Source organism: Gammaproteobacteria bacterium (assembly GCA_033720895.1).
Lineage (GTDB): Bacteria > Pseudomonadota > Gammaproteobacteria > Natronospirales > JAJUFS01 > JAWWBS01.
This window is the reverse complement of sequence record JAWWBS010000009.1, coordinates 1-50477: the sequence shown is the minus strand read 5'-3', so window position 1 is coordinate 50477 and position 50477 is coordinate 1. Positions and strand designations below refer to the sequence as shown.

At 61.1% G+C, this 50477-nt stretch carries 53 protein-coding genes, 1 rRNA gene and 1 riboswitch; of the genes, 29 read left to right on the top strand and 25 right to left on the bottom strand.

The genetic code is table 11. The annotated features are described in order from the left end of the window. A 16S ribosomal RNA gene (locus R3217_02870) occupies nucleotides 1-445 on the bottom strand; the annotation flags it as partial. 411 nt (nucleotides 446-856) lie between these two features. Beyond that, nucleotides 857-2068: a tyrosine--tRNA ligase gene (tyrS, locus tag R3217_02865; GenBank protein ID MDX1454376.1), complete on the bottom strand. Its 1212-nt coding sequence runs from the start codon at nucleotides 2066-2068 to the stop codon at nucleotides 857-859. A 209-nt stretch (nucleotides 2069-2277) separates the two neighbouring features. Here tyrS and R3217_02860 point away from each other — a divergent pair, with 209 nt between their 5' ends. Together R3217_02860 and R3217_02855 are read left to right on the top strand one after the other, a co-directional pair. After that, nucleotides 2278-3606 carry a peptidoglycan DD-metalloendopeptidase family protein gene (locus R3217_02860; protein MDX1454375.1) on the top strand — a complete coding sequence of 443 codons (1329 nt, stop codon included), beginning with the start codon at nucleotides 2278-2280 and terminating at the stop codon, nucleotides 3604-3606. Nucleotides 3607-3622: 16 nt separating this feature from the next. Next, a complete protein-coding gene (locus R3217_02855) occupies nucleotides 3623-4708 on the top strand; it encodes an anhydro-N-acetylmuramic acid kinase (protein MDX1454374.1) in 1086 nt (361 codons plus the stop codon). Nucleotides 4709-4784: 76 nt separating this feature from the next. Here R3217_02855 and erpA read toward each other — a convergent pair whose 3' ends face one another. The 3 genes from erpA to R3217_02840 are packed head-to-tail and all read right to left on the bottom strand — an operon-like array spanning nucleotide 4785 to nucleotide 6360. Continuing rightward, nucleotides 4785-5144 (bottom strand): iron-sulfur cluster insertion protein ErpA, encoded by a 360-nt coding sequence (gene erpA / locus R3217_02850; GenBank protein MDX1454373.1) that lies wholly within the window; start codon nucleotides 5142-5144, stop codon nucleotides 4785-4787. A 51-nt stretch (nucleotides 5145-5195) separates the two neighbouring features. Then, nucleotides 5196-5630 carry a polymer-forming cytoskeletal protein gene (locus tag R3217_02845; GenBank protein MDX1454372.1) on the bottom strand — a complete coding sequence of 145 codons (435 nt, stop codon included), beginning with the start codon at nucleotides 5628-5630 and terminating at the stop codon, nucleotides 5196-5198. A gap of 10 nt (nucleotides 5631-5640) precedes the next feature. Beyond that, nucleotides 5641-6360, bottom strand: a complete 720-nt coding sequence (locus tag R3217_02840) for a DUF6776 family protein (GenBank protein ID MDX1454371.1) — start codon at nucleotides 6358-6360, stop codon at nucleotides 5641-5643. A 91-nt stretch (nucleotides 6361-6451) separates the two neighbouring features. Between R3217_02840 and R3217_02835 the strand changes: the two genes are divergently transcribed. From R3217_02835 to R3217_02825, 3 genes are all read left to right on the top strand, one after another. Continuing rightward, nucleotides 6452-8230: a chloride channel protein gene (locus R3217_02835; protein MDX1454370.1), complete on the top strand. Its 1779-nt coding sequence runs from the start codon at nucleotides 6452-6454 to the stop codon at nucleotides 8228-8230. A 29-nt stretch (nucleotides 8231-8259) separates the two neighbouring features. Next, nucleotides 8260-8691, top strand: a complete 432-nt coding sequence (locus R3217_02830) for a CopD family protein (GenBank protein MDX1454369.1) — start codon at nucleotides 8260-8262, stop codon at nucleotides 8689-8691. A 111-nt stretch (nucleotides 8692-8802) separates the two neighbouring features. Beyond that, a complete protein-coding gene (locus R3217_02825; GenBank protein ID MDX1454368.1) occupies nucleotides 8803-9408 on the top strand; it encodes a peroxiredoxin in 606 nt (201 codons plus the stop codon). Nucleotides 9409-9479: 71 nt separating this feature from the next. On the opposite strand, the gene bfr is transcribed toward R3217_02825, so the two are convergent. Then, complete coding sequence (bfr, locus tag R3217_02820) at nucleotides 9480-9956, bottom strand: bacterioferritin (protein ID MDX1454367.1); 477 nt, start codon at nucleotides 9954-9956, stop codon at nucleotides 9480-9482. Nucleotides 9957-10109: 153 nt separating this feature from the next. Beyond that, nucleotides 10110-10337, bottom strand: a complete 228-nt coding sequence (locus tag R3217_02815) for a bacterioferritin-associated ferredoxin (protein ID MDX1454366.1) — start codon at nucleotides 10335-10337, stop codon at nucleotides 10110-10112. 164 nt (nucleotides 10338-10501) lie between these two features. Here R3217_02815 and R3217_02810 point away from each other — a divergent pair, with 164 nt between their 5' ends. The 3 genes from R3217_02810 to R3217_02800 are packed head-to-tail and all read left to right on the top strand — an operon-like array spanning nucleotide 10502 to nucleotide 13016. Beyond that, nucleotides 10502-11641: a porin gene (locus tag R3217_02810; protein MDX1454365.1), complete on the top strand. Its 1140-nt coding sequence runs from the start codon at nucleotides 10502-10504 to the stop codon at nucleotides 11639-11641. A gap of 8 nt (nucleotides 11642-11649) precedes the next feature. Then, nucleotides 11650-12219: an FMN-binding protein gene (locus R3217_02805; GenBank protein ID MDX1454364.1), complete on the top strand. Its 570-nt coding sequence runs from the start codon at nucleotides 11650-11652 to the stop codon at nucleotides 12217-12219. 2 nt (nucleotides 12220-12221) lie between these two features. Next, on the top strand, nucleotides 12222-13016 hold the full coding sequence (locus tag R3217_02800; protein ID MDX1454363.1) for a PepSY domain-containing protein: 795 nt from the start codon (nucleotides 12222-12224) through the stop codon (nucleotides 13014-13016). Here R3217_02800 and R3217_02795 read toward each other — a convergent pair. Next, a complete protein-coding gene (locus R3217_02795) occupies nucleotides 13008-13511 on the bottom strand; it encodes an RNA pyrophosphohydrolase (GenBank protein MDX1454362.1) in 504 nt (167 codons plus the stop codon). The genes R3217_02800 and R3217_02795 overlap by 9 nt on opposite strands. Before the next feature lie 117 nt (nucleotides 13512-13628). On the opposite strand from R3217_02795, the gene R3217_02790 reads away from it, so the two are divergent. Beyond that, nucleotides 13629-14615 carry an iron ABC transporter permease gene (locus R3217_02790; protein ID MDX1454361.1) on the top strand — a complete coding sequence of 329 codons (987 nt, stop codon included), beginning with the start codon at nucleotides 13629-13631 and terminating at the stop codon, nucleotides 14613-14615. Further along, a complete protein-coding gene (locus R3217_02785; protein MDX1454360.1) occupies nucleotides 14612-15388 on the top strand; it encodes an ABC transporter ATP-binding protein in 777 nt (258 codons plus the stop codon). The genes R3217_02790 and R3217_02785 overlap by 4 nt, the downstream gene beginning before the upstream one ends. 12 nt (nucleotides 15389-15400) lie before the next feature. Here the strand turns inward: R3217_02785 and R3217_02780 are convergent, their stop codons facing one another. Together R3217_02780 and R3217_02775 are read right to left on the bottom strand one after the other, a co-directional pair. Continuing rightward, nucleotides 15401-16204: a PhzF family phenazine biosynthesis protein gene (locus R3217_02780; GenBank protein MDX1454359.1), complete on the bottom strand. Its 804-nt coding sequence runs from the start codon at nucleotides 16202-16204 to the stop codon at nucleotides 15401-15403. A 17-nt stretch (nucleotides 16205-16221) separates the two neighbouring features. Beyond that, nucleotides 16222-17022, bottom strand: a complete 801-nt coding sequence (locus R3217_02775; GenBank protein ID MDX1454358.1) for an inositol monophosphatase family protein — start codon at nucleotides 17020-17022, stop codon at nucleotides 16222-16224. 119 nt (nucleotides 17023-17141) lie between these two features. Then, nucleotides 17142-17352: riboswitch (cobalamin riboswitch) on the top strand. Between the two features lie 127 nt (nucleotides 17353-17479). On the opposite strand from R3217_02775, the gene R3217_02770 reads away from it, so the two are divergent. Further along, nucleotides 17480-19318 (top strand): TonB-dependent receptor, encoded by a 1839-nt coding sequence (locus R3217_02770; GenBank protein ID MDX1454357.1) that lies wholly within the window; start codon nucleotides 17480-17482, stop codon nucleotides 19316-19318. An 82-nt stretch (nucleotides 19319-19400) separates the two neighbouring features. Continuing rightward, a complete protein-coding gene (locus R3217_02765) occupies nucleotides 19401-19964 on the top strand; it encodes a cob(I)yrinic acid a,c-diamide adenosyltransferase (protein ID MDX1454356.1) in 564 nt (187 codons plus the stop codon). Between the two features lie 15 nt (nucleotides 19965-19979). Here R3217_02765 and R3217_02760 read toward each other — a convergent pair whose 3' ends face one another. The 3 genes from R3217_02760 to ampD are packed head-to-tail and all read right to left on the bottom strand — an operon-like array spanning nucleotide 19980 to nucleotide 22332. After that, a complete protein-coding gene (locus tag R3217_02760; GenBank protein ID MDX1454355.1) occupies nucleotides 19980-20849 on the bottom strand; it encodes a cobalamin-binding protein in 870 nt (289 codons plus the stop codon). Further along, nucleotides 20849-21715 (bottom strand): regulatory signaling modulator protein AmpE, encoded by an 867-nt coding sequence (gene ampE, locus R3217_02755; GenBank protein MDX1454354.1) that lies wholly within the window; start codon nucleotides 21713-21715, stop codon nucleotides 20849-20851. Before ampE ends, R3217_02760 begins: the two co-directional genes overlap by 1 nt. A gap of 38 nt (nucleotides 21716-21753) precedes the next feature. Then, nucleotides 21754-22332: a 1,6-anhydro-N-acetylmuramyl-L-alanine amidase AmpD gene (ampD, locus tag R3217_02750; protein ID MDX1454353.1), complete on the bottom strand. Its 579-nt coding sequence runs from the start codon at nucleotides 22330-22332 to the stop codon at nucleotides 21754-21756. A 145-nt stretch (nucleotides 22333-22477) separates the two neighbouring features. On the opposite strand from ampD, the gene R3217_02745 reads away from it, so the two are divergent. Further along, nucleotides 22478-23827: an adenosylmethionine--8-amino-7-oxononanoate transaminase gene (locus R3217_02745; GenBank protein MDX1454352.1), complete on the top strand. Its 1350-nt coding sequence runs from the start codon at nucleotides 22478-22480 to the stop codon at nucleotides 23825-23827. A 2-nt stretch (nucleotides 23828-23829) separates the two neighbouring features. After that, a complete protein-coding gene (locus tag R3217_02740; GenBank protein ID MDX1454351.1) occupies nucleotides 23830-24564 on the top strand; it encodes a 16S rRNA (uracil(1498)-N(3))-methyltransferase in 735 nt (244 codons plus the stop codon). A gap of 3 nt (nucleotides 24565-24567) precedes the next feature. Here the strand turns inward: R3217_02740 and R3217_02735 are convergent, their stop codons facing one another. The 6 genes from R3217_02735 to R3217_02710 form a co-directional block, all read right to left on the bottom strand. Further along, the gene (locus tag R3217_02735) at nucleotides 24568-25386 is read right to left on the bottom strand and encodes a chemotaxis protein CheW (protein ID MDX1454350.1); all 819 of its coding nucleotides are present in this window, start codon (nucleotides 25384-25386) and stop codon (nucleotides 24568-24570) included. A gap of 7 nt (nucleotides 25387-25393) precedes the next feature. Further along, a complete protein-coding gene (locus R3217_02730; protein ID MDX1454349.1) occupies nucleotides 25394-30781 on the bottom strand; it encodes an Hpt domain-containing protein in 5388 nt (1795 codons plus the stop codon). Between the two features lie 40 nt (nucleotides 30782-30821). Further along, a complete protein-coding gene (locus tag R3217_02725; GenBank protein MDX1454348.1) occupies nucleotides 30822-32972 on the bottom strand; it encodes a methyl-accepting chemotaxis protein in 2151 nt (716 codons plus the stop codon). A 66-nt stretch (nucleotides 32973-33038) separates the two neighbouring features. Beyond that, nucleotides 33039-33602: a chemotaxis protein CheW gene (locus tag R3217_02720; protein ID MDX1454347.1), complete on the bottom strand. Its 564-nt coding sequence runs from the start codon at nucleotides 33600-33602 to the stop codon at nucleotides 33039-33041. 16 nt (nucleotides 33603-33618) lie between these two features. After that, nucleotides 33619-33990 (bottom strand): response regulator, encoded by a 372-nt coding sequence (locus tag R3217_02715; GenBank protein MDX1454346.1) that lies wholly within the window; start codon nucleotides 33988-33990, stop codon nucleotides 33619-33621. A gap of 45 nt (nucleotides 33991-34035) precedes the next feature. Next, complete coding sequence (locus R3217_02710; protein ID MDX1454345.1) at nucleotides 34036-34443, bottom strand: response regulator; 408 nt, start codon at nucleotides 34441-34443, stop codon at nucleotides 34036-34038. 263 nt (nucleotides 34444-34706) lie between these two features. Between R3217_02710 and gshB the strand changes: the two genes are divergently transcribed. The 9 genes from gshB to R3217_02665 are packed head-to-tail and all read left to right on the top strand — an operon-like array spanning nucleotide 34707 to nucleotide 41470. Next, nucleotides 34707-35663: a glutathione synthase gene (gene gshB / locus R3217_02705; GenBank protein MDX1454344.1), complete on the top strand. Its 957-nt coding sequence runs from the start codon at nucleotides 34707-34709 to the stop codon at nucleotides 35661-35663. Continuing rightward, entirely contained in the window at nucleotides 35660-36715 is a 1056-nt protein-coding gene (locus tag R3217_02700; GenBank protein MDX1454343.1) for an FAD:protein FMN transferase, read from the top strand. The genes gshB and R3217_02700 overlap by 4 nt, the downstream gene beginning before the upstream one ends. Further along, the gene (locus R3217_02695) at nucleotides 36715-37074 is read left to right on the top strand and encodes a NusG domain II-containing protein (protein MDX1454342.1); all 360 of its coding nucleotides are present in this window, start codon (nucleotides 36715-36717) and stop codon (nucleotides 37072-37074) included. The genes R3217_02700 and R3217_02695 overlap by 1 nt, the downstream gene beginning before the upstream one ends. Nucleotides 37075-37077: 3 nt before the next feature. Then, nucleotides 37078-37632: a Gx transporter family protein gene (locus R3217_02690; protein MDX1454341.1), complete on the top strand. Its 555-nt coding sequence runs from the start codon at nucleotides 37078-37080 to the stop codon at nucleotides 37630-37632. A gap of 11 nt (nucleotides 37633-37643) precedes the next feature. Beyond that, entirely contained in the window at nucleotides 37644-38570 is a 927-nt protein-coding gene (locus tag R3217_02685; protein ID MDX1454340.1) for a TonB family protein, read from the top strand. 55 nt (nucleotides 38571-38625) lie between these two features. After that, nucleotides 38626-39192, top strand: coding sequence for a YqgE/AlgH family protein (locus tag R3217_02680; protein MDX1454339.1), 567 nt, complete (start codon nucleotides 38626-38628; stop codon nucleotides 39190-39192). Further along, on the top strand, nucleotides 39185-39649 hold the full coding sequence (ruvX, locus tag R3217_02675; GenBank protein ID MDX1454338.1) for a Holliday junction resolvase RuvX: 465 nt from the start codon (nucleotides 39185-39187) through the stop codon (nucleotides 39647-39649). The genes R3217_02680 and ruvX overlap by 8 nt, the downstream gene beginning before the upstream one ends. Beyond that, nucleotides 39636-40565 carry an aspartate carbamoyltransferase catalytic subunit gene (locus tag R3217_02670; GenBank protein ID MDX1454337.1) on the top strand — a complete coding sequence of 310 codons (930 nt, stop codon included), beginning with the start codon at nucleotides 39636-39638 and terminating at the stop codon, nucleotides 40563-40565. Before ruvX ends, R3217_02670 begins: the two co-directional genes overlap by 14 nt. Nucleotides 40566-40588: 23 nt before the next feature. Next, nucleotides 40589-41470, top strand: coding sequence for a dihydroorotate dehydrogenase electron transfer subunit (locus R3217_02665; protein MDX1454336.1), 882 nt, complete (start codon nucleotides 40589-40591; stop codon nucleotides 41468-41470). Between the two features lie 16 nt (nucleotides 41471-41486). Here the strand turns inward: R3217_02665 and R3217_02660 are convergent, their stop codons facing one another. Genes R3217_02660 through R3217_02645 form a run of 4 tightly spaced genes read right to left on the bottom strand, consistent with a single transcriptional unit; the run spans nucleotide 41487 to nucleotide 45418 of the window. Further along, on the bottom strand, nucleotides 41487-42017 hold the full coding sequence (locus R3217_02660) for a hypothetical protein (GenBank protein MDX1454335.1): 531 nt from the start codon (nucleotides 42015-42017) through the stop codon (nucleotides 41487-41489). A 53-nt stretch (nucleotides 42018-42070) separates the two neighbouring features. Next, complete coding sequence (locus R3217_02655; GenBank protein ID MDX1454334.1) at nucleotides 42071-43126, bottom strand: PilT/PilU family type 4a pilus ATPase; 1056 nt, start codon at nucleotides 43124-43126, stop codon at nucleotides 42071-42073. Between the two features lie 40 nt (nucleotides 43127-43166). Next, the gene (locus tag R3217_02650; protein MDX1454333.1) at nucleotides 43167-44324 is read right to left on the bottom strand and encodes a PilT/PilU family type 4a pilus ATPase; all 1158 of its coding nucleotides are present in this window, start codon (nucleotides 44322-44324) and stop codon (nucleotides 43167-43169) included. Nucleotides 44325-44374: 50 nt separating this feature from the next. Further along, nucleotides 44375-45418 carry a type IV pilus twitching motility protein PilT gene (locus tag R3217_02645; GenBank protein ID MDX1454332.1) on the bottom strand — a complete coding sequence of 348 codons (1044 nt, stop codon included), beginning with the start codon at nucleotides 45416-45418 and terminating at the stop codon, nucleotides 44375-44377. A gap of 100 nt (nucleotides 45419-45518) precedes the next feature. Here R3217_02645 and R3217_02640 point away from each other — a divergent pair, with 100 nt between their 5' ends. From R3217_02640 to R3217_02615, 6 genes are all read left to right on the top strand, one after another. Further along, nucleotides 45519-46208, top strand: a complete 690-nt coding sequence (locus R3217_02640; protein MDX1454331.1) for a YggS family pyridoxal phosphate-dependent enzyme — start codon at nucleotides 45519-45521, stop codon at nucleotides 46206-46208. Between the two features lie 118 nt (nucleotides 46209-46326). Continuing rightward, entirely contained in the window at nucleotides 46327-47169 is an 843-nt protein-coding gene (gene proC, locus R3217_02635) for a pyrroline-5-carboxylate reductase (GenBank protein MDX1454330.1), read from the top strand. 2 nt (nucleotides 47170-47171) lie between these two features. Further along, nucleotides 47172-47729: a YggT family protein gene (locus R3217_02630; protein MDX1454329.1), complete on the top strand. Its 558-nt coding sequence runs from the start codon at nucleotides 47172-47174 to the stop codon at nucleotides 47727-47729. Beyond that, nucleotides 47726-48019, top strand: a complete 294-nt coding sequence (locus R3217_02625) for a DUF167 domain-containing protein (GenBank protein MDX1454328.1) — start codon at nucleotides 47726-47728, stop codon at nucleotides 48017-48019. The genes R3217_02630 and R3217_02625 overlap by 4 nt, the downstream gene beginning before the upstream one ends. Nucleotides 48020-48113: 94 nt before the next feature. Then, nucleotides 48114-48566, top strand: coding sequence for a DUF4426 domain-containing protein (locus R3217_02620; protein MDX1454327.1), 453 nt, complete (start codon nucleotides 48114-48116; stop codon nucleotides 48564-48566). A 177-nt stretch (nucleotides 48567-48743) separates the two neighbouring features. Continuing rightward, nucleotides 48744-49106: an HU family DNA-binding protein gene (locus tag R3217_02615; GenBank protein MDX1454326.1), complete on the top strand. Its 363-nt coding sequence runs from the start codon at nucleotides 48744-48746 to the stop codon at nucleotides 49104-49106. Nucleotides 49107-49168: 62 nt separating this feature from the next. Here the strand turns inward: R3217_02615 and R3217_02610 are convergent, their stop codons facing one another. Beyond that, on the bottom strand, nucleotides 49169-49618 hold the full coding sequence (locus tag R3217_02610) for a TerB family tellurite resistance protein (protein ID MDX1454325.1): 450 nt from the start codon (nucleotides 49616-49618) through the stop codon (nucleotides 49169-49171). Nucleotide 49619: 1 nt separating this feature from the next. After that, nucleotides 49620-50330, bottom strand: a complete 711-nt coding sequence (locus R3217_02605) for a hypothetical protein (GenBank protein MDX1454324.1) — start codon at nucleotides 50328-50330, stop codon at nucleotides 49620-49622. Nucleotides 50331-50477: the final 147 nt, after the last annotated feature.

Here is a 50477-nt window from a genome sequence, read left to right as displayed (position 1 = left end):
CTACTGAAAGTGCTTTACAACCCGCAGGCCTTCTTCACACACGCGGCATTGCTGGATCAGGGTTGCCCCCATTGTCCAATATTCCCCACTGCTGCCTCCCGTAGGAGTCCGGACCGTGTCTCAGTTCCGGTGTGGCTGATCGTCCTCTCAGACCAGCTACTGATCGTCGCCTTGGTAGGCTTTTACCCCACCAACAAGCTAATCAGACATAGGCTCATCCAATAGCGTAAGGCCCGAAGGTCCCCCACTTTCACCCGTAGGTCGTATGCGGTATTAGCAACCGTTTCCGGCTGTTGTCCCCCACTACTGGGCAGATTCCTATGCGTTACTCACCCGTCCGCCACTCGCCATCAATCTAGCAAGCTAGATCATGCTGCCGTTCGACTTGCATGTGTTAGGCATGCCGCCAGCGTTCAATCTGAGCCAGGATCAAACTCTTCACTTTATAACGTGAAAAGAGTGAACCAGAACTCAAGAACCACTGTATATCAGTTTATCTTGGGCTCGTTAGGTCACTCGGTACTTCAATGTATTGCGAAGCAATTCATCGACGCGAGCGCCCACACAAGTTACTTGATCCTGATTGTTAAAGAGCAAAAGGCAGCTGATGTAAGCGCCTCAGGCAGACGGACCATTTTACGTGGGTGACGATTCCTGTCAATCCCCGGCGAGCAAATACTTGAAAGTTTTTGTCGCCGTGTCCGTTCTGCAAATCTCGCCATCCGTCGCGAGAGGGCGGCATTATAGGGACTTCGCTGGAGGCGTCAACACCCCCGGGGCTTTTTTTTGAAATTAACTGCTCGACTGGTCACTTCTTGCCCAGAAAGGGCCTCGAAGCCAGCTCAATACCGGCGGCTCACTTCACACGGACCCTGGCGACCCGGCGTTTACCGACCTGGAAGACCGCCTCGGAGCCAGCAGGAAAGGCCTGCCGGGCGTCGGCCGCCTTGTCGCCATCGATCTTGACCGCTCCCTGCTTGACCATCCGCATGGCTTCCGACGTCGACTTCACCAGCCCGGCTTCTTTCAACAGGCTGGCCAGGCCGATCTCGCCCTCCTCGGCGGTGACGCTGACATCGGGGAGATCATCGGGCAGGGCGCCTTTCTGGAAGCGGGAAACGAAAGCAGCCCGGGCGGTCTCGCCAGCGCCCTCGCCATGAAAGCGATCCACGATTTCGATACCCAGGAGGAACTTGATGTCCCGCGGATTCGCCCCTTCAGCGACCTGCTGGCGAAAGGCCGCTATGTCACTCAGCGGCCGGAAAGACAGCAGCTCGAAGTATCGCCACATCAAGTCATCGGATATCGACATCAACTTGCCGAACATGTCGTCGGGCGCCTCGGTGATGCCGATGTAGTTTCCCAGCGACTTCGACATCTTCTGCACGCCATCCAGCCCCTCCAGCAGGGGCATGGTCAACACGACCTGGGGCTTCTGGCCGTTCTGCTCCTGCAATTGCCGGCCAACCAGCAGATTGAACTTCTGGTCGGTACCGCCAAGCTCGACGTCGGCTTCAAGCGCCACGGAATCGTAGCCCTGCACCAAGGGGTAAAGGAACTCGTGGATGGCAATCGGGCGATTCTCTTTATAGCGCTTGGAAAAATCGTCGCGTTCCAGCATGCGAGCCACAGTATGGCTGGAGGCCAGCTTGATCAGCCCGGCCGCACCCATGGACTCCATCCACTCTGAATTGAACGCAACCCGCGTTTTGTCCGGATCGAGAATCTTGAAGATCTGCTCCTTGTAGGTGAGCGCATTCTGCTTGATGTCTTCCGGCGACAGGGGCGGGCGAGTGGCGTTCTTGCCGGTCGGGTCACCGATCATGCCTGTGAAATCGCCAATCAGGAAAATGACCTCATGCCCCAGCGCCTGGAACTGACGCATCTTGTTGATCAGGACCGTATGCCCCAGGTGCAAATCGGGCGCTGTCGGGTCGAAGCCAGCCTTGATCTTCAGCGGGCGCCCTTCCTTGAGCTTTGCTTCGAGCTCCTCCTCACGCAGGATCTCGTCGGCGCCGCGCCGCAGTTCTTCCATGGCCTGTGTGATTTCCGTGTTGGCTGACGCCATAGCCGCCCGACTCCCCTGTTGTAAAGTTTGGCTTCCCGGTCGCTTACCAGGAGCCCTTGGATGTCATTTTTTTCAGAAAAAACAGTAAGTTGACATTGACCAAACGTGGTCAGCACGGTACTTTAGCAGGTGGTTGGGCCAGCTAACAAACCGACATGACGCAAATGAGACCCGATTATAAGCCGCAAGCGCGGCCCGGAGGCGCCGGTGTGCGCAAGAAACGCCTGACGGCGGCTCGCCCCCATCATTACTGGCTGGGCGGCGCGCTGGCCATCGTGCTGACGATCAGCCTGGCCAATGTCTCATCGCAGCCGTCTGCAGCAAACTCGGTGGGCGACTTCGAAGGCGATGCGCAGATCGCTCTCACGCTGCCGAGCAACGGCCGCATCGAACGTGGCACCCGCGTGCCTGCCGCCGAACCGGCCGTTGGCACCAACCTGAAACGCCTGAACCTTGTGGTCAAATCCGGCGATTCGCTGGCAGCCATGTTCGATCGCCATGAACTGTCGCGCCAGGACCTGCATGAAATCATGCTGCTGGGCGAGAGCGTGGAGCGCCTTCGTCTCATTCGTCCGGGTGACCGGATCAATGTCGTCGCAGACAGCGCCGGCAACGTACTTGAAGTGTCGATGGAACTGGATGGCACGGACAAGCTGAGAATCGAGCAGGGAGAGCAAGGCTACACGACCAGCCTTGAAGCACTGCCACTGCAACGGCGCATACAGACGGCCAGCGCCACCATAGAATCCTCGATGTATGCCGCCGGTTACGCAGCCGGCCTTTCCGACACGCTGATCATGAACCTCGCCAACATCTATGGCTGGGACATCGATTTTGCGCTGGACATTCGCCAGGGCGATGAATTCAGGATCATCTACGAAGAGATTTTCCGTGATGGCGAGAAGGTCAAGGACGGGCCGATCATCGCTGCCGAATTCGTCAACGATGGCCGCGTGATCCAGGCCGTTCGATTTGTCGACGACAATGGCAATGCCGCCTATTACGGTCCTGACGGTCGCGCGATGCGGAAGACCTTCCTGCGCGCACCACTGAATTTCCTGTACGTCAGCTCCAACTTCAATCCGAGCCGGCTCCACCCGGTGCTGAAAACGGTGCGACCGCACAATGGCATCGACTACAAGGCGCCCGTTGGCACACCTGTGTTTGCCGCCGGCGACGGCCGCGTCGTCCGTTCTTCGTACAGCAAATACAACGGTCACCACGTCTTCATCCAGCACGGCGAGAAATTCGTGACCAAGTACCTGCACTTTACCCGCCGGGCAGTCAGCGTCGGTCAGCGCGTGAAGCAGGGGCAGGTCATCGGCTACGTTGGCTCGACCGGCCTCGCGAGCGGCCCGCACCTGCATTACGAGTTCCTGGTCAATGGCACGCATCGCAATCCACGGACCGTCAAACTTCCCGACGCGGAACCGATTGCCGAACAGTACAAGGACCAGTTCATGGCCGTCAGCACTCCGCTGTTGCGCCAGCTGGATGTGATCGGGTCCGACCGCACTCGCGTCGCCACCGCACCCTGATCGCCGGTTCCGATCGATGCCGGATCTCTACCTTGGCCTGATCTCCGGCACCAGCCTCGACGCCATTGATGCGGCTGTTGTCGATTTCAGCGGCACTCCCCACGTTACCGCCGCCCGGAGCTACCCGCTGGAAGACGACTTGCGACGCGGTGCGCTGGATGCCATGGCAGGCGGCGGCCAGGTGAGTCTCGCCCAGCTTGGCGAGCTGGATCATCGCTTTGCCATTGCCTTCTCGGAGGCAGCGCGCCGGCTCCTGTCCGACCATGACATCGCCGCCGATGACATATCCGCCATCGGTTCGCACGGCCAGACGATATGGCACGCCCCGGAAGGCGACCACCCGTCCACCTTGCAGATCGGTGACCCCAGCCTGCTGGCCGCACTGAGCGGAATTCCCGTGGTTGCAGATTTCCGCCGCAAGGACATGGCAGTGGGTGGACAGGGCGCGCCGCTGGCCAGCGGCTGGCACCGGGAAATTTTCAGCCACCTTGCTCCGGTCGCGATTATCAACCTGGGCGGCATTGCCAACATCACGCTGCTGGAGAGCGACGCCACCAAGGGATTCGATACGGGTCCGGCAAACGGGTTGATGGACGCCTGGGCCTACAAGCATGGCAAGGGCAGTTTCGATGCAGATGGCGAGTTTGCGAGCGATGGCGAGTTCATTCCCGCCCTGCTCGATCGCCTGCTTGCTGACCCCTACTTTGCCCTGCCGCCCCCCAAGAGCACGGGCAAGGAAGTTTTCAATCTCTCCTGGCTGGATGCTTTCCTGGAAGGCAGCGAGCGTTCCGCGGACGTCCAGGCGACGCTGTGCGAACTGACGGCCCGCACCGTGGCAGACGCGATCAACGCCAGCAAAGCCCGGCACGCCATTCTCATGGGCGGTGGCGTGCACAATCCGCTGCTCAGGGAGCGCCTCGCCGCCAATCTATCGATCGCGACGCTGGAGACCGCCGACCAGCATGGATTTGATCCGGACTTCATCGAAGCCGCCTGTTTCGCCTGGCTCGCCAGGCAACGCCTGGCAGAACAACCGGGCAACGTGCCCGATGTCACCGGTGCGGCGTCGGAAACCGTGCTCGGCGGCATTTACCTGCCCTGACGTCGCATGAAATCCATTCAGGCATGAAAAAAGGCGCCAAGGCGCCTTTTTTCATGCTTCATCCTGTTACGCCCGATCAGACCGAAAACGACGATCCACAACCACAGGTGGTGCTGGCATTCGGATTGCGAATGACGAATTGCGCGCCCTCGAGATCCTCCTTGTAATCGATTTCCGCACCCATCAGGTACTGGAAGCTCATAGGATCCACCAACAGGGTCACGCCGTCCTTTTCAACCGCGGTATCGCCCTCTTCGACCGCTTCGTCGAAACTGAAGCCATACTGAAAACCCGAACAACCGCCGCCACTGACAAACACGCGCAGCTTGAGGGCATCATTGGCCTCTTCTTCAATCAGCTCGCGCACCTTGCGCGCCGCCGCGTCGGTAAACACCAGCGGTGGTGGCTGATTGGGATTGTGGTTGTGTACTTCCATTCAAATACCTCGTGTCCGCAACGTCATTCTACGCTGCCCCGGACTGCACACTCAATGTTCGCCGGCATCATCATTCGCGGAGGCATCCGGATTCTTGCCTTCCTGGTCGTGGTTCAGCGCCAGCATGGGCGAATCCGCGGGCTTGTGGACCAGCTTGCCGTTCACCGTGGCGCCGGCTTCCATGCGAATGACGTTGTAATACACGTCGCCCTCGACACGTGCCTTTGCACCCAGCTCCAGGCTCTCGCTGACGTAGACATCACCCCGCACCGTGCCGTTCAGTACAAGCACGGGCACGTGCACTTCGCCCTCTATGCAGCCTCGCTCGCTGATCGAAAGGCGCGAGCCGGTTTCGGTCGCCGAAACATTGCCCTTGATGAAGCCATCAACATGCAGGCCACTTTCGAATTCGAAGTCACCCGTTACCCGCGTGTTGTGACCAACCAGCGTATCCATGTGCGTCGATTTTCTGTTTCCTCCCAGCATCGGGAACCTCCTATCCGGTCGATACATCCCAACCAAAGCTGCGGGTCATTGTTTCCGCGCCTCTGGCACTCGGGTCTATGGTCAATTCCAGCCGCTGCGGCACAAAGCCATCCGGCAACCTGAAATCTCCCTCGAAATCCTGAAAATACTTGAACGAATAACGCAGCGTGTCTGCGCCGTCCATCACAAGTTCCGCAACATCCAGGCGCGCTTCGCGCCCGTCACGTTCGCCAATCACTTCCAGCTTCAGCTCGCCGCTGGTCGCACGATCGTTGGTAATGGCCTGGATCAGCACGAGGCGATAATGGAACACCTGCGACTGTGACGTCGGGCTGATACGCATGCTCTGCACCCGCAAGCCAGCTTCGCCGTCCTCGGGCGAGACGATGCCGCGGTAAAAGGCCAGCTCTTCCCGCAGCTCGAGTACCTCGTCCTGCTTGGCAGCAAATTCGCGCTGCAAGCGCTCACGGGCCTCCTGGTCGATATCGCTGGACCGTTCCAGCAAGGCTACGCGCTCTCGCAGGGCGTCGTTAGCGGCTTCCAGCCGGGCGATCTGCCCGGCCTGGCGATCGATGGTGGAACCCGACTCCGTGGCATCGAATCCGGCACGGATCTGGCCGAACTGGAAAGCACCGAATACCGACAGGAACATCAGTACCCCGACCACGGTATAGAGAAGGCCGTTGCGCAGCGGCCGGTGCGGCCTGACTACCAGTCGATGTCGCGTCATGCAGGAGCCCAGCGCTGAGAATTAGTCCGTAATGATACCAATACCGGCCGCCCCGTGCGCAATCCATCGGCACGGCTGGCATAATGACTCCATGAATTCTGCCAACTCGGACAGCGCCACCACGACAGGCTACCTGGACCAGCTGCGCATTCGGCTGGCTGGACGATCAGCCTTGCTGCAGCTGAGCATTTTCGGCGCCGTGGCTGGCCTGCTGGTTGGCATTCTCATGTTGCTGTTCCGTGGCGCCGTCGAAGGCATTCAATCGCTGATCCTGCCTGGTGGCGACCCGGAGAACTTCGAGGGCCTGCCGGTCGATGCGCGCTTCATGCTGCCACTGGCAGGTGCCCTGCTGCTTGGCCTCATCTATCTCCTGGTCAAGCCGAAGCGTCGCCAGGGGGGCGTCGTGCATGTGCTCGAGCGACTTGCCTATCACCAGGGACACATGTCGACGCGCAACGCCTGGATGGAATTCATCGGCTCGGGCATTGCCCTGATATCCGGCCAGTCGGTAGGCCGCGAGGGACCCAGCGTGCATCTTGGCGCTGCCGGCACCAGCCTGCTCGGGCGCCAGCTCGGATTGCCCAACAACACCTTGCGAGTGCTCATCGGCTGTGGCGTCGCCGCCGCAATCGGCGCAGCGTTCAACACACCACTGGCCGGGGTCATCTTCGCCATGGAGGTCGTGCTGATGGAATACACCATCGCCGGCTTCGCACCGATCATTCTTGCGGCGGTCAGTTCGACGGCCGTGACGCATCTTGTCTATGGCTCTTCACCGGCCTTCAATGTGCCACCTATCCTGCCCGTGCCACTGATCGAACTGCCGATACTGTTCATCATCGGGTTGATGATTGGCGGGCTCGCAGCACTGTTTTCGGCATCCTCGATCACCCTTGCCGCCCGGATACGCCAGTGGCCCCTGCTGCTGAGATTCGCCCTTGCAGGCCTGGTAACCGCCTGCCTGGCTATTTTCGTCCCGGCCATCATGGGCGTGGGTTACGACACCGTGAACGACGCCATGACCGGCGAACTGACCCTGAGCCTGTTGCTGATCATTGTCCTTGCCAAATGCGTGGCCACCGTATTTGCCATCGGCTGCAACCTCCCGGGCGGGCTGATCGGTCCTACCCTGGTCATCGGTGCCGTGGTGGGTGCCGCAATTGCCGCGATTTGCAGCTGGCTGTTTCCGGAATATCTCTGGCAGCCGGCCGTATTCGCACTGGTCGGCATGGCTGCGATGATGGCGGCCACGTTGCAGGCGCCGCTGGCAGCACTGATGGCCCTGTTGGAGTTGTCCGGCAATACCACGCTCATCTTCCCGGGCATGCTTACGGTCATTACGGCGGTACTCGTGTCGCGCGAGGTCTTCCACAAGGATTCCATCATTCTCGAGCTGCTGCGGGCACGCGGACTTGATTACCGCAACGACCCCGTCGCGCAAAGCCTGCGCCGTATCGGTGTTGCCGGCGTGATGGAGGCTGCCGTGCAACAGGCGCCGGCCAGCATTTCCGTCGGCGACGCCCGGCGCCTGCTGGAGCGCAGCCCGAAGTGGCTGCTCCTCGAAAGCAACGAAACGCGACGTTACCTGCTGGCCGCAGCCGACCTGGCGCGCTACCTGGCCGAACGAGACGAACGCAGGGCCAAATCGGACGACACGGAAGATGCGCAGTCCGAGGAAAAGCAGGTCGACCTGGTCAAGCTGCCTGGCCGACGTATCGAATGCCTGCCCGTCACACTGCAGGCCAACCTGCAGGAAGCCCTTGATCTCGTCACTCGCCAGGAGGCGGAAGGCGTCTACGTGCAGCGACGTGGCGGGCGACTGTTCGGGGTGCTGACTCGCGAATCCATCGAACAGGCATACTCGCGCTGACCCTGTTTCCGACCTGAGAGGACAATCACATGCAATCACACGGCTGGCTGCAAGCACTGCACATCATTTTCATGGTGACCTGGTTCGCAGGCATCTTTTACCTGCCACGGCTGTTCGTCTACCACTGCGAAACCACCGACGAAGCGGGCAAGGCGCGCTTCAAGGTGATGGAACGCAAGCTGATGATCATCACTCACATCGGCATGGGACTCACCTGGATCGCCGGCATTGCGATGCTGGCCGCCTATGCCTGGAGTGCCTATGGCCAGATGGGCTGGCTGCACGCCAAGCTCGGATTGCTGGTGCTGCTGACGGCTTACACCATCTGGTGCAGCCGGCTGGTCAAGGTTTTCGCCCGCGACGCCAATACCCGCAGCCACGCCTGGTACCGCTGGTTCAACGAAGTGCCCGCCGTGCTGCTGGTCGCCATTGTGCTGCTGGCCACGCTGAAGCCGTTCTGAACGGCTTCGGCAGGGGGTCTCGCCAAGCCCGGAGGGCATGCTAGAATTAGAACCCTTCCAAGGTTTTTCGACCCATCGTAAATTCACAACCGTGACATTCAGGAGGCAAGCATGAGCGTGCTCGTAGGCCGCAAGGCACCCGATTTCACCTGCCCGGCAGTGCTGGGCGACGGCAAGATCGTCGATGATTTCAAGTTCCTCGAAGATACCAAGGGCAAGTACCGCATCGTGTTCTTCTACCCGCTGGACTTCACCTTCGTGTGCCCGTCCGAGCTGATTGCGCTGGACCACCGCATGGACCAGTTCAAGGAGCGCAATGTGGAAGTCGTGGCCGTCTCCATCGATTCGCACTTCACCCACAATGCCTGGCGCAACACCCCGGTCGACAAGGGTGGCATCGGCCATGTGAAGTTCACCATGGCGGCTGACATCAACCACCAGATCGTGCGCGATTACGGCGTCGAAGCCCCTGACGGCTCGGTGGCGTTCCGCGGCGTGTTCCTGATCGACAAGGACGGCAAGGTCATGAGCCAGACCGTCAATGACGACCCGATCGGTCGCAACATCGACGAAATCATCCGCACTGTCGATGCGCTGCAGTTCTGGGAAGAAAACGGCGATGTCTGCCCGGCGGGCTGGCAGAAGGGTGATGCCGGCATGAAGGCCAACCCGGAAGGCGTGGCCGACTACCTGGCCAAGAGCGCCGACAAGCTCTGAAGCGCTGCAGCCAGCGCGACAAAAAAGCCGCCCGGAAGGGCGGCTTTTTTCTTGCCATCGGAATGTTCCGATCAGTCGGCAGCGGTCATCTGCGACTGGTTGTAATTCTGGATGCCGACTTTCTCGATCAGCTCCAGCTGCGTCTCCAGCCAGTCCACATGCTCTTCCTCGGACTCGAGGATGTCGGTGAACAGGGCGCGGGACACGTAATCGCCACAGGCCTCGCAATGCGCAATGGCTTCGTGCAGCACCGGAATGGCCTGGTGCTCGATCTTGAGATCGCACTGCAGGATTTCCTCGGTGTTCTCGCCAATCATCAGCTTGCCGAGATCCTGCAGGTTTGGCAGGCCCTCGAGGAACAGGATCCGCTCGATCAGCATGTCGGCATGCTTCATCTCATCGATCGACTCCTCGTATTCCTTGTCAGCCAGCTTGCTGAGGCCCCAATCCTTGAACATGCGGGAATGGAGGAAATACTGGTTGATTGCGGTCAGCTCGTTGGTCAGAGCCTTGTTGAGGAATTCGATGACCTTCTTGTCGCCTTTCATGACGTCTCCTGTGTCTTGCTCGCTGTCGGCATTGAGGAATCTGGAACGATTCCAGCGTGCGAAAAGCATAGCGCAGCACGCGGCAGCTGCACAGGGAGGGCCGGGCTAAATCTTTGTTTTTATTGACGAATGTGAAATGAGAATGATTTAGATTCAGGCCGCGAAATGATCGTCGTTGTCCGCAGCAGGGGGCTGCTGACGACTGGCATCCTGCTGGGCCGCCATCTCTTCCGCCAGGATTTCGCGAGCCTGCCGGGCACACTTGCCGCAGGTGGTGCCACAGCCCGTACTCTGGCTGAGTTCGCGCAGGGAACAGCAGCCGCTCCGCGCTTCCTCGCGGATCGTCGAGTCAGTGACAGCATTGCAGATGCATACGTACATGGGGCCATTATTCCCCTAGATGAGAATGATTGTCAACTATCAAACATTCTCAACAATGGTCCACATTCGTACTAAATCGAAATGAGAATGATTTGCATTTGCGTTCCTGAGCCTCTACACTGCCGGCGAAATCGAGGCTCAAGCCGCCTAGACGGCAGGCCGACATGGCAATCCCAACCTTTGAAGAGGACATCATGAACAAGAAGTGGTTGATGCTTGCAGCCAGCGCGATGCTGCTGCCCCTGAATGGCGCCCTGGCCGCCGAAAACACCCCGAGCAACGAAGAGCTCTACGAAATCATCAAGGCCCAGCAGGAAGAGATCGACTCCCTGGTCGGCAAGCGCGAAAACGTGAGTGACGGCAGCACCAGCATCGGTGGCTACGGCGAGCTGCACTACAACAGCCTGGATTCCGGGGACGAGATCGATTTCCATCGCTTCGTGCTGTTCTTCAACCACGAGTTCAACAGCGACATTCGCTTCTTCTCGGAAGTCGAGCTGGAACATGCCCTGGCTGGCGAAGGCAAGCCTGGCGAGATCGAGCTGGAACAGGCCTACGTCGAATTCGACGTCACCGAGCGCACCCGCATCAAGGGCGGCCTGTTCCTGATGCCGGTCGGCCTGCTGAACGAAACCCACGAGCCGAACACCTTCTACGGCGTGGAACGCAATCCGATCGAAAAGAACATCCTGCCGACGACGTGGTGGGAAGGTGGCGTGGCCGTGACCGGCAACTTCGGTTCGAGTGGCCTGTCCTACGACCTCGGCGTGCACTCCGGCCTTAATACGGATGACACGTTCGCCATCCGCGGTGGTCGCCAGAAGGTCGCCGAAGCCGTCGCCGAAGAGCTGGCCTACTCCGGCCGCCTGAAGTACACCGGCATTGCCGGCCTCGAGATCGCTGCCTCCTTCTTCCACCAGGGCGACCTGACGCAGGGCACCGTGCCGCAGTCGGATGCGGGCACGCTGATCGAAACCCACGTCCGCTGGAACAATGGCCCGCTGACGCTGACCGCGCTGTATGCAGGCTGGAGTATCGATGGCGATGCACCCGCGGCCATCGAGCGCGACAAGCAGGACGGTTACTATGGTGAAGCCAGCTGGCGCTTCAACCAGCAGTTCGGCGTGTTCGTTCGCCAGGGCGCATGGGACAATGGTGGTATCGGCGAAACCGAGATCAGCCAGACCAACATCGGCTTCAACTACTGGCCGCACAAGAACGTCGTGGTGAAGTTCGACATCATGGAACAGGATGATGCCGGCAATGACGAAGGCTTCAACCTCGGTATTGGTTACCAGTTCTAAGGACATGAATGGCTGACATTGCAGTCAACATGAAGTGCTTTGCGAGAGGCCTGCGGATCATGTCCGCAGGCCTCTTGTTGCTTGTCAGCACGTCATCACTTGCTGCTGATGAACAGTACCTCTCCGCAGCGGAATTCCTGCACGGCACGTTCGGCGAGACGACGCCCGAGCCATCGCTGATCTGGCTGACTGGCGCGAAGGGTGAAACCGCCAAGAAGATACTCGGTCACAAGCCGAATTCTCTCAGGGTTCGTTACTGGCAGCGCGACAACACATCAGCGTGGATACTGGATGAAATCGGCCGCGAAAAGCCCATCACGGCAGGCTTCATCATCGAGGACGGCGCGCTTCGCCGTGTCGAGGTGCTGGCGTTCCGTGAATCACGCGGTTGGGAAGTCCGTTACGACTTCTTCACCAAGCAGTTCCTCGGCGTGTCGCTGACGACCGAGCACCGGCTGGATTCATCCATCGACAACATCACCGGCGCAACCCTTTCCGTCAGCGCCATGCGGCGCATGGCCGAGCTGGCGCTCTACCTGGACAGCCAGGTCCGCCAGGCGGCCAAGGAGTCCGGATAACGATGGCACCGCGGAAGCGACAGATCGTCGAAAAGCTGCGTTCCTGGTACCTATGGCATCGCTACCTGGGCCTCGCCGCGGCCATATTCGCTGCCTGGCTGGCGATCAGCGGGATCGTGCTGAACCACACCGAAGACCTGGCACTCGCCGAGCAGCCGGTGAACAGCGAGTGGTTGCTGGATATCTACAACATCCCGAAGCCGGATTCGCTGGAAGGTCATGAGATCGCTGGCCGCTGGATCGTTGATGCGGGCAACCGCGTTTACATCGACCGGCTGAAAGTTGCCAAGCCGCAGCCCATGGTCACTGCCCTGCCTGCCAGCTATGGCTTCATCATCGTCTTTGCCGACGCCATCCAGCTCTACACCGAGGATGGCATCCTGGTAGAAGAGATTCCGTTCACGGCCGGCCAGGGCGACATCATCGCCGCCGAAGCAAGCGAGAAGGGTTTCCTGTTCCGCACGCTGCTGGCCAGTTACTCGGCAGACGAGGAACTGCTGGGCTTCGAGCGACTGACGGGCGCCCGGACGATTCGTTCTCCCGAGCCACGAGCCATCCCGGCTGCCTTGCTCACCGACCTGGCAGGAGAGATTCGTGCCAGTCGCCTGAACCAGGAGCGACTGTGGCTGGACCTGCATTCGGGACGCCTCTTCGGCATGACGGGTGTCTGGGTGGCTGACGCAGCGGGCATTGCGCTGTTGTTGCTGGCATTGAGCGGCATCTGGATCTGGCAGCAACGCGCTCGTGCCCGACGTCGGCAGCGCCAGAGCCTGCAGCGAGCTCGAGAATCAGAGTGATGGCGTCCTAGGCAGCTTGCCATCGGGATGCACCCGCTCGACAAACTCTCCCAGCGCTGCCCGGTATACCCGCTTCTTGAAGTGCACGACCTGTCGAACCGGCTCCCAGTAGTCCACCCAGCGCCATTGATCGAACTCGGGACTCGATGTCACGGCAAGGTCGATATCCTTGCTGCCTGCCTTGAAGTCCAGCAGGAACCAGCGTTGCTTCTGGCCGATGCACAGGGGACTGGAGTGGCGTCGGACGTACTGCTCGGGCAGGCGGTATCGCAACCAGCGTCTCGATTCCTGCACCAGCTCGACATGCTCCGGTTGCAGTCCCGTTTCCTCCGCCAGCTCGCGATACATGGCATCCAGCGGCGTTTCACCTTCCAGCATGCCGCCCTGCGGAAACTGCCAGCCGGTGTTGCCCACGCGTCGAGCCCAGAACAGCTTGCGCTGCTCGTTCATGATGATGATGCCGATGTTGGCGCGAAAGCCGTCCGCGTCGATCATGGTTCCCTGTCCTGTCGATCTCAGCCGCGATTCTAACGGAATCGCCCCTCGGCGTGGGTGAGCGTTCCGTTTACAATCAGCGAATGTCGATCATTTTCACATTCCCGGCAGGCAGGCATGACCACTCGCGTTGAAGTGCTTGCAAGCTTCGTCGCGCTGTTGCTGGCGGCCATGGCGGCCATGGCGCTGGCGCTGATGATCGGCAGCGTCAATCTCGCGCCGGCGGACGTACTGGCGGTCATTCGTGGCGAGGGCTCCAGCCTGGCGACGACGCTGGTCCTTGAATTGCGCTGGCCGCGCGCGGTCGCAGCCTTCGCAACCGGCGGGCTGCTGGCCATGTCGGGCGCCTTGATGCAGGTCTTGCTGCGCAACCCGCTGGCGGACCCCTACATCCTGGGTGTGTCCGGAGGGTCCGCGGTTGGTGCCCTGCTGACCCTGATGCTCGGCCTCGGTTTCTTCTGGGTGTCGACGGCGGCCTTCGTCGGCGCCCTGGTGTCCATCCTGCTGGTCTTTACCATTGCTCACGGCCGAGGCGGCTGGACTCCGACTCGACTGTTGCTGACAGGCGTGGTCGTGGCCGCCGGCTGGGGCGCGGTCATCAGCCTGATGCTGGCGCTGGGACCGGACAGCAGCATCCGCAGCATGTTGTTCTGGTTGATGGGCGACCTGTCGTACTCGCAACGGCCCTACCAGGAATTCGTGGTGCTGCTGGTCGGCGGACTGCTGGTGTTTCCTTTTTCCCGGCACCTCAACCTGCTGGCCCGGGGTGAAATGCAGGCCAAGACGCTCGGCGTGCCGGCACGCGAACTCAATATCGGCATATACCTGCTGGCTTCCATCTTCACGGCAGTGGCTGTCACCGAAGGGGGCAGCATCGGCTTCGTCGGCCTGGTGGTGCCGCACATGCTGCGGCTGGTGATCGGCGCAGATCATCGACGCCTCATGCCGGCCTCCATGCTGGCCGGCGGGACCCTGCTGGTGATTGCCGACACCCTGGCGAGAACGGTCCTGGCGCCAAGACAATTGCCGGTCGGGGTGGTCACGGCTTTCATCGGTGTACCACTGTTCCTCTACCTGCTGAATCGCTCCCGGAGCCAGGCATGAGGGTGCGGCTGGAACTCGACCGACTGGGCGTGCGGATCGCCGGCAAGCAGGTCGTGGAAGACTTTTCAGCAGGCTTCGAGGGCGGTCGCTGCATCGGGATCCTGGGTGGGAATGGCGTTGGCAAGACCACCTTGCTGCATACGATTGCAGGTTTGCGCGAGCAGGATGCAGGACAGGTCAGGATCAACGGCCAGGCCACCGAAGAACTGGGTCGACGCCAGCTGGCACGCCAGCTGGCGTTGTTGATGCAGCAGTATGACGACCCGTTCCCGGCCAGCGTCCTGGAAACGGCACTGATCGGTCGACACCCGCATATCGATTTCTGGCAATGGGAATCTCCCGAGGATATCGAGCTGGCCCGCCAGGCCTTGCAGGCCACCGGGATGGCCGAGCTTGAACAGCGCGATGTGCACGCCCTGTCGGGCGGTGAGCGTCGACGGCTTGCCATCGCCACCATCCTTGCGCAGGACACGCAGATCTACCTGCTCGATGAGCCGGTGGACCAGCTCGACCTGTTGCACCAGATGCGCCTGCTGGGCCGCTTCCGCGAACTGGCTCGCGAGCATGACCGCCTGGTGTTGATGTCGCTGCACGACGTCAATCACGCCGCCCGCTTCTGTGACGATGTGCTGCTGATGTATGGCAATGGCGAAGTGGTGCTGGATGAAACCTACAAAGTGCTGAATCCCGCCAACCTGGAACGGCTGTACGGCATCCCGGTACGAATGATCACCACGGATGACGCCCTGTTCTTCCAGCCAGAATGGAAATGAGGTCCAGGCTGTTCAGATGAAGATGTGCCCCTTGAGGTACAGGACCGCCGAGCCGGCAATGAGCACGCGATTGTCCTGCTGCTCGACGTACAGGTCTCCACCGCGGGCCGATATCTGGCGGGCTGTCATGCTGCTGCGTCCCAGCACCTCGAACCAGTACGGCGTCAGCGTGGAATGCGACGAGCCGGTGACCGGGTCTTCCGGCACACCAGCGGAGGGCGCGAAATAGCGTGACACGAAATCCACCTTGTCACCAGGTGCTGTCGCCACCACGCCCTGCCCGGGCACCTCCTGCAAGGCAGACATGCTGGGCATCAGGTCGGCGACATCGCTCTCGCTCTCGAACACCGCCACAACCTTGTCGCTGTCCGGATCATTCAATTCGGTTTTCATCACGCGCAGAGGCCTGGCGTGCAGGGCCGCTGCCACCTTGCCGCCGTCATCCCATTCCTTCGCCGGGCGTGACGGAAATTCCATGGCCAGGACACCATCCTTCAGACGCACGGTCAGGTTGCCGCTGGCGGTGGCGAAATGCACTTCGGTCAATGCACGCCCGAGTTCCTGAAAAAGCACATGTGCCGTAGCAAGGGTCGCGTGACCACACAGGTCGACCTCGCGGGTCGGGGTAAACCAGCGCAGGTGATAACCACCGCTGTCATGCGGCACGAAAAATGCCGTCTCGGACAGGTTGTTTTCAGCGGCTATGGCCAGCATCCTGTCGTCGGACAGCCAGCTCTCCAGTGGCACCACGGCAGCGGGATTGCCCCGCAGCGGTTCCGACGTGAATGCGTCTACCTGGAAAAATTCGAGTTTCATGCCATACCTCGCAAGGTTCAGTGCCTGCCCGTCCAGCCCAACCTGGCAAGCAGCTCGTCATGCAGCCGGCCATTGCTCGCCAGCGCGGTGCTGACATCCAGGCCCGGCCTGTGCCCGGCAAGGGTCGTGAAGCGGCCTCCCGCTTCTTCGACGATCAGGCTCAGTGCCGCAATGTCCAGTATGTTCAGGTCCGATTCGACAACGGCATCGATTCGCCCGCTGGCCAGCAAATGGTAATGGTAGAAATCACCGTAACCCCGGCCGCGATGTACCTGCTGCACCAGCTCGCCATAGGCTGACCAGGAGGCGGGACTCGCCGCCAACGTGGCCAGGTTGCCACCGGACAGGGTGGCCTGCGAAACCTCGGTCGTCTCGCTGACCTGGATCTGCCGACCATTCAGGAAGGCGCCGCCGCCCCGGGTGGCCCAGGCGGTCTCACCGACCTGCGGCGCAGCCGATACCCCGAGAACGATGTTCTCGCCATGGCGCAGGGCAATCTGGGTGGAATAGAAAGGATAGCCACGCACGAAGGATTTCGTGCCGTCCAGCGGATCGATCAACCAGACGAAATCGGCGTCTGCCTGCTGGGCACCGAATTCCTCGCCCAGGAACCCATGCCCGGGACACGCAGCCGAAATGATTTCCTTGATGGCCTGCTCTGCCTCGCGGTCGGCGATCGTGACTGGCGAGTCATCGGCCTTGCGCTCCTCGGCAACACCCTCGGCCGCATGGCGGGCAATGATGCCGCCGGCAGCAGCGGCAGCATCTCGCGCCACCTGCAGCCAGCGTTCCAGCTCTTGTTTCGTTGGACCACTCACCCTCGGTTCCCTGTGGTAGCTGCATGTTGAGAACCAGTCTACCGCCGTGCTGGCACGAGAAACACCGAAAAACTCGTACGAATCCGACCAATTCTTGACTGGCTGCCGGTCCAGGCCCAGAATGCGCCCACGCTTCAGGTGCCCTTCCCCAACGGGAAGGTCAATCGGGAAGCCGGTGCGCACCCAGGTGCAAGTCCGGCACTGCCCCCGCAACGGTGATCGGGAAGCGTCTCGCCTGCGTACCACTGGACAGAGCCTGTCCGGGAAGGTGGCGAGACCGGCGCAAGCCACCCGTCAGTCCGGAGACCGGCCTCGAGCGACACGTACCGACATTGCGGTGGGCAATGGGCGGGTCGCAATCCCGATGGCATTCGGTCTTGTTACCCTCCGCACCCACTTCATGTCGGTCTTCAGCCAACATGCGTCGCGGGCGAGCGTGCGCAGAGGGAGACAGACAATGAGAAACACCACTGGGGCAATCCTGATCACCATCCTGGCGACTGGCCTGTTGCCATGCCTTCCGGTCAACGCGGCCGAGGGCGATGTCAACGCAGATCGCACGGAACTCGACGATGTCGTCGTAACGGCGACCCGCCATGCCATCACGCAGGACCGGCTGCCGGCCAATGCAATTGTTATCGATCGCGCAACCATCGAGCGCAATGTCGGTGCCGACCTGGCTGACATTCTCAGGCAGCATGCGGGCCTGGACGTGGCGCGCAACGGTGGACCGGGCGCCGCGACGTCGCTGTTCATTCGTGGCACCGAGTCCAACCACGTGCTGCTGCTGGTCGACGGCATCGAAATGAACCCCGGCAGCATCGGTGGCCCGGCACTGCAGAACATTCCGCTGGACTCCATCGAACGTATCGAAATCATCAAGGGGCCGCGCTCTTCGCTGTACGGTTCCGAGGCCATTGGCGGCGTGATCAATATCGTCACACGCCGAGGTGATCGCCTGGCCGCCAGCGCCACGCTGGGCAGCTTCGACACCGAACAACTGGATGGCAGCTACCACGGCAGCCAGGGTAACTGGCAATACGGTCTCGACCTTGGCTCGGAACGCAGCGATGGCTTCGCCCCGCGCGCAGACAGTGCAGAGGAACGAGGTTACGAGCGTGACCATGGCAATGGCTATGTCCGCTGGCAGAATGAGCGGGCAATGCTCGAATTGCGCCATTGGGAAGCCGAGGGTATCAGCGAGTACCTGGGCTTTTTCCTGGAGCCCCTGTCGCAGGAGTACCGCAACGAGATGAGCAGCATCGAGGCCCGCCTTGCCGGCGACGACAGCTGGTCGGCACGACTGCTCCTTGGCCGGGGCGTGGATGAAATTCGCCAGCGTGATCCCAACTTCCTCGGCGAGTTCGATTTCGTGCGCACGGTACGCGACACCATCGACTGGCAGCACGATTTCTTCCTGTCCGACGACCACCGACTCACAGCCGGCGTATACCTGGAAGGCAGCGAAGTGGATTCGCTGTCGTTCGGCGAAGGCTATTCGGAAAGCACCGACGTAACAGCGTACTACCTGCAGGATGCCGTCGGTTTCGGCGACAACAGCATGATCAGCTCGGTCCGCTACAGTGATTTCGACGCCATCGGCAGCGAAACGACCTGGAACATCGGCTGGAACCACCGCTTCAGCGAGGCGCAACGGCTGTTCATTGCCGCCGGCACCGGTTTCCGCCTGGCCGACGCCACTGATCGCTTCGGCTTCGGCGGCAACCCGGACCTCGAGCCGGAGTCGTCGGAGAACATCGAGATCGGCTACTCGGCCGACATGGCGGCGCATCGCTTCGAAGCGACCGTGTTCCGCAACGACATCGACGAGTTGATTGCCTATGTCGATCCGGATGGTTTCGCGGGCCCCGCGACGGGCAGCAACGTCAACATCGACCGTGCACGCATCGAAGGTATCGAACTGGCCTACCGCTGGCACAACCTGGCCTGGCGTTTCGACACCGAGATCATCATCCAGGACCCGGAAGACCTGACCACCGAGAGCCAGCTGGCTCGCCGGGCACGGCGCAGCATCAGCGCCAGCCTGGTGCGCGAGTTCGGCGCATTCAGCCTCGGCCTGGCGGGCGTCGCCAGCAGCGAGCGGCCGGACTCGCCGTTCTCGACGGCCATGCTGCCGGGCTACGGCGTCGTGGATCTCACCGCTGGCTGGGACATCGACCCGAACTGGTCACTGGGCCTGCGTGTCCAGAACGTCGGCGATCGCGACTACCAGACGGCTGAGGGCTACAACAGCGAGGAGCAGAGCTTCTACCTGACGCTGCGCTTCCAGCAATGATGACGGCGGGTGCTGCAGGCGGTGACCAGCCTGCAGCACCCTGTCCGTGGCGCTACACTGCAGAAAACGCACAGGACGACACATGGGAAACCGACTCAGCAAGATCTATACGCGCACGGGCGATGACGGCAGCACCGGCCTCGGTGACGGCTCGCGCGTGGCCAAGGATTCCACCCGGGTCGAGGCCTACGGGACGGTCGACGAACTGAACAGTGCAGTCGGAATCATTCTCGCCGAGGACCTTCCCGCAGACATCGGTGAACTGCTTGCCGACATCCAGCACGAGCTGTTCGATCTCGGCAGCGAACTCAGTGTCCCGGGCTACAGCGCCTTGCAGGACGAGCAGGTGGAAAGGCTGGAGGTCGAACTGGACAGGTTGAACGAGAGCCTGCCGGCGCTGAAGGAATTCATCCTCCCCGGCGGGGGACGCGCCACCGCAGCCTGCCACCTGGCGCGTACCATCTGCCGTCGCGCTGAACGGCGCGTCTGCACCCTCGGCCGCGAGGAAGACATTTCCGCCACGTCGGGGCGCTACCTGAACCGCTTCTCCGACCTGCTGTTCGTCATTGCCCGGGTGCTTGCCCGGCACGAGAACGGCAGTGAAGTCATGTGGCGCTCGCCACGCCTGAGGAAGGCGCAGGACTGACAGCCACGCGGCTTTTCAAAGGCTGTTGCGAGTTGCCTCTATGGCATTGCAAAGCTGTCGGGCACCAGCCAGCAACCGCGGAGTGGGCCTGGCCAGCAAGATCGCATCGATGGCGCGAACATTGCCTCGACTGACCGCACGCAAGCCGGACCACTTCGACCAGTCGCCCGCACCCTCGTCCAGCACCGCCGAGGCACCACCCACGATCAGGTCCGGATCACGGGCTATCACCGCTTCGCGGCTCACGGCCGCAGCGGTTGTTTCGAGATCGGCAAAGATGTTCTTGCCGCCGCAGATCCGGATGATGTCGCTGATGGTGTGCCTGGCATTGATGGTGAACAGCGGCTGCGCCGATATCTGGTAGAAGACGCGAATCCGACTGGCATCCAGGTACTGCTCGGCCAGGCTGTCGAAACCAGCGACCAGGTCGGTAGCCACGGCCTCTGCCTCGGTCTCGTTACCGGTCAGGCGGCCCAGCAAACGAAGGTTCTCGCCAACGGCCTCGATGCTCGGCGAACCCATCACCAGCACTGGCAAACCGAGCGACTCCAGTTTTTCGATGACGCCCTGCGGGGTGCCGCTCTGCCAGGCGATGATGACGTCGGGTTCGAGAGCAATGATGCGCTCGGCATCGAAACGATAGGCATCGCCCACGCGGGGTATTTCGAGTGCCGCCTCGGGATAATCACTGTACTCGCTGGTACCAACGACCACGTTGCCGGCACCAATCGCGAACATTTGCTCGACCAGGTGAGGTGCCAGCGTCACCACCCGCTGCACCGGCAGCTCAAGTTCCAGCATCTTGCCACGGTCATCGCGAACCTCGGCAGCACTGGCAGTGCCACCTATCGCCAACAGGAGGAGCAATACCGACAGCCGACGCATTACAACCAGCCAAATATGGTCAGCAGGGCCAGCGACGCCAGCCAGATCACCAGGCTGCGGTTCAGCAGGTTCATGACTGCCGTGAACTCCGACCGGGCGGATGCCTCCTCGGCCGGGAAATTCAGGGCGCCGCGACCGGTACAAGCGAGGATATCGTCGTTGATCTCGAAGAAGCGTCCGGAGCAATCGGCAAAGTAGGCGCGGCGCTCGGCAATCGCATCGTCAAAGCTCCCGGCCAGTGCATAGCAACCTGACAGCAGCCGTGACGGCGCCCATTCAAGCAGGCCGAAGATTTTCTGGGCAGCCCCCTGCGCCTCGTCGCAACCGGTGATCTCCTCTGCCTGGTGGCGCAGGATGTCGGCGACGCGAAAAGCCACCGCACCCGCAGGCCCGAGTAAGACGAACCAGAAAATCACGGCAAACAGGTTGCGGCTGGAAAGCACCAGCAGACGCGTGACCACCGCGCGGGTTCGCTCCAGCGGATCGGAGGGAACCGCAGCCTCGAGCAGCCGCTCGGCAACCGCCTCGGCGGCCTCCTCGTCTTCTGCCGCGAGCGCCGCGTCGTAGCGTGCCGCCTCCGCGAGCGGGCTCTTCGGCCCGAGCATGAACATCAGTACCAGGGTACCGAAGGCGAATCCAAGCACCCAGGACATGCCGCTCATCAAGCCCATCAAGAGGGCGGCCAGCACCGCTGGAACGGCAATGGCCAGCACGGCCAGCAGCAAGCCCTTCAGGTCGGCTCCGAGCGGCACGTGCCTGGCCAGGATGGCAAATCCCCGGCGATACCAGTTCTCGTTGCGGCGCGCAGCCAGTTCCGGGACGAATCGGTCGACGACCAGTGCCAGGATGACGGACAGGAAAGCCATGCAATTGCTCCTTGGAGGGTGTGTCCGGCTGGATTATATCAGTCAGCGACAAAACCCGTGCCGGCGGCTTCCAGCTCGCGCCGGAATCGTGGCCAGTCAAAGGCAGGGCCGGGATCGGTCTTGCGTCCCGGAGCGATATCGCAGTGTCCAACGATACGGTCCGGCGTGAGCCCGGGGTAGCTGGCCATCAGCGCCCCGCTGACCGTGACCAGTTGCCGGTATTGCGCATCCGTGTAGGGCTGGTCATCCGTTCCCTCCAGCTCGATACCGATGGCAAAATCATTGCAGCAGGAACGTCCTTCGTATTCCGACTGCCCGGCATGCCAGGCGCGGCGATCGAACGCGGCGAATTGCTTCATGCTGCCGTCACGAAAGATCACCAGGTGAGCAGAAACCTTCAACCCACTGATTTCCTTGAAGTATTCGTGCTCGTCCTGTGGCAGGCAACCGAGGAACAAGGCATCGATCCAGGGTCCGCCAAACTCGCCTGGCGGCAAGGATATGCCGTGCACGACCAGCAGGCTGAGGTCGCGTGGATCCGGCCTTGCATCCTGGTGGGGCGTCTGTCGCTGTGGCACGCCGACCAGTCGGTGGCCAATGATGAAATCCGTATTCATGACAGCAGTTTCCTGTGTGGCGGCGGCCTTGGCAAGCCCATGGCGTGCCGGCTTGCGGGCAGGGGCCAATATGCGGACACTGTTGGGCTGCAACGCTGGCCCGCACGGCGAGGCCATTTTTCGAGCAACCGGATCTTGACTGCCCATGGACAACGCTACGCTTCAGAAACGCGATCTCGATGTGCTCTGGCACCCCTGCACCCAGATGAAAGACCACGAATGGCTGCCGCTGGTACCCGTCAAGCGTGGCGAGGGCGTCTGGCTCGAGGACTTCGATGGCAACCGCTATATCGATGCGGTATCGAGCTGGTGGGTCAATCTCTTCGGGCATGCCAACCCTGACATAAACCGGGCCATTGCCGAACAAGCGGCCTCGCTGGAGCACGTCATACTTGCGGGCTTCAGCCACGAGCCGATCGTCCGGCTGTCGGAGCGCCTGGTCGCGCTGACACCGGCGCCCCTGACACGCTGCTTCTACGCGGATAACGGTTCGGCGGCCGTTGAAGTGGCGCTGAAAATGAGCTTTCACTGGTGGCGCAACCGCGGCCGGAGCCGCAAGACCCGGTTTGTGACCCTTTCCAATTCCTACCATGGCGAAACGCTGGGTGCACTGGCTGTCGGCGATGTCGCACTCTACAAGGAAACCTACGAGCCACTTTTGCTGAAGCCACTTACCGCCCCCTCGCCGGACTGTTTCCTGCGTGAGCAGGGGGTTTCCTGGGAAGAGCACTCGCTGGCAAAAGCCGATGCGCTCGAAGCAATGGTGGCCGAGTCCCATGAGGATATCTGTGCCATCATCCTGGAACCGCTGATCCAGTGTGCCGGCAACATGCGCATGTACCATCCCGTCTACCTCAAGCGGGTGCGGGAGATCTGCGACAAGTACGACGTGCACTTCATCGCCGACGAAATTGCGGTTGGCTTCGGCCGCACGGGCAGCATGTTTGCTTGCGAGCAGGCAGGCGTGTCACCCGACTTCATGTGCCTGTCCAAGGGCATCACGGCCGGTTACCTGCCCCTGTCTGTCGTGCTGACCACCGAAACGGTGTACGACGGTTTCTACGACGAGTACGAGAACCTGACAGCGTTCCTGCATTCGCACAGCTATACCGGCAATCCACTGGCCTGTGCGGCGGCCAACGCGACGCTGGACCTGTTCGAGTCGCGTCAACAGGTAGCGCGAAACCGGGAACTTGCCACACACATGGGACAGGCGGTGGCCCATCTGGCCGACCATCCCCATGTTGCCGAGGTTCGTCAGCATGGCATGACGCTGGCCATCGAGATGGTGAAGGACAAGGCGACACGGGAGCCTTTCCCCTGGCAGGAAAGACGCGGCTTGAAGGTCTACCAGCACGCGCTCAAGCATGAATCACTGCTGCGCCCGCTGGGCAACGTCGTCTACATGATGCCGCCCTACATCATTACCGAAGAACAGATCGATCACCTCGCGCGCGTCGCTACCGAGGGCATCGACATCGCCTGCAAGGACTGACCATGCGCGAGATTCGGCTGTTTCATGATGGCCCGCTGGCAAGCGGCGAATGCGTGACTCTGGAGAAGTCAGCGGCCCAGCACCTCGGCAAGGTGCTGCGTGCCACGGTCGGCCAGCCGGTCACACTGTTCAATGGCCAGGGCGGTGAGTGGTACGGCAAGGTCAGCTTGCTCGAAGGGCGCAAGGCTGAAGTCAGCCTGGAGGAACACGCCGAGGTCGAACGTGAAGCATCAGTGGACATGACCCTGGTGCAGGGCCTGTCGCGCGGCGAACGCATGGACTACACCATCCAGAAAGCCGTGGAAGTGGGCTTCAGCTGCATCCAGCCGATTGTGACGGAACGGTGCGTGGTCAAGCTGGATGAGCGAAAGCGGGAAAAACGGCATGACCACTGGCTGGGCATCATGCGCAGCGCCTGCGAGCAAACGGGCCGCAATCGCGTACCCGAGCTGCTGCCAGTGATCACGATGGATGAATACCTGGCTGCACCGCGGCGCGGCATCCGGCACTTCATGCTCGATCCGGATGCAACAGGCACACCGGCTAGGCTGGCTCGTCCTGACACGGGTGTCGGCCTTGTCATCGGTCCGGAAGGCGGATTCAGCGAAACAGAGAACGCACATTTGCTGGCTGCAGGCTTCGAGGCGCTGCGGCTCGGTAGTCGAGTACTCAGGACGGAAACGGCGGCCGTGGTGGCCGCCGCTGCACTGCTTTCTCGGTGGGGAGAATACGACTGAGAATCAGTCGTCGTCGAATCCTTCGAATTCTATATCGTCCAGGTCGATGTCGAACTCGTCATCCTCATCGCCCTTTTTCTTTGCTCCGGACTCGTCTGTGGATTCGTCCTCGCCAAGTTCGGAATCGATACCTTCCATTTCAATACCGAACTCGGTCTCTTCGTCATCACCGGACGAGTCATCATCCTGTCCCAGCGCAGCGCCGATGTCCTCCATGGTCTCTTCGCCGAGCGAATCCTGGTTGAGCAAGGCATCCTCGAATTCGTCCTCGCCACCCAGGTCCAGGGCTGCCAGCTCGTCTTCGGGCTCGGCGCTGCCAGCTTCCTCGACTGCGGCATCGCCCTTGACGTTCTTGCCATCGAGCGCAGCGACAAGCATGCGCTCGAGGCTTTCGAGATCAGGAATCAAAGGCCTTTCGTTCGCCATGCGAACCCGCGCAAGAACCGGGCCCTGCTTGTCTTCGCTGCCAAGTTCTTCCTTGTGCAACACGCCGGCATTGACACGAACCAGGTAGGGGTAGCCTTGCGTGAGAACGGCAAAGGCATTCGGCTCGAGCTTGTCATCGATGCCGAACACGATCGCGATGCGGGCACGACGACCCATGTCGGGTGCTTTCTTGCCGCAGGCGAGTTCGTAGGAAATCATCGGAATATCCTGACCCTGCCAGTTCATGAAGCCGAGCAGGAAGGGTGGCGCATTGTCAGGCCGGTCTTTCGGTTTTACGAAACCGGTTACCTCCGCAACCGCTGCACGCGGCAGCACAATGCGGTTTCCCTGCAGGGGAATCAGCAAACTGTAGACTTCTTTCAGGGCCTGCTGCATGAGTCAATCAATCCCAGCGTGTGCGTTCAGGGTTGAACTTTCCAACCAGTGACTGGATCTGCTCGACGAGTTCGCCTTCCTGGTAGGGCTTGCCGAGATACTTGTTGACACCGATTTCCATGGCACGATTGCGGTGTTTCTCACCGGTACGCGACGTGATCATGATGATCGGTATTCCCTGCAGGCGGTCATCATTGCGGATGTGCGTTGCCAGCTCGAAACCGTCCATGCGTGGCATTTCGATATCAAGCAGCATTACGTCCGGGATGCTTTCCTGCAGGACCGAGAGAGCATCAACGCCATCTTTCGCCGTGATCACACGCATGCCGTAGCGTTCCAGCAGGCGCTGCGTGACGCGGCGCACGGTGATGGAGTCGTCCACCACCATGGCCAAAGTACGTTCGTCTTCCTGCGCTTCCTCGCGTTCGCCGGCATCCAGCATCGCACCCTGTGCCTTGGCAGCAGCAGCAGCGCGAACGAGACCGGCGGCATCGAGAATGAGAAGGATCGATCCATCGCCAAGCAGCGTAGCGCCAGCGATTCCTCGAATCGAGGAAATCTGCGGACCGACCGATTTCACGACGATTTCACGGCTGCCCTGCATGCCTTCGGTCACCAGTGCCGAATTATGGTCACCCGCCTTCACGAGCAGCACCGGGATGGTGTCGAGCTCTTCCGGGAACTTCGGAATGCCCATGCCCAGCAAGGCAGACAGATGCTCCAGCGAGTATTCGTCGCCACCGTAGCTGAAGCTCGGGTTTTCGGAATCGAAGTAGGCCATCACGTCCTTGCGCGGCAGACGCACGATACCTTCGATGGTCGGCAGCGGAATCGCAAACGTATCGTCGGCAACCGTCACCATCAGCGCCTGGGTAATCGCAAGGGTGAACGGCAGGCGAATGACGAACTCGGCACCCTTGCCTGCCTGGGAAGCGATCACCAGTGATCCGCCCAGCTGTTTGATTTCGCTGTACACGACGTCCATACCAACACCGCGACCAGCGGCCTGGGTGATTTCCTCGGCCGTTGAAAAGCCGGATTCCAGGATGAACTGCATTACATCGTTGTCGGAAATCTTTGCACCTGGGCGCAGCAGCCCCTGTTTCTCGGCTTTCTTGCGAATGGCGTCGACGTTGAGGCCTGCGCCATCATCAGTGATGCGCAGCACGACTTCCGAACCTTCTCGCGTGAGGTTGATGTAGACGGTGCCTTGCTCGGGCTTGCCGGCCTTCTTGCGCACCTCTGGACTTTCGATGCCGTGCACCACCGAGTTGCGCATCATGTGCTCGAGCGGTGCCAGCACACGCTCGAGGATCTGGCGGTCCATCTCACCTTCTGCACCAGACAGTTGCAGCTCTGCCTGCTTGCCAATTTCGTCTGCCGTTTGCCGGACAATGCGGCGCAGGCGCTGGGCATGCTTGGAGAACGGCACCATGCGGGTGCGCATGAGGCCGTCCTGCAGCGCCGTGTTGACCCGCGACTGCTGCAGCAGCAGCGTTTCCGCCTCGCGCGACTGGTTCAAGAGCAGGCCCTGGATGGACACAAGGTCGGAAACCGACTCGGCTAGTGCGCGGGAAAGCTGCTGCAGGGTGGAATAGCGGTCCATCTCCAGTGGATCGAATTCCTCGGTACGTTCGAGGCCTTCCTTTTCCCACTGCGACAACACCTGTGCCTCGGTTTCGATTTCGAGATTTCTGAGCTGCTCACGCAAGCGAACCACTGTCTGGTCCAGCTCGGCGAGGTTGAAGCCGATGGTGTTGACCTGCTGCTCGAGACGCGAGCGATAGATGGACACCTCACCGGCGTTGTTGATCAGGTTCTCGATAAGGTCGGCGCGCACTCGAACCACTTCCTGCTGGATACGGTTCTGGTTGCGCCGATCGAAATGGATCTTGGGATCAAACGGCTCGCCCGGCAGGCGTTCACGCTTGCCGAAGTCGCTGACAGCCATTTCCGGCTGCGCCGTGGATTCCGGCTCCGGTTCCGCGGCTTCCGTTGCAGCTTCGGCAGATTGGCTCGGCGCCTGCGCGGCAGCCTCGCTTCCATCGACCGAGGACTCGCCCTCCGGCGCATCCTCGCCACGCATCAAAGCATGGAATTCATCGACAAGGTCAGATGCTTCGACGATCGGCGCCCTGCCCATCACCTGCTCGTTCATGCGATGCAGTCGGTCGATGGCACGCTGCATCAGCGAGAACATTCGAGTGGATACCGGCAAGTGACCGTCCGTCACCTTGGCCATCAGGGTCTCGATTTCGTGCGCAAGGTCGCCCATCGGGGTGATGCCCGCCATGCGTGCGCCACCCTTCAGGGTGTGCAGCAATCGTTGCAGTTCCTCGACCGGTTCCACATCGTTCTGGGCGTTGCTCCACTGCTCGAGGGCAGCATCCGAACCTTCCAGGACTTCACTGGCTTCCTCGAGGAAGACCTCTGCCAGCTCCTCGTCGAAATCCTCCAGTTCGTTGATATCGACAACTTTCAGTTCCCGCGGCGGAGCTGGCGGTGCAGGTGCAGGCGCAGGCTGGGAAGAGGGTTTGCTGGTCGCCTCGCCTGCCGTTTCGCTGCTCGATGCATGCGCTTCGGTTGCGGCAATCAGCAGCTTGCGACCCTTGGTGGTGGCCTTTTCCAGGCCTTCCACTGCTTCGAAGGATTTTTCCAGCGAGCTGACCTGGCGACGCACCACGCCGATGATTTCCTGCAGCAGGGCAATGTCTTCCGCCTGCAACGGCTGCTGGTTTTCGATCTGGATCTTGAGGTACTGCTCGAACGGGTCGACCATCTCGGAAATGCTGTGAGCGCCCGCCATGGCAGCACTGCCATTCAAGGTATGCAGGGCTCGCAACAAGTCATCGATGATTTCCTTTCCGGTGGCCGCCTCGCCCGACTCGACGTAATTCTCGATCTTGTCGACCAGTGCCGAAGCCTCTGCGCTGAAGATGCCATAGAGCACTTCGTCCATTGGCAACTTGCCAGTCGCGGTGCTGGTCTCCGGCGGCGGTACGTCTTCCTCCACGTCCTCTTCGACGGGCTCCTCGATCGCCGGGGCCTGGTCGGTTGCCTCTTCGACGGCTTCACCGATTTCTTCCGCAGCATCAACCATGGTCGCGCTCTGGCGATCGATTTCGCTTTCTTCCCCGGACTCGGCTTCCTGCCCGCTGGCGATAGCGTTGGCACGCTCCATCAGTGCATAGGGATCGAAATCCGGTTCGGTTCCGACTTCGAGTTGCTCGATCAATTGCGGCAATTTCTCGATCACCGACTCGATCAGGTCGAACATCGCATCCGACGGGTAGATCGTCTGGTCGATGACGCGGTTGAGCATGTTCTCGATCGACCAGGCAAATTCGCCGATAAGTTCCGCGCCGACCATGCGGCCACTGCCCTTCAAGGTATGGAAGGAGCGGCGCACGGTGCTGAGGGAATCCTGGTGCTCGGGGTTTTTCTTCCAGTGCGGGAAATGCTCCTGCAGGGAAGCCAGCTCCTCGCGGCTTTCCTCAAGGAAAATCTCGACAATTTCCGGGTCAACCTCGTCAGGCTGCGGACCGATGGAATGCGATCGCTCGACGGGGGCCGGCGCCGGCGGAGCCTTGGCAGCCGGCTCAGGGGCGGCGGCTTCGGGCTTCCTGGCGGGCTCCGGCGGAGGCGAAATGCTGTCTTCGGGTTCGGCATCGTCGCTATCGGCGTCGTCGGGAACGTAGCCGAGCGGGAAGCCAAGGGCCTTCACGCAGCTCTCGGCATTGTCCAGCATCGACTCCGGATAGCCGCGACCCTGTTGTACGGTTTCGAGGTAGAACTCGACGCTGACAATGGCATCTGCAAAACGGTCAAGATCCGCATCGGACGGGGTCTCGGAACTGCCGAAGATGCGTTGCTGGATGTAATGCCGGACCGATTCGAGCAGGTCGGCAGCGCGCTCGATTTCGAGCAATCGCAGACCGGCCTGGATCTGGTGAATCAACGGCGGCACCGGCCGCAGGATTTCGTCCTTGGTCGGCGACTTGATGAATTCGGAAATGGCATCCTTGACGCGCGCCAGGTTGATGATCGACTCGCGAATGACCGCCGACGATACCTGGTTGAAATCGGCTTCCTCGACACGCAGGCCCTGGGACTCGTCGTCTCCCGGCGTGGCGCTGTTTTCGCGGAAGACGGTCTCGACCATGCGCTCATCCAGGCTGGATTCGACGCGAATCAGCGAGCCAGCGATGTCCATCAGGATGTTTTCATTCAGCTCCTGGGTGCCACCGATGATCTTGTCGAGAAGCTGGCGATCCGCATCGATGCGCTCACGCAGCGAGCCAAGACCGAGCACGCCGAGCGTGTCCGACACCTTCTTCATGAGCTCGGCCAGTCCGGTCAGTTCGACAGGATCGTTCTTGCCCATGCGCACGAAAATGTCGAGCGTGTCCTTGACCCGCGCCAGGTCTTCCTTGATCGCGGCAGACACCGTCTTCATCAGGCTTGCATTGGGGCCACTCATGTCCTGGCTGGCCCTGCTCATGTCCTCGTCGCTGGGCAGCAACTCGCCAAGGCGGAAAGCTTCCTTGATGCCACTGACACGTTCGCCCGTCGACGCGGACTTGCCGACGTAATACAGCAGGTTGTTGATCAATTCGGACGGCGGATCGTCATCAAGCGCATCTTCGCCCTGGTCGATGACGCGCTTGATCTGGCGATCGACCTGGCCAAGCATCTGCTTCAGGCTGACACTCGCTTCGATACCGCCGTCGACCAGCGCCTCGATGGTGCCACTGACCACCCACCACAACTGGAAACTCATCGGCGAGGTCGCCGCCATTTCGAACTGCTCGGTGATGTCCTGAATCTGCTTCAGGGTTTTCGCATCACCGGACTTGAACCAGCCGAGCAGCGCCTGCTGGAATTTCGAGCGCAACTTGCTGGCGATTTCCTTGATGTCGCCCTGCGGCTGCTGGTCGCGGGCTTCGATAGTCTGCTTGCCACGATCGCTGAGACCCTGCGCGAAGACAGTGGACTCGGACAACAGCGCTTCGCCGCGTACCGATCGCAGGTCATTGAGAAGGGAAAGCAGGGCGAGTGGAAGATCACGCTGGCCGCTGACAATGCGCTCCAGGTAATCCGGCAATTGCAGCATGGCGCGCATCAGGACTTCGTACGCGTCCTCGGGCTCTTCGACCTTGCCGTCTACCAGCGCCTTGGCGACCTGCTCCATTTCCTGGGCAAGCATGGCAGCGCCATAGACTTCCACCATGCGCAGGGTGCCCTGCACCTGGTGAAGCGCGAGCAGGCACTCTTCAAGCTTCTGCTTGTCGTCCTGGTTCTCGACATAGGCTTCCAGCGCATGCCTTGCGCGCAGCAAGGTGCTGTCAAGCTCTGTCTTGATCCAGAGTAGCGAGTCTGATGCTACCTGCGTCATGCGCTCCGTCCTGCCCTAAAAGGACTTGATATACAGCCGCTCAAGCGTTCTGTTCTGCTTCTGCCTGGTCTTCGTCAGCCGGCCATTCGGTGTTGTCCGATGGCGCTTCGATCTTGTCCTGCTCGGCATGCATCTCGGCCGTCATGACCATGGTCTCGCCACCATCCATGTTCGGCAGCTTGAAGCCGGCGACCGACTTCCGGAGCTCGGTTGCCAGCGTTGCCAGCTTACCGATGTTGCGCGCCGTGGCCTGCGTGCCTTCCGAGGTCTGCGTCGTGATTTCCTGAATCACGTTCATGGTCCGGGACACGTCGGTTGCTGCAGTCGCCTGCTGGCGCGCGGTTGCCGAGATGGATTGAATGAGTGTTGCGATGTGGTTGGAGACCTTCACGATCTCGTCCAGTGCGGAACCTGCGTTCTCGGCAAGTTGCGCACCGCTCACCACGCCCGCGGTCGATTGCTCCATGGAGATGACCGCTTCGTTGGTGTCGGTCTGAATGGTTTTCACCAGGGCTTCGATCTGGCGTGTTGCATTGGCGGAACGTTCTGCAAGGCGCTGGACTTCGTCGGCCACGACCGCGAAGCCTCGGCCGGCTTCGCCTGCCATCGATGCCTGAATTGCCGCGTTAAGTGCCAGGATGTTCGTCTGCTCGGCGATGTCGTTGATGAGTTCCACGATGTCACCAATTTCCTGTGACGACTCACCCAGTCGCTTGATGCGTTTCGATGTTTCCTGAATGGTTTCTCGAATGCTGTTCATGCCGTCGATCGTGCGACGCACGGCTTCACCGCCCTTGTTCGCGATTTCCACCGACTGCTGCGCAACTCGGGTAGACCGGTCGGCATTGGCGGACACCTGCTCGATGGATTTCGCCATGGTCGAAATCTGCGAAGTAGCCTGCTTGATCTGCACCGTCTGGTTTTCCGATGCGTCTGCCAGGTGCGATGCGGTGGCCTGCGTCTGGCGGGCGGCTGCATCGACTCGGAGTGCCGTGTCGTTAACGGTCAATACGAGGTCACGGAGCGCTTCGATTGCGAAGTTGATGGAGTCGGCGATGGCGCCCGTGATGTCCTCGGATACCGTTGCCTGGACGGTCAGGTCACCATCTGCCAGCGAGCCAAGTTCGTCCAGCAGGCGGAGAATTGCTTCCTGGTTCTTGGCCTGCTCTTCCGCCTGGCGCTCGGCCGCCTTTCGCGTATCCGAGGCGACGGTGTACAGGAAGAACTGCAGTACGAACGCGATAAGACCGATACCAAGACCCACCCAGCCGTATTCCTGCTTGAACACGGTCGCATCCTGGCCTCGTGCGAAGGTCGCACGAATGGTACGCGTCGCCGTCAGCATGTCGTCCCGCTGCGAGATCAGCATGGCCTTGGCGGCATGCGCCTGAACCAGCGTGCCACCCAGGGAATTGATCGTCTCGACAGCGCCCTTGATTCGCGTGTAGAGCGTGTTGGCCGCGCGAATTTCGTCGCCAGCCGTGCTGTTGATGATCGGGGACAGGCCGAACTGCGGATCGCCATCGAACATGGCATTCATGATCTGGGCAAAGTAGGCGCTGTCACTGTCAATGCGGTTGGCCGCCACGGCAATGTTGCTGCCGCCACGCACCAGGGTGTTCAGGTCACGCAACAGCCGCTGGCCGAACGCACCCTGGCGACCCAGGTGGTAAAGCCAGGTGCCACGATTCTGCAGCGCAGCGTCGGTGGACAAGGTGTTGAGAATGCCATCCAGCTGCGCCAGCAACTCGGGCATGTCATTGTTGACCTGGTTGAGATTGTCGTTGGCAACGTTGGCCGAATCCTTGGCCGCCAGCACGACGCTCGCAGCATCGCGAACCTGGCCCGACCAGATGGTTGCCAGGATCTGGACTTCATCCTTCAGTTCGCCGGTGGCCCCGCCCCAGGCACCCTCGCCTTCGACCATCTGGCGGATGTTCCGCTCGAAGGACTCGCGACTGGTCTGCAAGGTCTGGAAGGCATCACGATCACCCTGCAGTGCCGCCTCCGCCGAGCCCGGAATGTTCTGCGACACCGAGCCGACTTCCGAAAGCATCTGCATGAAACGATCTTCAGCGTTCGAGTTGAGCGCGATGTTGAAATAGACAAAGAACGCGCCACCCACACCCAGAACGGTAATCACCGTCAGGATGACACCAAAGGTTCTGGATCTCGCCTGCGTCGTAGACATGATTCATCCCACCCTAAAAAACAAATACCCAATCGCTACCGCGCGCATACAGTGCACACTTCATTCTCAGTCGGCAGCCTGCAAAAATGTCTGGCTTTCAACCAGACGCCCGAAATCCATCACATACCAGGTCTCCGAGCCACGCTCGAAGCTGCCCGTAACAAAAGGTGTCAGCGCGGATTCCAGGCCTGATACCTTGTTATTCAAATCACCTTGATCGAAACGGCGAAAGCCCCTGACTTCGTCGACCATCAGGCCGGCAGGAATGTCTTCGTGGTTGACTGAAATCACGCGGGTGTTGCGTCCCGGCAATGATTCCTGACCACCGAAAAATTGCTGCAGATCGATGATCGGCAGCAGCTGGCCACGGACATTGGCGAGCCCCTTCAGCCAGTCCTTGCTGCCCGGCACCTTGGTGGCACCGGGATAAGTCATGATCTCGCGTACTTCACGGCGTTCGCTGACAAACAGGTGCTCGCCCACGCGAAAACCGACGCCCACCCAGTCGGTGGCAGCGCCGGTTTCCAGGCCACGACCAGCCGCCGCCTTGATGCAGCGCTGCTCCAGCGCAACCAGCAACTCGAAGGGCTGGTCGCGAAGTGCCGTGAGTGAGCTTGCCGTTTCCGTCATCTGCCAGCGCCCCTGGTCAGCCCTTCGAGGCCAGTGCCTCGTTGACCTTGTCGACCAGCTGCTTCTCGGTCACCGGCTTGACCAGGTAGTCGTATGCACCCTGGCGCATACCCCAGACCTTGTCGGTTTCCTGATCCTTGGTCGTGACAATGACAACCGGGATGTTCTGTGTCTCGGCATCCTTTGCCAGCTGACGGGTCGTCTGGAAGCCGCTCATGCCGGGCATGACGACATCCATCACGATCAGGTCCGGCTTGGCTTCCTTCGCCACCTTCAAACCAGTCTCGCCATCCTCTGCGATGACCGTCTCGAAACCGTTCTTCTCCAGGTGCGTTTTCAGCACGTGGACTTCGGTAGGTGAATCATCAACGATGAGTACAAGGGCCATCTTGGTTTCCTCCAATCGAATTTGTTTCTTTATATATCCAGGGAATCACGCCGACTTCTTGACATGATTCTGAATCGCTCCAAGCAGCTCGTCCTTGGTGAACGGCTTGGTCAGGTACTGCTCGGATCCGACAATGCGCCCGCGCGCACGGTCGAACAGTCCATCCTTGGAAGACAACATGATTACCGGCGTCGACTTGAACATGGCGTTATGCTTGATCAATGCGCACGTCTGGTAGCCATCAAGTCGCGGCATCATGATGTCCACGAAAATGATGTCCGGCCGGTGGTCGGCGATCATCGCCAGCGCCTCGAATCCATCGACGGCGGTCACGACTTCACAGCCTTCCTTCTTGAGCAGTGTTTCGGCAGTACGCCGAATGGTCTTGGAGTCGTCAATGACGAGCACTTTCAGACCATCCAGTCCGGATTCTTGCGCTTCGCTCCCCACCAGGACCTCCAAAAATCCCCTAACCTTGTCCGCGCACCAAGCATCATCGCTCTGCAGCGGACGCATCAGTACATAGATGGCTTAACATAACGGAATGGCAACGGGTTGCCAATCAAAGCCTTATGCACGATACGCTGCGCCTGTATTTCGTATCGGCATTCGTGTCATATTTGAGCTTTTAGCACAAGTTATTCGCTTAATCTATTGAAATACAAGCAAAGACGCCAAGCGGCGAAAAATCTCTGCCACCCGGGAGCAATAGCAGCATGTCAAGCCAGAAGAAGCGCCTTGCGGTGGTGATGGACCCCATCGAGCACATCACCCCCTACAAGGACACAACCCTTGCCTTCCTCCTGGAAGCGACTCGGCGCGACTGGACCCTGGAATACCTTGAGCTGGGCGGTCTTTACCTGCGCGATGGCAAGGCTTTCGGGCAGGCCGCGTCTCTGGCAGTGCGTGACAGCACCGACGACTGGTTCGATCGGGGTGACCATCGCGAACTGCCGCTGGGCGACTTCGATGTCATCCTGATGCGCAAGGATCCGCCCTTTGACCTGGAATTTTTCTACGCCACCCACATTCTCGAGCAAGCCGAGCGCGACGGCGCGCTGGTCGTGAACCGGCCACGCAGCCTGCGCGATGTCAACGAAAAGCTGGCCATCACGCAGTTTCCGCAGTGCTGCGCGCCCACCCTGGTCACCCGCAGCATCGGCCGGCTGAGAGCCTTCCTCGCCGAGCAGGAGCACATCGTGGTCAAGCCGCTAGACGGCATGGGTGGCGCCGAGGTCTTCGTGGTGCGCCCGGGTGACCCCAACACCAGCATGATTTTCGAATCGATCACGCGGAACGAAACCCGGCAGATCATGGCGCAGCGCTTCATTCCGGAGATTGCGGCAGGTGACAAGCGCATCCTGCTGGTGGACGGGGAGCCCTTCGACCATGCCCTGGCGCGCATTCCCGCCGAAGGCGAATCGCGCGGCAACCTGGCCGCTGGCGGTCGCGGCGAAGGGGTGCCGCTGACCGAGCGTGACCGCTGGATCTGCAGCGAGGTGTCGGCATGGGCAAAGGAGCAGGGCCTGCTGTTCGTGGGGCTGGATGTGATCGGTGACTACCTGACTGAAATCAACGTCACCAGCCCGACCTGCGTGCGAGAACTCGACGCACAATACGATGCCAACATTGCGGCACTGCTGTTCGATGCCATCGAGCAACGGCTGCCATGAGAAGCGCATGGATCCAGGCCACCTGCCTGGCCTTGCTGGCCAGCCTGCTACTGGCATGCCAGCAAGCTCCACAGCCCGAGCGTCGGCAACTCTTCGCCCTCGGCACCCTGGTCGATCTCACTGCGTATCCCGGCCAGGCTGACCACGTGGCTGCTTTCGATGCGGCAGAAGCCGCGCTTCTCGAGGAAGATGCCCGCTGGAGAGCCTGGCCGAATGCGCTCAAGCAAGCTGCCGACCTGGCCACCCTCAATCAGTCGCTGGCGGCCGGCGAGTGCGTGACCCTGTCGGAAGCCATGGAAGACGGGGTCCGCAAGGCCCGCGAACTGGCGGTCAGGTCGGGCCAGCGCTTCAATCCCGCCATCGGGCGGCTGGTGGAAGCCTGGCAATTTCATCGTGACGAGCGCCCGCCAGCACCCCCGCCAGACCCGGCCAGCCTGCAAGCCCTGCTGGCCGAATTGCCGAACATGAACGACCTGGAGCAAACACCGGCAGGCTGCTGGCGCAGCAACAACCCGGCCCTATGGCTGGACATGGGCGCGTTTGCAAAAGGACTGGCCGTCGACCGCGCCGCCGATGCCCTGCAAACCAGTGGCATTGACAACAGTATCGTCAACGCGGGAGGCGACCTGGTGGTCCTGGGCAGCGCCGCCGGGCGGCCATGGCGGGTCGGTATCCGGGAAACGCGCGGTGACGGCGTGCTCGCCGTTATCGAAAGCCAGGGCCGCGAGGCCATTTTCACGTCGGGGGACTACGAGCGGGCCTTTGAATGGGAGGCTGCGCGTTACCACCACATTCTCGATCCGGCGACCGGCATGCCCGCGACGGGAACGCACTCGGTCACCGTGATTCATGCCGACGCGGCCGTCGCCGATGCGGCGGCAACCGCCATTTTCATCGCCGGACCGGATGCCTGGCTGAACACGGCCCGACAGCTGGACGTACACCAGGTGCTGCGGGTCGACGCCAGCGGCGATATCGAAATGACCGCTGCCATGGCCACCCGCGTGACACTCGCGACCGACAGCATGGCTGCCATCACGGTGGTCGACTGATGTGGCGGCCCGGCGACGTGCTGGTCGTGCTCGCCGGTGCCGGGCTGGTGCTGGGCCTTGCCGTCGGCATTTACAGTAACGACCGGATCGACTCGGTCCATATCGTCAGCCACAGCCATGGTCCGCTCGACCTTCCTGCCTGGCAGGAAACCCGGCTCGATATCGAGGGACCACTCGGTACGACAAGCATCGAGGTCGACGGCGGCCGAGCGCGAATCGTCTCCTCGCCCTGCCGCCAGAAGCTCTGCATCAAGCGGGGCTGGCTGACCAGCGCCGGCGCTACCGTCGCCTGCCTGCCCAACCGGGTCAGCGTTTCGCTGCAAGGCGCAGACGCCGACATCGATGCTCTCGCGTTCTGATCCATGCAGGAATCCGGCCACCAGCCCGAACGATTCACGGCCCGCGACCGGGTCATTGCCGGCTATGCCGCCATTGCCATCGCCGTGCATGTACTGGAGGCCGGCATTCCCTCGCCCCTGCCCGGGGTCAAGCCGGGACTGGCGAACATCATCGTGCTGCTGGCACTGCTGCGGCATGGCATCTCGGTCGGCATCCAGGTCTCGCTGCTGCGGGTCCTGGTCGGAAGTCTCGTGATCGGCACATTCATGACACCAACGTTCATGTTGAGCCTGGCCGGAGCACTGGCGAGTCTCGCGGTACTGGTCGCCGGCGTGCAGGTTCCGCGGCGCCTGCTGGGGCCCATCGGCCTCGCCGTGCTGGCTGCCCTGGCGCACATGACAGCCCAGTTCCTGTTGGCATGGAGCGTGTTCATTCCCCATACCGCACTGTTGAACCTGTTGCCACTGTTGTTGCTGGCAGCACTGCTGAGTGGCCTGGCAACCGGTATACTGGCGGCGAAATTGCTGGATCGCATGGAACGGATCGCGCCGACCGGCGCTGGAGGACACGCGGGTTGAAACAGGTGGCCATGAAAGAATTCCTGCCCCAGGCAGCGAAGATTTCCTCGGCCGAGCGCCTGGTTACGACGCTGTTCTTCGCCATCATGATTCACGGCATGGTGATCCTCGGCGTCACGTTCACCGGCGAGGAGCCCGCGGTCGCCGACGGCAACACTCTCGAAATCACACTGGTACAGACTCGCCGCAGCGATATTCCCGAGGAGGCTGACTACCTGTCGGACCAGAGCCAGCAGGGGTCCGGCAATACCACCGAGCGCGTTCGGCCCGAATCGGCCATGAGCAGCCCGGACACCATGGCGCTGGAAGGACTGCCCGACGGCATGGACGTGGAGAACCGCCTCGAGGAGCGGCTGGCCGACGACGCCCCGGAAACCGATGAGCGGGACCTGCGCCAGGATGGCGGCGAGCGCGCCATCACCACGACCGGTGAAAGCCCGCTGCAGGCAGCCATGGCCGCCGAGGCGCCGGCACCCGCCGAGCAGCGCTTGCTGATCGCCCGGCTGATGACACCGGGGCTGGATGTTTCCGAGCCGGTGAACGAGACCAGTCAGCGTCCGCGCGCCTACGCGGACAATCCGCGCGAAAAATTCATCGCCGTCAACACCCGTGAATCGATCTATGCGCGCTACCTCGACGACTGGCGCCAGCGGGTCGAGAAAGTGGGCAACAGCAACTACCCGGCAGCCATTCGCGACAAGCAGGGCAGCCTGGTCATGGAAGTTGTGCTGAATGCCGATGGCACCATCCGCGACCTCGAGGTAAAGCGGCGTTCCGGCTTCCCCGAGATGGACGCGGCAGCCCTCGACATCCTGCGCACCGCCTCCCCCTTTGCGCCGTTCAGTACCGAGATGCGAGCCGAGGCCGATGTATTGCGCTTCGTCTACGAGTGGCGCTTTGGCACCGACGCCGGGGGCAGCGTCCGGGCATCCCGCTGACGCTTGCTCGCCGGGCCAGCTTGAGGGTGCCGGCCGAAAGGCCGATACTGGCCGCATGGAATCACCGCATCTCGACCTGACCAATCACTTCCTGATCGCCATGCCCAGCATGGATGACCCGAATTTTTCGCAATCCGTCACCTACATTTGCGAGCACGGCGCCGAGGGCGCCATGGGCATCGTGATCAATCGACCGATGGAAATCAGCCTGGGTGACGTGCTGGAGCAGCTCGACATCAATCACACCGGCCTGCCTGCGGAGCAGCAACCGGTCTATGCGGGTGGACCGGTGCTGGAAGAGCGCGGCTTCATCCTGCATCGACCACGCGGCGAATGGGAGTCGTCCTTGCAGGTGACACCGGAGATCTCGGTGACTACGTCCAAGGACATCCTGGCAGCACTCGGCGAAGGTCGCGGCCCGGCGGACGTGATTTTCGCACTGGGTTATGCGGGCTGGTCAGCAGGCCAGCTCGAGCAGGAAATGCAGGACAATGCCTGGCTGTCGGCGCCAGCGAGCACCGACATCCTGTTCAAGACCCCGCCAGCACGTCGCTGGCTGGAGGCAGCCAAGCTGATCGGCATCGACCCCCGCCTGCTGTCCAGCAACAGCGGCCATGCCTGACACCCCTCTCGACTCGCGACCGATTCTGGCCTTCGACCATGGCCTGCGGCGCATCGGTGTCGCCGTCGGAAATGCGCTCACGGCAACGGCATCTCCTCTCACGACGCTTGCCGCGCGGGATGGCATTCCCGACTGGGATGCCATTGGCACGATGCTGGCCGAGTGGCAGCCGCGCGCACTGCTGGTGGGTCTGCCGTATAATCTCGACGGCTCGCGGCAGGACATGACCGACCGCGCCGAAAAATTCAGTCGCCGACTGGCGGGGCGCTTTCAAATGCCGGTTCACCTGGTTGACGAGCGACTGAGCTCGGCCGAGGCCGAGCAACGCCTCAAGGAACTGCGCCAGGCAGGAAGCCGCAAGCGCGTAGCCAAGGGCGACATCGACAGTGCCGCCGCCTGCATCATCCTGGAGAGCTGGCTGGCAAAGGAAGGACAGGACACGCATGCCGCAGATTGACCAGAACGGAAGACTCGCACATTTGTTGACGCTTGACGGCCTCGGCGCCGCCCGGATCTCGGACTTGCTGGAGCGAGCGGCCGCTTTGCAGCAAGGTGCTGCACCGGCAGCGCATTGCCGTGGCCGCACCGTGGCCAACCTGTTCTTCGAACCCAGCACTCGCACGCGCGCCTCCTTCGACCTCGCTGCCCAGCGACTTGGCTGCCACGTACTGAACCTGGATCTCGACACTTCTTCCACCAGCAAGGGCGAGACCCTGCTCGACACGGCCAGGACACTCGCCGCCATGGGCGCCGATGCATTGGTCATTCGGCACAAGGAAGCCGGCGTGCATGCCATGCTGGCAGAGGCCCTGCCGGACACGGCGATTCTCAATGCGGGCGAGGCGCACCTGAATCACCCGACCCAGGGACTGCTGGATGCCCTGACGGTGCGGCAACGGCATGCCGATTTCAGCCAGTTGCACATGGCGATTGTCGGTGACCTGAAACACTCGCGCGTGGCGCGCTCGGCGGTGCACGTGTTTTCGCAACTGGGCATGGGCGAGCTGCGCCTGGTTGGACCGGATGCCCTGCTGCCGGAAGCCGACCTGCCAGGCGAACGCTACACCGACATGGACGCCGGCATTCGCGACTGCGATGTCGTGATGATGCTGCGCATCCAGAAAGAACGCATGACAGCCGGCAATATTCCGGATGCCTCGGAGTACGTCACCCGCTACGGTCTCGACGAGCGCCGCCTTCAGCTGGCGCGCAAGGACGCCCTGGTCATGCATCCCGGGCCGATGAATCGCGGCGTGGAAATCAGCGATGCGGTCGCAGATGGTCGACAGGCCGTCATTTGGAAGCAGGTCGAAAACGGTGTTGCCGTGCGCATGGCCGTCATCGAAACCCTGCTGGCCGGACGTCCGGCTTGAACCAGGATTCAGGAGATATCGGAATGGATCATTCGCACCGCGGCACCATTTTTGTCGAGGATGCCGAAGTGCTCGAACACCGGGCGTTCGATGGGGACCAGCATGTGCTGCGCGTGCGTGCACCCAAGTGCGCCGCCCGGGCAAGGCCAGGCAGCTTCGTGCACCTGTCCTGCGACCCGGCCCTGCCCATGCGTCGACCGATGTCGATCATGCGCGTTTCACCGGAAGATGGCTGGGTGGAGATGCTCTACAAGGCCATCGGCGAAGGTACTCGCTTGCTGGCGAAGCGCAAGGTTGGCGACGTGCTCTCGATGCTCGGTCCGATCGGCGTGCCGTTCAACCTGGATCCGGCACGGCCCCGTCCGCTGCTGATTGGTGGTGGTGTCGGCATCCCGCCGATGGTGTTCATTGCCGACGCCCTTCGCAAGGACAGGGCCACTGGCTGGAAACCCTTCGTCATCATGGGCTCTGAAGTACCGTTCCCCTTCAAGGTCCAGCCATCGAAGATCATGGTTCCCGGCCTGCCGGACGGCGTGATCGGCGGCATGCCGCTGATGGATGACTGGAACATTCCGTCGCGACTGGCCAGCCTGCAAGGCTATGCCGGCTGCTTCGACGGCTATGTCACGGAGCTTGCCGCCCACTGGCTGGATTCGCTGGATGAAGAGCAGAAATCGGAAGTCGCCATTTACAGCTGCGGCCCCACACCCATGCTGAAAGCAGTCGCAGGACTGGCTGCCGATTACGGCATCCCCTGCGAAGTCTCGCTGGAAGAGCACATGGCTTGCGCCGTAGGAGGCTGTGCCGGCTGCGTGGTCAAGGTCATGACCGACGACGGGCCGGCAATGAAACGTGTCTGTGTCGACGGGCCGGTGTTTGCTGCCGAAAAGGTATTTGCCCGCTGAGCCAGCAGCTACTGCCCTACAGTGCGTACCCGAGGATCAGCAGATTCGTGTCGGTATCGCTGCGCCCGGCAACGACGTTCTGCCGCTCCACCCTGAGGCTGAATGCACCAAACCGCGCTCCGACGCCGACACCGAACGTCCTGCCGGTCAATTGCCTGTCACCCCGCCACTGCGTAAAGCCGACCAGGCCATAGGGCTCGAACCAGGGTGCCAGCGGCCAGCGGAAACGCGCATTCGCCGCAACAACTTCACCAAGATCGTTCTCGTAGACACCCTCGTATTCGCCCGTGACCGTCGCCGTGTCGCTGTCGGCCTTGCCTATCCGGAAATCGAGGGAAACGTACTCGTTGGTGCGCCGCGAAAACCCGATCATCACGGCCGTGTGATCGTAGGTCAGTGCCGGGAAATAGGTACCCCGTGCATTGATGTACTCGGCATCGTAGGTGATGGCGATGTCCATGTAGGAAATCGTGAAGTCGCTCTGCGACTCCTCCCCTGCATGTGCGACGCCCGACAGCAGAACCAGGAAGATCAATGCTTTTTTCATGGCATTCCGTCCCATTCGATTGAATTCTCGCTCCCCGCCACGGACGTGCCGGTTCAGCCGAAATTGATCTTGGCCTCCAGGTTGGCTCTGGAGTCGGCGTTCCGCAGCGCTTCTTCCAGTTCGATCTTGCCCGACTGATAAAGTTCATAAAGCGAGTCATCGAATGTCTGCATGCCCTTCTCGGGGCTCTCCTGCATGGCTTCCTTCACCTCGTCGATCTTGCCCTTGAGGATGAGGTCAGCGATGTGCGGCGTGTTCAGCATGATTTCGACGGCAGCCACGCGCTTGCCATCCTTGGAGGACACCAGGCGCTGCGAAATGATGCCGCGCAGGTTCAGCGACAGGTCCATGAACAACTGCTTGTGCAACTGCTCCGGGAACATGTTCACGATGCGATCCATGGTCTGGTTGGCATTGTTCGCATGCAGGGTCGAGATAGCGAGGTGGCCGGTGCCGGACAGTTCCAGCGCCGCTTCCATGGTTTCGCGATCGCGGATCTCGCCGATCAGGATGACGTCAGGTGCTTCGCGCAGCGAGCTTTTCAGGGCGTTGTGATACGAATGGGTGTCCTGGCCGACTTCGCGCTGGTTGACGATGCAGTTCTTGTTCGGATGGGTGAATTCGATCGGGTCCTCGATGGTGAGGATGTGCCCGGAGGTGTTCTCGTTGCGGTGATTGAGCATCGCCGACAGCGTGGTCGACTTGCCTGATCCGGTTGCACCCACCATCAGCAACAGGCCGCGCTTGTGCATGATCAGGTCCTTGAGCACCTCGGGCATTTTCAGCGACGCCAGCGTCGGCACCTCGGACGGAATGTAGCGCAGCACCATGGCCACCTGGCCGCGCTGCTGAAAGACATTGACGCGGAAGCGGCCGACACCTTCCTCGGAAATCGCGAAGTCGATCTCCAGGTTGGATTCGAAGAACTGGATCTGATCGTCATCCATGATGCCGTAGGCCGACTTCCGGACGGTGTCCGCATCCAGCACCGTCTTGCCGACCGATACCGCCTTGCCCTCGATCTTGATCTTCACCGGCGCATTGGCAGTGAAGTACAGGTCGGAAGCGTTCTTCTCGACCATCAGCTTGAGTAGTTGGGAAATGTTCATGTCCGCTCAAATCCTTGCTGTTGCGGCGAGTTCCGGGTGATCAGAGCCGGTTGCCCTTGTCTTCCTCGATCAACTGCAAGGACGATTCGTCATCCTTGCCCGGCTGCTTGGTGCTCTTGCTTTCGAGCTTGATCCGGAGGCGCAGCTCGTTCTGCGAGTCTGCATTGCGAATCGCCTCTTCGTAGGAGATCTCGCCAGCCTCGTAAAGATTGAACAGGGCCTGGTCGAAGGTCTGCATGCCCAGCTCGTTGGACTTGGACATGATCTCCTTGATCTGCGCAACCTCGCCTTTGAAGATCAGGTCCGCAATCAGCGGTGAATTCAGCATGATCTCGAGAGCTGCAGAACGTCCCTTGCCACTGATATGCGGAATGAGACGCTGGGAAACGATGGCCTTCAGGTTCAACGACAGGTCCATCAACAACTGCTCGCGGCGTTCTTCAGGGAACAGGTTGATGATGCGATCAAGCGCCTGGTTGGCGCTGTTGGCGTGCAGGGTCGACAGGCAGAGGTGGCCGGTTTCCGCAAACTGCACGGCATATTCCATGGTGTCGCGATCGCGAATCTCGCCGATCAGGATGACATCCGGCGCCTGGCGCAACGTGTTCTTCAGCGCTGCATGCCAGTCTTCCGTATCCACACCGACTTCGCGCTGGGTGATCAGGCAGCCACGATGCGGATGCACATACTCGACCGGGTCTTCGATGGTGATGATATGGCCGCGGGTTTCCTTGTTGCGCACGCCGAGCATGGCAGCCAGCGACGTCGATTTACCGGAGCCGGTGCCACCCACGACAATGACCAGGCCACGCTTCGACAGGACCACATCCTTCAGGACAATCGGCAATTTGAGCTCGTCGAAGTCGGGAATGTCGGTGGTGATGGTACGCAGCACGCAACCGGCGCGGCCCTGCTGCACGAACGCGTTGACGCGAAAGCGGCCGATACCCTGCGGGCTGATGGCGAAGTTGCATTCCTTGGTCGAATCGAACTCCTTGGTCTGGCGATCATTCATGATCGCGCGTACCAGGATCGCAGCCTGGTCCGCCGACAAGGGCTTGTCGGTCACGGGCGTCATCTGGCCATCGATTTTCATGGCCGGCGGGAAGCCCGCCGTGATGAAAAGGTCGGATCCGTCCTTGGACTTCATCGCCCGCAGCAGGTCCTGCATGAATTTGATGGCTTGATCGCGTTCCATGGTGTTTCTCCGTCAGCAGCACCTGGCAACAAGGCCGGCGCTCGCGAACATTACATGAAGGTTTCCTTGTTGGCCGCCTTCGAACGGGCATCTTCCTTGGTGATCATGCCCTTCTTGAGCAGGTCCTGCAGGCACTGGTCCAGCGTCTGCATGCCCACGGCCTGACCGGTCTGGATGGCGGAATACATCTGCGCAATCTTGGCTTCGCGAATCAGGTTCCGGATGGCCGGCGTGCCGATCATGATCTCGTGCGCGGCCACACGACCGCCACCGACCTTCTTCAAAAGCGTCTGCGAAATCACCGCGCGCAACGATTCGGACAACATGGCACGCACCATGTCCTTCTCGGCTGCCGGGAACACGTCGACGATACGGTCGATGGTCTTGGCGGCGGAGCTGGTATGCAGGGTGCCGAACACGAGGTGACCGGTTTCCGCGCCGGACAGTGCCAGGCGAATCGTTTCCAGGTCACGCATTTCGCCCACCAGGATCACGTCGGGGTCTTCACGCAGTGCCGAGCGCAGCGCTTCGTTGAATCCGAGCGTGTCGCGATGCACCTCGCGCTGGTTGATCAGCGACTTCTTGGTCTGGTGCACGAATTCGATCGGATCCTCGATGGTGAGGATGTGACCGGCATCGTTTTCGTTGATGTAGTTGATCATGGCCGCCAGCGTGGTGGACTTGCCGGAACCTGTCGGCCCGGTGACCAGCACGATGCCGCGCGGCGTTTTGGCAATGTCCTCGAAGATCTTCGGCGCGTTCAGCTGTTCGAGGGTCAGGATTTCCGAGGGAATGGTTCGGAACACGGCGCCGGCACCGCGGTTCTGGTTGAAGGCATTGACACGGAAGCGCGCCAGCCCGGGGATTTCGAAGGAGAAGTCACACTCCAGGAATTCCTCGTAATCCTTGCGCTGCTTGTCATTCATGATGTCGTAGACCATGTCATGGACATCCGAATGCTCCAGCATCGGCATGTTGATCTTGCGTATCTCGCCGTCCACGCGAATCATCGGTGGGACGCCGGCGGACAGGTGGAGGTCAGAAGCGCCATTCTTGACGCCAAAGGCAAGCAGTTGCGCGATATCGACGGCCATCGGGTTCCCCTGGTGCTGATGGTTTGCTTCCGGCGCCTTGCCGCAGGGCAATCGCTCTGGAATGCTGTTTAAAGTATAGCTAACCGACTACCGAGGCAACATGACAGACCTTGCCAAGCGCCTGCAAGCCGTACATGAGCAAATAGTAGCCGCTGCGCGGGCTGCCGACCGTGATAAGGACGAAATCCGGCTGGTGGCCGTCAGCAAGACCAAGCCGTATTCCGCCATCGAGGAGGCCTGTGCACTGGGACAGCGGGATTTCGGCGAAAACTACCTGCAGGAAGCCATCGACAAGATCCGCCAGGCCCGGGAAGCCGGACTGGACGTCCGCTGGCATTTCATCGGCGCCATCCAGTCCAACAAGACCCGCGAGATCGCCGAGCACTTCGATTGGGTGCAGACGATCGACCGGATCAAGATCGCGCGTCGTCTCGACGAGCAGCGTCCGGCGGCGCTGGCGCCGCTGAACGTCCTCATCCAGGTCAATGTCGATGCGGAACCCCAGAAAGCCGGCGTGATGATGGATGAAATCACACCGCTCGCCGACTTCATCTCGGGCTGCCGCAATCTTCGCCTGCGCGGCCTGATGGCCATACCGGCCGCATCGGAAGACAAGGGCCGGCAGCGCGGCAGCGCCGAGGAACTGGATGCCTGCATGCGGCAACTGAACACCGATGGCTATTCCATGGACACCCTGTCGATCGGCATGACCAACGACCTCGATTCGGCAATCGCCGGCGGCAGCACCATGCTGAGAATCGGCACGGCGATTTTCGGCCCAAGGGTCTGATCGCGGTTCTGACCGCGGGTCGACCTGCAAGGATGACCCGAGCGGAAGCCCCGAGTTATCCTTGCAGCTCGGCGCCGTTCCGGGCGCGACCATTTCTTGGACACGGGACTCTCTAACAATGATGCAGGACACCACGATTGCATTCATCGGCGGCGGCAACATGGCCCGCAGCCTGATCGGCGGACTGATTGCCGGCGGCTGTCCGCCGGAGCAGATCTGGGCGGCCGACCCGCAAAAGGACACGCTCGACAGTCTCGAAGAAAGCTTCGGCATCCACGTGACACCGGACAATGCCGCAGCCACTGCGGCAGCCGATGTCATCGTGCTGGCCGTCAAGCCGCAGATCATGGGTGACGTGCTGTTCTCGATTGTCGATGCGGTACGCAGCAACAAGCCGATGATCATCTCGATCGCGGCCGGCATCACCGAAGCACTGATCAACAACGGCCTCGGTGGCGGTGCTGCCATCGTGCGAACCATGCCGAACACGCCGGCCTTGCTGCGCTGCGGCGCAACGGCGCTGTTTGCCAATGACGCGGTCAGCGAAGCCCAGCGGGAGAAGGCGGAATCCATTCTCCGCTCGGTCGGCATCGTACGCTGGGTCGAAGACGAAAAGCAGCTGGATGCCATCACCGCCGTTTCCGGCAGCGGGCCGGCCTATTTCTTCCTGCTGATCGAGCAACTCCAGAAGGCTGGCGAAGAACTCGGGCTGCCGCACGAAACCGCCCACCTCATGGCGTTGCAGACCGCCTATGGCGCAGCGCGCATGGCACTGGAATCCACCGAGGACCCCGGCGTGTTGCGCGAGCGCGTGACCTCTCCGGGGGGAACCACCGCTGCTGCCTTGAATCACCTTGCCGAACACGATTTTGCCGACATCTTCCGTAACGCGGTTCGAGCGGCCTGTGAACGCTCGGCTGAACTGTCCCGCGAAATCGAAGCCAGCGAGAAGGACGCATAAACATGGGCAGCAACCTCACGGGCGCAATCATCTTCCTGGTCGGGACATTGTTGAGTCTCTACACCATGGTGATCATGCTGCGCTTCGTCATGCAGTTGCGGCGCGTCGATTTCTACAATCCACTGTCGCAATTCACGGTCAAGGTCACGAGCCCGCTGCTGAGCCCCCTGCGGCGCATCATTCCGGGATTCCGCGGCATCGACATCGCCTCGCTGGTGCTGGCCTATGTCTTCTGCCTGCTGACCATCGCGATCATCCTGCTGATCGCCGGTGCCGGGATTGCCCCGGCCATGCTGTTCTGGTTCGGGCTCCTCAAACTGCTGCTCGTGACCCTGCAACTGTATTTCCTCACTCTGATCCTGCAGGTGATCCTGTCGTGGGTATCGAGTGGTGGCGTGCACCCCCTGATGGGCCCGCTGTGGAGCATCAACGAGCCCTTGCTGCGTCCGTTTCGCAAGTTGATTCCGCCACTGGGCGGCTTCGACCTTTCGCCACTGTTCGCGTTCATCCTCCTGCAGTTCCTGAGCTACCTGGTGCCCCTGCCCGGCATCCTGCGTTGAGCGAGGAAGCACCCTGGTCCCTGGAGCGCGACGACCTGTTGCTGCGGCTCAAGGTCCAGCCCCGGGCAAAAGAAACCGCCTGGGCAGGCCGGTTCGGTGATGCGTTGAAGGTGCGCCTGGCTGCCACGCCCGTTGATGGCAAGGCCAATGCGGCACTGCTGCGCTGGCTGGCCGGCGAATTCGGCGTACCGGTCGGCCAGGTCACCCTGGAGCGCGGCAGCAACACCCGCCTGAAGCGAGTGCGCATAAAATCGCCAGCCCGCTACCCCAGTTGTATCGAACAGACTTGAAATTCTTGTCAAAAAAGCGTGGTCTATAGTTTCAGAGACCGGCCCATCCATCTCCTCGGAAAGGGCCAGGCGCATCAACCCGGAGGATGTCACCATGTCGAAATTCCGTTCGCTCGTCGTATTCCTGGCCGCCCTGCTCGTACCGGGCGTTGCCGTCTCGGGTGGCACCGAGGACTTCGGTGACTACCGCGTTCACTACAATGCCATTGCTACCGATCGCCTCGCGGCCGACGTGGCTTCCGCCTACGGCATCGTACGCAGCAAGAGCCGCGCCATGCTGAACATCTCGATCACCAAGGACGTCCCGGGCACCACCGGCATATCCGTTCCCGGCAAGGTCAAGGTGGTGGCAAGCAACCTGACTGGCCAGGTCAAGGACCTGAACCTCCGCAAGGTCGAGGAAACCGGGGATTACGCAGCCATTTACTACATTGGTGAAGTCAGCGTTTCCAATGGCGAGACCCTGCGTTTCGACATCACCGTCACGCCCGAGGGGTCCGGCGAGAGTTACAGCATCTCCTTCCAGCAGCAGTTCTTTACCGAGTGATCCAGCCTTTCTGAAATTGCGGGGTAATTCGCAAGATGCGGATTACCCTGCAAATACAGGTAAAAAACGTCACACCTGTGTTTTCACTTGTGATATTTTTCTTGCCGGAACTTTCGCTTTATCAAGAAAAACGGCGGGGGTTTTTCTCGAACCATTCAACCTGAGGAGCTCAACCAGATGGCTGCCAAGAAAAAAGCTGCTGCGAAGAAGAAGACTGCAAAGAAGACTGCTGCTGCACAGAAGCCGCCAACCAAGTCGGAAATCTTCAGCAACATCGCTGACGAAACCGGCCTGACCAAGAAAGAAGTTGCGTCGGTCTTCGAAGCACTGAACGGCCAGATCAAGAAGAACGTCGGTCGCCGTGGTCCGGGCCTGTTCACCGTGCCGGGCCTGATGAAGATCAAGGTCATCAAGAAGCCCGCCACCAAGGCGCGCAAGGGCATCAACCCGTTCACCGGTGAAGAGACCGTCTTCAAGGCGAAGCCGGCACGCAAGGCCGTCAAGGTCCTGCCGCTGAAGGGCCTGAAAGACATGGTCTGATGCCCGTCGCCTGGCAACAGGTATCGCGCATGAAGAAACCGGGGCACTGCCCCGGTTTTTTTTCATTTTTCGAGGTACTGCTCGGCCAGGTGTTTCTGGCGTATGAATTCCGAATGTCGCACGTAGAGAAGATCTGCAATCCGCCTGACCAGCAGCTCTTCCTCCGGATCCAGGCTGCCATCGGACAATGCCACCTGCCAGAGCTGGCCGATGATCTCGCCGCGTTGCGACTCGCTCAACGCATCCACCAGCTGTCGGGTGAAGCCCTGCAGGGAAACCATGTGTTCCGCTTCGCGACCGGCGCGAGCCATCAACTCGCCGCGCTCCTCGTCATTCAGGTTGAAACGCGTACTCAGCAAGCGACGGACGACGTCCATTTCGGCGGGGTGCTCTTCCTTGTCGGCCCGGGCCACTTCGATCAGCAGGATGGCAATCGCCATGTCCAGCTCGTGACCCGGCTCGACCTTTGCGGTCGACTGCTCCCCCAGCAAGTGTCTCACCAGGTCCAGCATTTCAGAATCCGAAGCTGAACTTCAGGGAATAGGATTCGCTGTCACCGACCTTGTCGGCCTCGACCGCCAGCTGCAATGCCAACAGCGAAAAACGTGCGCCGACGTATTGCCGGGTCAGGCCGGCTTCGCTGTCCACCAGGCCTGTGGATGCTGCCGGGCTGGCATCGCCCCACACGCGTCCGACGCCGGCATACGGTGTGAACGGTCCGAAGCCCTTGGAGATGGAAAGGTCCAGCGAGCGCGTGTTGAGCGCCAGCTCGTCCACGCCCTCGAGACGCGTCGTGCTGACCCGCAGCCCCACGGCCGGCGTGGCGATGCCACCTTCGACCAGCGCATAGCGCAGTTGCGCGCCAACGATATCGACATTGGTCGACGGCGCCTTGGCCAGGAATGCGCCGACATCGAATCCCAGTGGCAGGCCCTTGTTCACGCTCAGCCTGGCCAGCGCCAGGTTCGACGTGCTGTCCCCGCTGGCCAGTCCCCAGATGGACTCGTTCGCGATGGTCACCGAGCTGAACTCCACGCCGACATCGAAACCAACAATGCCGTATGGCTCGGCAGGCTGCAGGCCCTTGTAGGAAACCAGCGCGGTCAGGTCTTCGTTGAGCAGATCGAACTGGGACTGGTCCAGCGTGCCGATCGCATCGAGATCATCTGCCTGTACCAGCAGCGGACAGCACAGCAGCATGGCGAGCATTGCGTTACGCAACATCAGTTTTTGCTCCATTCGTGATTTCAGGATTTCGAGGTCATGCCGGAGCATGCGTGACAATGGCTTCACGCAAGCTGTTGAGCTTGCCATGAAAGAAATGGTCGGCTTCCGCGAACATTTCGAAAGCAGGCGGCGGCTCCAGCCCCT

Coding starts and splice junctions, on each gene's coding strand:
- tyrS (MDX1454376.1), bottom strand. CDS start 2,068: ATGGCGTCAGCCAACACGGAAATCACACAGGCCATGGAAGAACTGCGG.
- R3217_02855 (MDX1454374.1), top strand. CDS start 3,623: ATGCCGGATCTCTACCTTGGCCTGATCTCCGGCACCAGCCTCGACGCC.
- erpA (MDX1454373.1), bottom strand. CDS start 5,144: ATGGAAGTACACAACCACAATCCCAATCAGCCACCACCGCTGGTGTTT.
- R3217_02845 (MDX1454372.1), bottom strand. CDS start 5,630: ATGCTGGGAGGAAACAGAAAATCGACGCACATGGATACGCTGGTTGGT.
- R3217_02840 (MDX1454371.1), bottom strand. CDS start 6,360: ATGACGCGACATCGACTGGTAGTCAGGCCGCACCGGCCGCTGCGCAAC.
- R3217_02835 (MDX1454370.1), top strand. CDS start 6,452: ATGAATTCTGCCAACTCGGACAGCGCCACCACGACAGGCTACCTGGAC.
- R3217_02830 (MDX1454369.1), top strand. CDS start 8,260: ATGCAATCACACGGCTGGCTGCAAGCACTGCACATCATTTTCATGGTG.
- R3217_02825 (MDX1454368.1), top strand. CDS start 8,803: ATGAGCGTGCTCGTAGGCCGCAAGGCACCCGATTTCACCTGCCCGGCA.
- bfr (MDX1454367.1), bottom strand. CDS start 9,956: ATGAAAGGCGACAAGAAGGTCATCGAATTCCTCAACAAGGCTCTGACC.
- R3217_02815 (MDX1454366.1), bottom strand. CDS start 10,337: ATGTACGTATGCATCTGCAATGCTGTCACTGACTCGACGATCCGCGAG.
- R3217_02810 (MDX1454365.1), top strand. CDS start 10,502: ATGGCAATCCCAACCTTTGAAGAGGACATCATGAACAAGAAGTGGTTG.
- R3217_02805 (MDX1454364.1), top strand. CDS start 11,650: ATGGCTGACATTGCAGTCAACATGAAGTGCTTTGCGAGAGGCCTGCGG.
- R3217_02800 (MDX1454363.1), top strand. CDS start 12,222: ATGGCACCGCGGAAGCGACAGATCGTCGAAAAGCTGCGTTCCTGGTAC.
- R3217_02795 (MDX1454362.1), bottom strand. CDS start 13,511: ATGATCGACGCGGACGGCTTTCGCGCCAACATCGGCATCATCATCATG.
- R3217_02790 (MDX1454361.1), top strand. CDS start 13,629: ATGACCACTCGCGTTGAAGTGCTTGCAAGCTTCGTCGCGCTGTTGCTG.
- R3217_02785 (MDX1454360.1), top strand. CDS start 14,612: ATGAGGGTGCGGCTGGAACTCGACCGACTGGGCGTGCGGATCGCCGGC.
- R3217_02780 (MDX1454359.1), bottom strand. CDS start 16,204: ATGAAACTCGAATTTTTCCAGGTAGACGCATTCACGTCGGAACCGCTG.
- R3217_02770 (MDX1454357.1), top strand. CDS start 17,480: ATGAGAAACACCACTGGGGCAATCCTGATCACCATCCTGGCGACTGGC.
- R3217_02765 (MDX1454356.1), top strand. CDS start 19,401: ATGGGAAACCGACTCAGCAAGATCTATACGCGCACGGGCGATGACGGC.
- R3217_02760 (MDX1454355.1), bottom strand. CDS start 20,849: ATGCGTCGGCTGTCGGTATTGCTCCTCCTGTTGGCGATAGGTGGCACT.
- ampE (MDX1454354.1), bottom strand. CDS start 21,715: ATGGCTTTCCTGTCCGTCATCCTGGCACTGGTCGTCGACCGATTCGTC.
- ampD (MDX1454353.1), bottom strand. CDS start 22,332: ATGAATACGGATTTCATCATTGGCCACCGACTGGTCGGCGTGCCACAG.
- R3217_02745 (MDX1454352.1), top strand. CDS start 22,478: ATGGACAACGCTACGCTTCAGAAACGCGATCTCGATGTGCTCTGGCAC.
- R3217_02740 (MDX1454351.1), top strand. CDS start 23,830: ATGCGCGAGATTCGGCTGTTTCATGATGGCCCGCTGGCAAGCGGCGAA.
- R3217_02735 (MDX1454350.1), bottom strand. CDS start 25,386: ATGCAGCAGGCCCTGAAAGAAGTCTACAGTTTGCTGATTCCCCTGCAG.
- R3217_02730 (MDX1454349.1), bottom strand. CDS start 30,781: ATGACGCAGGTAGCATCAGACTCGCTACTCTGGATCAAGACAGAGCTT.
- R3217_02725 (MDX1454348.1), bottom strand. CDS start 32,972: ATGTCTACGACGCAGGCGAGATCCAGAACCTTTGGTGTCATCCTGACG.
- R3217_02720 (MDX1454347.1), bottom strand. CDS start 33,602: ATGACGGAAACGGCAAGCTCACTCACGGCACTTCGCGACCAGCCCTTC.
- R3217_02715 (MDX1454346.1), bottom strand. CDS start 33,990: ATGGCCCTTGTACTCATCGTTGATGATTCACCTACCGAAGTCCACGTG.
- gshB (MDX1454344.1), top strand. CDS start 34,707: ATGTCAAGCCAGAAGAAGCGCCTTGCGGTGGTGATGGACCCCATCGAG.
- R3217_02700 (MDX1454343.1), top strand. CDS start 35,660: ATGAGAAGCGCATGGATCCAGGCCACCTGCCTGGCCTTGCTGGCCAGC.
- R3217_02695 (MDX1454342.1), top strand. CDS start 36,715: ATGTGGCGGCCCGGCGACGTGCTGGTCGTGCTCGCCGGTGCCGGGCTG.
- R3217_02690 (MDX1454341.1), top strand. CDS start 37,078: ATGCAGGAATCCGGCCACCAGCCCGAACGATTCACGGCCCGCGACCGG.
- R3217_02685 (MDX1454340.1), top strand. CDS start 37,644: ATGAAAGAATTCCTGCCCCAGGCAGCGAAGATTTCCTCGGCCGAGCGC.
- R3217_02680 (MDX1454339.1), top strand. CDS start 38,626: ATGGAATCACCGCATCTCGACCTGACCAATCACTTCCTGATCGCCATG.
- ruvX (MDX1454338.1), top strand. CDS start 39,185: ATGCCTGACACCCCTCTCGACTCGCGACCGATTCTGGCCTTCGACCAT.
- R3217_02670 (MDX1454337.1), top strand. CDS start 39,636: ATGCCGCAGATTGACCAGAACGGAAGACTCGCACATTTGTTGACGCTT.
- R3217_02665 (MDX1454336.1), top strand. CDS start 40,589: ATGGATCATTCGCACCGCGGCACCATTTTTGTCGAGGATGCCGAAGTG.
- R3217_02660 (MDX1454335.1), bottom strand. CDS start 42,017: ATGAAAAAAGCATTGATCTTCCTGGTTCTGCTGTCGGGCGTCGCACAT.
- R3217_02655 (MDX1454334.1), bottom strand. CDS start 43,126: ATGAACATTTCCCAACTACTCAAGCTGATGGTCGAGAAGAACGCTTCC.
- R3217_02650 (MDX1454333.1), bottom strand. CDS start 44,324: ATGGAACGCGATCAAGCCATCAAATTCATGCAGGACCTGCTGCGGGCG.
- R3217_02645 (MDX1454332.1), bottom strand. CDS start 45,418: ATGGCCGTCGATATCGCGCAACTGCTTGCCTTTGGCGTCAAGAATGGC.
- R3217_02640 (MDX1454331.1), top strand. CDS start 45,519: ATGACAGACCTTGCCAAGCGCCTGCAAGCCGTACATGAGCAAATAGTA.
- proC (MDX1454330.1), top strand. CDS start 46,327: ATGATGCAGGACACCACGATTGCATTCATCGGCGGCGGCAACATGGCC.
- R3217_02630 (MDX1454329.1), top strand. CDS start 47,172: ATGGGCAGCAACCTCACGGGCGCAATCATCTTCCTGGTCGGGACATTG.
- R3217_02620 (MDX1454327.1), top strand. CDS start 48,114: ATGTCGAAATTCCGTTCGCTCGTCGTATTCCTGGCCGCCCTGCTCGTA.
- R3217_02615 (MDX1454326.1), top strand. CDS start 48,744: ATGGCTGCCAAGAAAAAAGCTGCTGCGAAGAAGAAGACTGCAAAGAAG.
- R3217_02610 (MDX1454325.1), bottom strand. CDS start 49,618: ATGCTGGACCTGGTGAGACACTTGCTGGGGGAGCAGTCGACCGCAAAG.
- R3217_02605 (MDX1454324.1), bottom strand. CDS start 50,330: ATGTTGCGTAACGCAATGCTCGCCATGCTGCTGTGCTGTCCGCTGCTG.